Genomic DNA, 54601 nt, shown 5'->3' on the forward strand with positions numbered 1-54601 from the left:
GATACTCTGCGATAAGTCCTGGGGAGCTGAGAATAAGCTTTGATCCAGGAATTTCCGAATGGGGCAACCCACCTGAAAGTTCGTTATAATTGCCTTCGGGCAGCCTATAACGAGCTTAAACAGGTACTTTTAACCTGAACACATAGGGTTTTAAGAGCAAACCCGGGGAACTGAAACATCTAAGTACCCGGAGGAAAGGACATCAATAGAGACTCCCCTAGTAGCGGCGAGCGAACGGGGACCAGCCGAGTCCTGAGAGTGAACAGAATGGTCTGGAATGGCCAACCACAGCGGGTGACAGTCCCGTATGTGAAGCTCGATGGAACGTATTAAGTAGGGCGGGACACGTGAAATCCTGTTCGAAGATCGGAGGACCACCTCCGAAGGCTAAGTACTCCTTACTGACCGATAGCGAACCAGTACCGTGAGGGAAAGGTGAAAAGCACCCCGACGAGGGGAGTGAAACAGTACCTGAAACCGAACGCCTACAATCAGTCGGAGGCTCCTCGAGAGCTGACGGCGTACCTTTTGTATAATGGGTCATCGACTTGGTCTATCTAGCAAGCTTAAGCCGTTAGGTGTAGGCGCAGCGAAAGCGAGTCTTAATAGGGCGTCGAGTTAGATGGATCAGACCCGAAACCGAGTGATCTAGGCATGACCAGGATGAAGGTTAGGTAACACTAACTGGAGGTCCGAACCCACACCTGTTGAAAAAGGTCGGGATGAGTTGTGCCTAGGGGTGAAAGGCCAATCAAACTCGGAGATAGCTGGTTCTCCGCGAAATCTATTTAGGTAGAGCGTCATCCGAATACCCCTGGGGGTAGAGCACTGGATGGGTAATGGGGCCCCACAGGCTTACTGATCCTAACCAAACTCCGAATACCAGGGAGTACTAGATGGCAGACACACTGCGGGTGCTAACGCCCGTAGTGGAGAGGGAAACAACCCTGACCTCCGGCTAAGGCCCCCAATTCATGGCTAAGTGGGAAAGCAGGTGGGACGACCAAAACAACCAGGAGGTTGGCTTAGAAGCAGCCATCCTTTAAAGATAGCGTAACAGCTCACTGGTCTAATTAAGTTGTCCTGCGGCGAAGATGTAACGGGGCTCAAGCCATGAGCCGAAGCCGAGGATGCGCATAGCGCATGGTAGCGGAGCGTAGTGTGACATAGGACTCCTCCTCTTCTGCATCCTTCGGGATGTAATGGAGGAGATAGTCCTTTCTGTGAAGCCGGGCTGTAAGGCATCCGGTGGAGAGATCACTAGCGAGAATGATGACATGAGTAGCGACAAAGAGTGTGAGAGACACTCTCGCCGAAAGTCCAAGGGTTCCTGCTTAAAGCTAATCTGAGCAGGGTAAGCCGGCCCCTAAGGCGAGGCCGAAAGGCGTAGTCGATGGGAACCAGGTCAATATTCCTGGGCCATGTGGTGGTGACGGATCGCAAAGGTCGTTCTTCCTTATCGGATTGGAAGGGCTGCTGAGCGGTTCCTGGAAATAGCCCCACTTTGAGACCGTACCCTAAACCGACACAGGTGGACTGGTAGAGAATACCAAGGCGCTTGAGAGAACGATGTTGAAGGAACTCGGCAAAATACCTCCGTAAGTTCGCGAGAAGGAGGCCCAGTTTCAACGCAAGTTTTGGCTGGGGGCACAAACCAGGGGGTGGCGACTGTTTACTAAAAACACAGGGCTCTGCGAAGTCGCAAGACGACGTATAGGGTCTGACGCCTGCCCGGTGCCTGAAGGTTAAAAGGAGGGGTGAGAGCTCTGAATTGAAGCCCAGGTAAACGGCGGCCGTAACTATAACGGTCCTAAGGTAGCGAAATTCCTTGTCGGGTAAGTTCCGACCTGCACGAATGGCGTAACGACTTCCCCGCTGTCTCCAACATCGACTCAGCGAAATTGAATTGCCTGTCAAGATGCAGGCTTCCCGCGGTTAGACGGAAAGACCCCGTGCACCTTTACTACAGCTTCACACTGGCATCAGGCCATGCATGTGCAGGATAGGTGGTAGGCTTCGAAGCAGACACGCCAGTGTCTGTGGAGCCTCCCTTGAGATACCACCCTTGCATTGCTTGATGTCTAACCGCGATCCCTTATCGGGTTCCGGGACCCTGTGTGGCGGGTAGTTTGACTGGGGCGGTCGCCTCCTAAAGCGTAACGGAGGCGCGCGAAGGTTGGCTCAGAGCGGTCGGAAATCGCTCGTTGAGTGCAATGGCAGAAGCCAGCCTGACTGCAAGACTGACAAGTCGAGCAGAGTCGAAAGACGGCCATAGTGATCCGGTGGTCCCAAGTGGGAGGGCCATCGCTCAACGGATAAAAGGTACGCCGGGGATAACAGGCTGATACTGCCCAAGAGTCCATATCGACGGCAGTGTTTGGCACCTCGATGTCGGCTCATCTCATCCTGGGGCTGGAGCAGGTCCCAAGGGTATGGCTGTTCGCCATTTAAAGAGGTACGTGAGCTGGGTTTAGAACGTCGTGAGACAGTTCGGTCCCTATCTGCCGTGGGTGTAGGATACTTGAGAGGAGTTGCCCCTAGTACGAGAGGACCGGGGTGAACGATCCACTGGTGGACCAGTTGTCGTGCCAACGGCAGTGCTGGGTAGCTATGATCGGACAGGATAACCGCTGAAGGCATCTAAGCGGGAAGCCCCCCTCAAAACAAGGTATCCCTGAGGGCCGTGGAAGACCACCACGTCGATAGGCCGGAGGTGTAAGCGCAGCAATGCGTTCAGCTGACCGGTACTAATGGCCCGATAGGCTTGATCCGATCCAGGAACAGCAAGGCTGTTCCAGATCAGACGAAGCATACAACCCCTACAAAATACCTGACTTGGTCCACGTCGCGCTCAAAACAGCGCGACAACGTGGGTTTTTCTCGGTTTGGTGGTCATAGCGCAAGCAAAACACCCGGCTCCATTCCGAACCCGGCCGTTAAGTGCTGCCGCGCCAATGGTACTGCGTCTCAAGACGTGGGAGAGTAGGTCACCGCCAAACCTAGTAAAACCCACAGTATCTCTCCTAAACGATCTCATCCTGTCGCGGGATGGAGCAGCCCGGTAGCTCGTCAGGCTCATAACCTGAAGGTCGCAGGTTCAAATCCTGCTCCCGCAACCAACACCACCAAAAAAACACCACGCTCAGCGCCCCAAGGGGCGCTTTTTGCGTTCAAGCGTAAAGGGTCCGGGCATCTCAACCGCCTTGGCCTTGGCCTTGGACTGGGCGTGCCGGTGTTGCCGGCGGAGCGCCCAATCCCGGCGCGAGAAGGGAGGTCTCGGCGGTAGGGGCGCAGCCGCGGAGCGGGCCCAGGCCCTGCCTGAGCTGGTCCGCCGCCCGGTCGACGGCGCGATCAACCAGCCGTTCGGGGCTGTTCAGCAGGCCATCGGCGCGCTGCGCTGCCTCGTCGATCCGGATCTCCAGAAGGTCGGGCCGGGCGGAGATGTTTTGGGCAGCCTCGGTGCCCATCGCGCCGCTGCCCGCGCGCAGTGCAGCGAGATCACCCCGCAAGCCGACCACCTCAGAGGTGATCGCGCCAAGCTCCTGGCGCAACGGGTCTATCGTGACGAGATTCTCGGCAAAGCTGCTGGTGATGTCCTCGATGCGATTGCCGAGCTGCAGCGCGAGGAAGAGGCAGAGGGCGACGAGAAGCAGCGTGGCATTCAGCAGCGCCAGAAGCAACGTCTTGATCGTTTTTCCGAAGCTCCGCTCGCGCATTGGATGTGCTCCTCGGGAATGCCGAGGTTTACCCTAGTGAGCGTCGGGCCTACTGACAATCCGCAGCATGTCCACCGAAAGAAGGCGCTTCCCATCATGATAATTGGCCGCCCCGCGTCTGCAGGGCGGCCAATCCAAAGGAATTCAGAGCCCGGCACGCTTTTGCACCAGGCGCTGGAGACGGTGGCTTAGGACACGACGTCGAGCAGACGGCCCTTCAGCTGGCCATCGCTGTCGTCGGTGTAGATCAGCGCGCGGATCTTGGCGACCTGCTCCGGGGTCAGGACGGTGAGGTCTGCCTCGGGAGCAAGCGTCTCGACGCGGGAGATTTCTGCGGGGGTGAGGGCAGGGGTGATGTCGTCACCGAGAGCCGCGAGTTTTGCGCGGATGTCTTCATCCGTGCTTGCGCCGCTGATGATTGCGAGCGCATCGCCGCGCTGGTCACCGGTCATCATCATCACCTGTTCCGCCGGCAGGTATTCCTCGATCTGGGCCATCTGCTCGGCGGAGAAGGTCATCGGGGCCGACTCGCGCATGGCAATGGTCTCAATGCCTTCGCGCTTCTGGTTGTCCGACCCACCGCTGTTGGCGATCGCCATGGCCTCGATGACCTGGGTGTCAGTGAGCGTCATTACGTCGACGTCGGGCGCATAGGTGTTGATCAGATTTGCCTGCTCTTCGGTCGCGGCAAGTGCGCCGGTGGCAAGAACCGAGGTCAGGGCGGTCATGGCAAGAAAGCGTTTCATGGAAAGTCCTCCGTAAAGGTGTTTGTGGTCGCCGTGCGAGCGGTGCAGCTGCACGTTGTTTCTGGGCACCCAACTCAATGGCTTTGCAGACCGTTCCCGAAAGAAGGCGGCGCAATTTTCCGTGTGGCCGCGCGCTCCGCCCTTGCGGCCCGCGTTGCCGGGCTCAGACGCGCGCAAACGTGCCAGGGCGACGGGGGTTCCGTAACGTTGCGACGACGATGGATCAGAAAATCGTTTTGCGCGTCACCGGTTGCGTGATCACCGAGATGCGGAGACTGGCGGACTCCGCTTGTATCGGCGCGCGGCAGGGCTTATACGACCCGCCAACCGAGGATTTCCCGCAAGGCAGACCTGCATGACCAACCCGCTCCAGTTCATTCAGCAGACGCGGTCCGAGATCGGCAAGATCGCCTGGCCGACCCGTCGCGAAGTGATCCTGACCACGGTCACCGTTTTCGTGATGGCGACGCTTACGGCGATCTTCTTCGCGCTCGTCGACATCCTGATCCGCACCGGCCTGCAGGGCCTGCTCTCCTTCTTCGGCTGAGCATCGCGCGGGCGCGCAGGGCGCGCCCGGCTTTTGGGCGCCGCCCCTGTCCGCCGCTGTCGGACATCCCATAGAAATTTCCGCCTAGAAGAGAGGGTTCCGCCGCGCCGCGGTGCCCAAACGGAGACATTCCGGGCCGGCCCTTGAATTCGGGACGCAGCGGGGGTACTGCACAGACCACTTCCCAAAGCGGGCGTGCAGCGATTCGGTTGCACGCCGGTTTTCTTTTGGGGCGGGACGCATCGGCGCCCCGAAATGGCACGCCGGAACGGCGCGCATCTGAACGGACGGCCCCTTCGGGCGGTCAAGGTAACGAAGAGGGGCCAGATGGCGAAGCGGTGGTATTCGGTGAGCGTTCTGTCGAACTTCGAGAAGAAGATCGCGGAACAGATCCGGCAGGCGGTGGCCGAACAGGCGCTTGAGGACCAGATCGACGAAGTTCTCGTGCCGACCGAGGAGGTCATCGAGATCCGCCGCGGCAAGAAGGTTACGACCGAGCGCCGTTTCATGCCCGGCTACGTGCTGGTGCACATGGAAATGTCTGACCGGGGGTATCACCTGGTCAACTCGATCAACCGGGTGACCGGTTTCCTTGGCCCGCAGGGCCGCCCGATGCCGATGCGTGACGCCGAAGTTCAGGCGATCCTCGGCCGGGTGCAGGAAGGCGAGGAAGCCCCGCGCACCCTCATCCACTTCGAGGTGGGCGAGCGCGTCAAGGTCAACGACGGCCCCTTCGAGGGCTTCGACGGTATGGTCGAGGGCGTCGACGACGACAACCAGCGCCTGCGCGTCTCGGTGTCGATCTTCGGCCGGGAGACCCCGGTCGAACTGGAATTCACTCAGGTCTCGAAGCAGGGCTGAGCGTCTCGGCGGGGCTTGCCCCGCCTTTCAGGTGGGAGGCGAGGGCAGCGCGCTGTCCGGACCAGACCACACCAAGCACCCCCTCGCGAACGCGTTCGTGGGGATTTGGATAAAGGAGAGGCCACATGGCCAAGAAACTCGCTGGCAAGATGAAGCTGCAGATCCCTGCAGGCAAAGCCAACCCCTCGCCGCCCGTCGGCCCCGCGCTGGGTCAGCGCGGCATCAACATCATGGAATTCTGCAAGGCGTTCAACGCCAAGACGCAGGACATGGAAGTTGGTGCACCCTGCCCGACCGTGATCACGTACTATCAGGACAAGTCCTTCACCATGGACATCAAGACGCCCCCCGCGTCTTACTACTTGAAGAAGGCAGCCGGCCTGAAGCCTGTCGGCAAGCGCAACCGTCCGCGCGGCGCAGAGAAGCCCGGCCGTGAGACCATTGCCACCGTCACCGTCGCCCAGGTCCGTGAGATCGCGGAAGCGAAGATGAAGGACCTGTCGGCAAACGACGTCGAACAGGCAATGCAGATCATCCTTGGCTCGGCCAAGTCCATGGGCATCGAGGTGAAATAAGATGGCTAAACTCGGAAAACGCACCCGCGCCGCCCGTGAAGCCTTTGCTGGCAAGGAAGAGCTGAGCGTCGAAGACGCAGTCGCTCTGATCAAGGCAAACGCCTCGGCCAAGTTCGACGAGACCGTCGAGATCGCGATGAACCTCGGCGTCGACCCGCGCCACGCTGACCAGATGGTCCGCGGCGTTGTCGGCCTGCCGAACGGCACCGGCAAGACCGTGCGCGTGGCCGTCTTCGCCCGTGGCGCCAAGGCTGACGAAGCCCAGGCCGCCGGCGCGGACATCGTTGGCGCAGAAGACCTGATGGAAACCATCCAAGGTGGCACCATCGACTTCGACCGCTGCATCGCGACCCCGGACATGATGCCGATCGTCGGCCGTCTGGGTAAGGTGCTTGGCCCGCGCAACCTGATGCCGAACCCCAAGGTCGGTACCGTGACCATGGATGTTGCCCAGGCCGTCAAGGACGCCAAGGGTGGCCAGGTTCAGTTCAAGGTCGAAAAAGCCGGCGTGATCCACGCGGGCGTTGGCAAGGCGTCGTTCGACGATGCCAAGCTGGTCGAGAACGTGCGCGCCTTCGTCAATGCTGTCGCCAAGGCGAAGCCGACCGGTGCAAAAGGCACCTACGTGAAGAAGATCTCGCTCAGCTCCACCATGGGTCCGGGCGTATCGGTGGACGTGACCTCGGCCAACGTCGAGTGATCTGACCCGATCTGATCGCGAAGGCCCCGCCGAAAACGGCGGGGCCTTTTGCATTTCGGAGACGGCTCAGCGCAGGAGCGCCGCGGTGCGCAGCACCAGTAAGGATGCCTTGAAGCAGAGCGGCCCGACGATCAGCGACAACGCGAAGGCCGCCGGCCAGGCGGCAAGCCAGTAATGCATCCAGACCGACATCCAGCTGGACGTGAACCGCAGCGGGATGGCGCTGAAGATCAGGGTCATCAGAAAGGACATGCTGCCCGAGATGAACAGCTGCGCGAGTATGAGGGTGGAACGGGGTGTGGTCATCGGGTTTCCTGTGGCGACATGCGAAGGGCAGGGCGCGTCCGAGGGCCGATCCGTTCGGAACACTCCACGCGCCCCGTATGAGCAGGGCGCCGCGGGTTTGTGGAACGACTAACTCCCGCGGGAAGCGGGGGCCGGGCTGACCAACCGGCCTGACGTTTTTCGGCTCGGATGCACTTAAGGGACGTCAAGCGGACGGTCAAGCCTTCGAGCGGTTCGCTGGTGCATTGCATCTTTGCGAACCGGTGGTAGGATGCGCGCCTCCGCAACGGGGTGCTTCTGCCCTTGGCAAGGGACACAAAACCCTTTAAGCGGAGCAGACGAGGGCAGCGCACGATTCGTCGCGGCCCTCGATTTCGTCCGAGACGGTGGGTGGGTGATCGGTCCGTGGATCGAATATCCTTAAATCCTGCCTGAGACGGGAAGAGACATAACGTTCCGGGCCGATGTGCTCCGGTGGCGCGATGTGACGACCCGATCGGACCTTGAGGCCGGGGAGACCCGGCAGAACGAGCCGGAGGGGTCGAATCCCCTCCATAACTTGGAGTGAAACTGTGGATAGAGCCCAGAAAGAGAAAGTGGTCGAGGAACTCGGCCAGATCTTTGAAAGCTCTGGCGTCGTGGTGGTTAGCCGCTACGAAGGTCTCACGGTTGCCGAGATGACGGATCTTCGTGCCCGCGCCCGCGCGGCAGACACGTCGGTTCGCGTCGCCAAGAACAGGCTCGCCAAGATCGCTCTGAAGGGTACCGGCTGCGAGAGCATCGCCGACTACCTCGAGGGCATGACCGTTCTGACCTACTCCGAAGACCCCGTGGCAGCTGCCAAGGTGGTCGAGGACTTCGCTAAGGCAAACTCGAAGTTCGAGATCCTCGGCGGTGCAATGTCTGGAACGGCTCTGGACCGGGCCGGTGTCGAGGCCGTGTCGAAAATGCCGTCGCGCGAGGAGCTCATTGCCTCCATCGTCGGCTGCATCGGCGCACCCGCTTCGAACATCGCCGGCGCGATTGGCGCACCTGCATCGAACATCGCATCGATTCTCTCGACCATCGAAGAGAAAGCTGCGTAACGGCACCCAACAGATCTTCGTGGGGTTGAAGACCTACACGTTGGAACACATCTAGCTAAACGGAATACGTAAAATGGCTGATCTGAAAGCACTTGCTGAGCAAATCGTTGGTCTGACGCTGCTCGAAGCACAAGAACTGAAAACCATCCTCAAGGACGAGTACGGCATCGAGCCCGCAGCTGGCGGCGCAGTGATGGTTGCTGGTCCGGCAGCTGGCGGCGACGCAGCAGCTGAGGAAGAAAAAACCGAATTCGACGTGATCCTCAAGTCCGCTGGCGACAAGAAGATCAACGTGATCAAAGAAGTCCGCGCCATCACCGGCCTGGGCCTGAAAGAAGCCAAAGAGCTGGTGGAAGCAGGCGGCAAGGCTGTCAAAGAAGGCGTGTCGAAGGACGAAGCTGAAACGATCAAGAAGCAGCTCGAAGAAGCTGGCGCCGAGATCGAAGTCAAGTAATCGTCCCCCGGGGCGACCCGGTACGATCGCAAATTTGGCTGGATCCGGAGAAATCCGGGTCCAGCCGAACCCGTCTCAGCAAGGCCCTTTCGAGAGGGCTTTTCTAAGGCGAGTTCCAGGATCGGGAGGCTTCTGGTGGGACAGAAGCCAGGAATGGATCGGAACACTGCCGTCTCGGATGGATGTGCCGCTGGTGCCCGACAGCATGCGCGTCCGTTGAGAATCGAAAGGTGAACAGACCTATGGCGCAAAGCTTTCTTGGCCAGAAACGTCTCCGCAGATATTACGGTAAAATTCGTGAGGTTCTGGAGATGCCGAACCTCATCGAGGTTCAGAAAAGCTCCTACGAACTCTTCCTGAAGTCCGGCGACCAGCTCCAGCCCACCGACGGCGAAGGCATCATGGGCGTCTTCCAGTCGGTCTTCCCGATCAAGGACTTCAACGAGACCGCCGTGCTCGAGTTCGTCAATTACGAACTGGAAAAGCCCAAGTACGACGTCGAAGAATGCATGCAGCGCGACATGACCTACAGCGCGCCGCTGAAGGTGACCCTGCGCCTCATCGTGTTCGATATCGACGAGGATACCGGCGCCAAGTCGGTCAAGGACATCAAGGAACAGGACGTCTTCATGGGCGACATGCCCCTGATGACCCCGAACGGGACGTTCATCGTGAACGGCACCGAGCGCGTGATCGTGTCCCAGATGCACCGTTCGCCGGGCGTCTTCTTCGACCATGACAAAGGCAAGACGCACAGCTCGGGCAAGCTGCTCTTCGCCTGCCGCATCATCCCCTATCGCGGCTCGTGGCTCGACTTCGAATTCGACGCCAAGGACATTGTCTTTGCGCGGATCGACCGCCGCCGGAAGCTCCCGGTCACGACCCTGCTCTACGCCCTGGGTCTCGACCAGGAAGCGATCATGGATGCCTATTACGACACCGTGTCCTACACGCTGCGTCGTGGCGAAGGCTGGGTGACCAAGTTCTTCCCCGACCGGGTGCGCGGCACGCGCCCGACCTACGACCTCGTGGATGCGGACACTGGCGAGATCATTGCCGAGGCCACCAAGAAGGTGACCCCGCGCGCGGTCAAGGCCCTGATCGACGAAGGCAAGGTCAAGAACCTGCTGCTGCCCTTCGAGCAGATCGTCGGGAAGTTCGTCGCCAAGGACATCATCAACGAGGACACCGGCGCGATCTACGTCGAAGCCGGCGATGAGCTGACCTGGGAAGTCGACAAGGACGGTGACGTCACCGGCGGCTCGCTCAAGGAGCTGATCGACGCGGGTGTCACCGAGATCCCCGTTCTCGACATCGACAACATCACCGTCGGCGCCTACATGCGCAACACGATGGCGCAAGACAAGAACATGGACCGCAACAGCGCGCTCATGGACATCTACCGCGTTATGCGCCCGGGCGAGCCGCCGACCGTCGAGGCCGCCTCGTCGCTGTTCGACACTCTGTTCTTCGATAGCGAGCGTTACGACCTCTCGGCCGTGGGCCGCGTGAAGATGAACATGCGCCTCGCGCTCGACAAGCCGGACACCCAGCGCACGCTGGACCGTGATGACATCGTCAAGTGCATCAAGGCCCTGGTCGAGCTGCGTGACGGCAAGGGGGAAGTCGACGACATCGACCACCTCGGCAACCGCCGCGTCCGCTCCGTCGGCGAGCTGATGGAAAACCAGTACCGCGTCGGCCTGCTCCGCATGGAGCGTGCGATCAAGGAGCGCATGTCGTCGGTCGAGATCGACACCGTCATGCCGCAGGACCTGATCAACGCCAAGCCGGCGGCCGCCGCCGTGCGCGAGTTCTTCGGCTCGTCGCAGCTGTCGCAGTTCATGGACCAGACCAACCCGCTTTCGGAAGTGACGCACAAGCGTCGCCTTTCGGCCCTCGGGCCGGGCGGTCTGACCCGCGAACGCGCCGGCTTCGAGGTGCGCGACGTGCACCCGACCCACTATGGCCGGATGTGCCCGATCGAAACGCCGGAAGGCCCGAACATCGGTCTGATCAACTCGCTGGCCACCTTCGCCCGCGTCAACAAGTACGGCTTCATCGAGACCCCGTATCGCAAGGTTGTCGATGCCAAGGTGACCGACGAAGTCCAGTACATGTCGGCGACGGAGGAAATGCGTCACACCGTGGCGCAGGCCAACGCGACGCTGGATGAAGACGGCAAGTTCATCAACGACCTCGTCTCGACCCGCCAGTCGGGTGACTATACGCTCGCGCCGCGCGAAAGCGTCGACCTGATCGACGTTTCGCCGAAGCAGCTGGTCTCGGTCGGTGCCTCGCTCATCCCGTTCCTGGAAAACGACGACGCCAACCGCGCACTGATGGGCGCGAACATGCAGCGTCAGGCCGTGCCCGTCCTGAAATCCGAGGCGCCGCTGGTCGGCACCGGGATCGAAGAGGTCGTGGCGCGCGACTCCGGCGCGGCGATCATGGCCAAGCGTGGCGGCGTCATCGACCAGGTCGATGCGCAGCGTATCGTGATCCGTGCGACCGATGGTCTCGAGCCGGGTGATCCGGGCGTGGACATCTACCGCATGCGGAAGTTCCAGCGTTCGAACCAGAACACCTGCATCAACCAGCGTCCGCTGGTGAAGGTGGGCGATCTGGTGCGCAAGGGCGAAGTGATCGCAGATGGCCCGTCCACCGACATCGGTGAACTGGCGCTCGGCAAGAACATCATCGTCGCCTTCATGCCCTGGAACGGCTACAACTACGAAGACTCGATCCTGATCTCCGAGCGCATCGCGCGTGACGACGTCTATACCTCGATCCACATCGAGGAATTCGAAGTCGCCGCCCGTGACACCAAGCTCGGGCCGGAAGAGATCACCCGCGACATCCCCAACGTCGGCGAGGAAGCACTGCGCAACCTCGACGAAGCCGGTATCGTCTATATCGGTGCGGACGTGGAGCCGGGCGACATCCTCGTGGGCAAGATCACTCCGAAGGGCGAAAGCCCGATGACGCCGGAAGAGAAACTCCTCCGCGCCATCTTCGGTGAGAAGGCTTCGGATGTTCGCGACACCTCGCTGCGCGTGAAGCCGGGCGACTACGGCACCGTCGTGGAAGTTCGCGTCTTCAACCGCCACGGTGTCGAAAAGGACGAACGTGCGCTGCAGATCGAGCGCGAGGAAGTGGAACGTCTGGCCCGTGACCGGGACGACGAGCTCGCCATCCTCGACCGCAACATCTACGCGCGTCTCAAGGACCTGATCCTCGGCAAGACCGCGGTAAAAGGCCCGAAGGGCGTCCGCCCGAACTCGGAGATCGACGAAGAGCTTCTTGAAAGCCTGAGCCGCGGCCAGTGGTGGCAGCTCGCTCTGGCCGAAGAGGCAGACGCGCAGATCGTCGAGGCCCTGCACGAGCAGTACGAGGCGCAGAAGCGCGCGCTCGACGCCCGTTTCGAGGACAAGGTCGAGAAGGTCCGCCGTGGCGACGACCTGCCGCCGGGCGTGATGAAGATGGTCAAGGTCTTCGTCGCGGTGAAGCGCAAGCTGCAGCCGGGCGACAAGATGGCGGGCCGTCACGGGAACAAGGGCGTGGTGTCGCGCGTGGTGCCGATCGAGGACATGCCGTTCCTCGCAGATGGTACCCCGGTCGACTTCTGCCTCAACCCGCTGGGTGTGCCGTCGCGTATGAACGTGGGTCAGATCCTCGAGACGCACATGGGCTGGGCCGCACGCGGTCTGGGCCAGCAGATCGAGGAAGGCCTGCAGGAGTACCGCCGCTCGGGCGACCTGACACCGGTGCGCGAGGCCATGCGCCACGCCTACGGTGCCGAGGTCTACGCCGAGGGCATTGAGGGCATGGACGAGACGCAGCTCATCGAAGCGGCCTCGAACGTGACCCGCGGTGTTCCGATCGCGACGCCGGTCTTTGACGGCGCCAAGGAAGCCGATGTGAACGACGCGCTGGAGCGCGCGGGCATCGCCCAGTCCGGCCAGTCCGTGCTGTTCGATGGCCGCACCGGCGACCAGTTCGCGCGTGAGGTGACGGTGGGCGTGAAGTACATGCTCAAGCTGCACCACCTTGTCGACGACAAGATCCACGCACGTTCGACCGGCCCGTACTCGCTTGTGACCCAGCAGCCGTTGGGTGGTAAGGCGCAGTTCGGTGGCCAGCGTTTCGGGGAAATGGAGGTCTGGGCTCTGGAAGCCTATGGCGCCGCCTACACCCTGCAGGAAATGCTGACCGTGAAGTCGGATGACGTGGCGGGCCGGACCAAGGTCTACGAAAGCATCGTCAAGGGCGAGGACAACTACGAAGCGGGCGTTCCCGAGAGCTTCAACGTGCTCGTGAAGGAAGTCCGCGGCCTCGGCCTGAACATGGAACTCCTGGACGCGGAGGACGAGGAATAACGGCCCTTCCAGCCACCGCGCGGGGCACCGGCCTCGCGCGGCTCCTCTCTCCAAGCCCTGTCATTTAGGAAGACGACATGAACCAGGAACTGACGAACAACCCGTTCAACCCGCTGACGCCGCCCAAGGTCTTCGACGAGATCAAGGTGTCGCTGGCGTCGCCCGAGCGGATCCTCTCGTGGTCCTACGGCGAGATCAAGAAACCCGAGACGATCAACTACCGCACGTTCAAGCCCGAGCGTGACGGCCTGTTCTGCGCGCGCATCTTCGGCCCGATCAAGGACTACGAGTGCCTGTGCGGCAAGTACAAGCGCATGAAGTACCGCGGCGTCGTCTGCGAGAAGTGCGGCGTCGAAGTCACCCTTCAGAAAGTGCGCCGCGAGCGCATGGGCCACATCGAGCTCGCAGCTCCCTGCGCGCACATCTGGTTCCTGAAGTCGCTGCCCTCGCGCATCGGCCTCATGCTGGACATGACGCTGCGTGACCTCGAGCGCGTGCTGTACTTCGAGAACTACGTGGTGATCGAGCCGGGCCTGACCGACCTGACCTACGGCCAGATGATGACCGAGGACGAGTTCCTCGACGCGCAGGACCAATACGGTGCCGACGCGTTCAGCGCCAACATCGGTGCCGAGGCCATCCGCGAGATGCTCGCCGCAATCGACCTCGAAGCCGAGGCCGAGCAGCTGCGTGCGGACCTCAAGGAAGCCACCGGCGAGCTGAAACCCAAGAAGATCATCAAGCGCCTCAAGGTGGTTGAGTCCTTCCTCGAGTCGGGCAACCGCCCTGAGTGGATGATCCTCACGGTGATTCCGGTCATCCCGCCCGAACTGCGCCCGCTTGTGCCGCTCGATGGTGGCCGCTTCGCGACCTCGGATCTCAACGACCTGTACCGCCGCGTGATCAACCGGAACAACCGCCTCAAGCGGCTGATCGAACTGCGCGCGCCGGACATCATCGTCCGCAACGAAAAGCGGATGCTGCAGGAAGCCGTCGACGCTCTGTTCGACAACGGCCGCCGCGGCCGCGTCATCACCGGCGCCAACAAGCGCCCGCTGAAGTCGCTCTCGGACATGCTCAAGGGCAAGCAGGGCCGCTTCCGTCAGAACCTCCTGGGCAAGCGCGTCGACTTCTCGGGCCGTTCGGTCATCGTGACCGGTCCGGAACTCAAGCTGCACCAGTGCGGCCTGCCAAAGAAGATGGCGCTCGAACTCTTCAAGCCCTTCATCTACTCGCGGCTGGAGGCCAAGGGCCTGTCCAGCACCGTGAAGCAGGCGAAGAAGCTGGTCGAGAAAGAGCGCCCCGAAGTCTGGGACATCCTTGACGAGGTCATCCGCGAGCACCCGGTTCTGCTGAACCGCGCGCCGACGCTGCACCGTCTGGGCATCCAGGCGTTCGAACCCCAGCTGATCGAAGGCAAGGCCATCCAACTGCACCCGCTCGTCTGCTCGGCGTTCAACGCCGACTTCGATGGTGACCAGATGGCCGTTCACGTGCCGCTGTCGCTCGAAGCGCAGCTCGAGGCGCGCGTCCTGATGATGTCCACGAACAACGTGCTGTCGCCTGCAAACGGCAGCCCGATCATCGTGCCGTCGCAGGATATGATCCTTGGCCTCTACTACACGACCATCATGCGCGAAGGCATGAAGGGCGAGGGGATGAAGTTCTCCAACATCGAAGAGGTTGAGCACGCCCTGACGGCTGGCGAAGTGCACCTGCACGCCAAGATCGAATGCCGCGTGAAGCAGATCGACGAAGAGGGCAACGAGGTCGTCAAGCGTTACGAGACGACCCCGGGCCGCGTGCGCCTCGGCGCGCTGCTGCCGATGAACGCCAAGGCTCCGTTCGACCTGGTCAACACGCTGCTGCGTAAGAAGGACGTTCAGAAGGTCATCGACACCGTCTACCGCTACTGCGGCCAGAAAGAGTCGGTCATCTTCTGCGACCAGATCATGTCGATGGGCTTCAAGGAAGCATTCCGCGCGGGCATCTCGTTCGGCAAGGACGATATGGTTATCCCCGACAGCAAGTGGACCCTCGTTGAGGAAACCCGCGACCAGGTGAAGGACTTCGAGCAGCAGTATCTCGACGGTCTGATCACCCAGGGCGAGAAGTACAACAAGGTCGTGGACGCCTGGTCGAAGTGCAACGACAAGGTCACCGACGCCATGATGAACACCATCTCGGCGAACAAGCGCGCCGAGGACGGGTCGGAAATGGAGCCGAACTCGGTCTACATGATGGCCCACTCCGGTGCGCGTGGCTCGGTCACCCAGATGAAGCAGTTGGGCGGGATGCGCGGCCTGATGGCGAAGCCGAATGGCGACATCATCGAGACCCCGATCATCTCGAACTTCAAGGAAGGCCTGACCGTTCTCGAGTACTTCAACTCGACCCACGGTGCCCGTAAGGGTCTGTCGGATACCGCTCTGAAGACGGCGAACTCGGGGTACCTGACCCGTCGTCTGGTGGACGTGGCGCAGGACTGCATCGTGCGCTCGCACGACTGCGGCACCGACCGCGCGATCACCGCGGAAGCGGCTGTCAACGACGGCGAAGTCGTCGCATCGCTGGCGGAGCGTATCCTGGGCCGTGTGGCTGCGGACGATATCCCGCATCCGGTCACGGGTGAGGTTCTGGTCCGGGCTGGACAGCTCATCGACGAGCGCATGGCCGACACCATCGACGAAGCGGCCGTGCAGTCCACGCGCATCCGCTCGCCGCTGACCTGTGAGGCCGAAGAGGGCGTCTGCGCCATGTGCTACGGCCGTGACCTCGCGCGCGGCACCATGGTCAACACCGGTGAAGCTGTCGGCATCATCGCCGCGCAGTCGATCGGTGAACCCGGCACCCAGCTGACGATGCGGACCTTCCACATCGGCGGCGTTGCCCAGGGTGGCCAGCAGTCGTTCCAGGAAGCGTCTCAGGAAGGTGTGATCGAGTTCGAGAGTGCCTCGACCCTCGAGAACTCCATCGGCGAAACTCTCGTCATGGGCCGCAACATGAAGCTGCGGATCATGGGCGAGGACGGCAAGGAACGTGCGAGCCACAAGCTCGGCTACGGCACCAAGCTGTTCGTCAAGGAAGGCCAGTCGGTCAAGCGCGGCGACAAGCTGTTCGAATGGGATCCCTACACCCTGCCGATCCTGGCGGAAGCGGATGGTATCGCGAAGCACGTCGACCTCTCCGCAGGTGTGGCTGTCCGCGACGAGACCGACGAAGCGACCGGCATGACCCAGAAGATCGTGATCGACTGGCGTGCGGCACCGAAGGGCAACGAGCTCAAGCCGGAGATCATCCTGATGGATGCCGACGGCGAGCCCGTGCGCAACGCGGCCGGCAACCCGCTGACCTACCCGATGTCGGTGGATGCCATCCTGTCCTGTGAAGAAGGTCAGGAGATCAAGGCCGGTGACGTTCTGGCGCGTATCCCGCGCGAGGGCGCGAAGACGAAGGACATCACCGGTGGTCTGCCGCGTGTGGCCGAACTCTTCGAGGCGCGTCGTCCGAAGGACCACGCCATCATCGCCGAGATCGACGGCTACGTGCGCTTCGGCAAGGACTACAAGAACAAGCGCCGCATCGCGATCGACCCAGTCGACGACACGCTGGAGCCCAAGGAATACATGATTCCGAAGGGCAAGCACATTCCGGTGGTCGAGGGCGATTACGTCCAGAAGGGCGACTACATCATGGACGGCAACCCGGCGCCGCATGACATCCTGGCCATCATGGGTGTCGAGGCTCTGGCGAACTACATGATCGACGAAGTCCAGGACGTCTATCGACTGCAGGGCGTGAAGATCAACGACAAGCACGTCGAGGTCATCGTCCGTCAGATGCTGCAGAAGTGGGAAATCCACGACTCCGGCGACACCACGCTGCTCAAGGGCGAGCACGTGGACAAGGCGGAGTTCGACGCGGTCAACGAGAAGATCGAGAAGAAGGGCGGCCGTCCGGCCACCGGCGAACCGATCCTCCTCGGCATCACCAAGGCGTCGCTGCAGACCCGCTCGTTCATCTCGGCGGCCTCCTTCCAGGAGACCACCCGCGTGCTCACCGAGGCTTCGGTGCAGGGCAAGAAGGACAAGCTGGTCGGCCTCAAGGAGAACGTCATCGTGGGCCGCCTGATCCCGGCGGGCACCGGTGGCGCGACCCAGCGGGTGCGTCGCATCGCGACCGAGCGCGACAACAAGGTGATCGAAGTGCGCCGCGACGAGGCCGAACAGGCCGCGCTGCTGGCCGCTCCCGACGCCTCGTCGAGCGACGTGATCGGTGGCGACGAGTTCGACACGCTGGTCGTGGACACGCCGGAAAGCCGCGAGTAATCGCGCGCCGCACGGCGAAAGGCTTCGGGCCCCCGCACTCCGGTGCGGGGGCCTTTTTCTTTTCAGGGAAGGGGAGGAGCCTCTGCCCCCAACCTGCAGCCACGCGCCGACGGGGGTATTTTGACCCCGAGGGAAGGCGGGCGCGGCATCGTCGCATGTTTTTGATGGTGGCGGCGCAGGGGCGGTGCTAGCGATTTGGCCATGAACCGCATGTCCGACAATGGCCGCGGCATGCTCCTGATGATCGGGAACATGGCCGCCTTCACCTTCAGCGACGCCTGCGTGAAGGCGATCGGGACCGCCCTGCCATTGTCGCAGGTGCTGGTGCTGCGGGGGATCGTCGCGAGTCTCTTCATCGGTTGGCTGGCGATGCGCCTTGGCGCCTTCCGCCACCGCCCCGCGCTGCGCGACGCGGGGCTCATGCTGCTGCGCGGGATCGCCGAATGCGGCTCGGCCTATTTCTTCCTGACGGCGCTGCGGAACATGCCGCTCGCCAATGCCACCGCGCTTTTGCAGATGCTGCCGCTGACGGTGACGCTCGGCAGCGCGGTGTTTTTCGGGGAGCCGGTGGGCTGGCGGCGCTGGCTGGCCATAGCGGGCGGCTTCTGCGGCATGCTGCTCATCGTGCGCCCGGGCACCGAGGGCTTCAATGCCCATTCGGTCTATGCGCTGCTGGCGGTCGGCGCGGTGACCCTGCGAGACCTGACGACGCGGCGGCTCTCGCCTGCGCTTCCGAGCATGCAGGTGACACTGTCGTCATCGGTGTTCGTCATGCTCTTTGCCACGGTCTGGTCGCTGGGCGAGGACTGGCAGGCGCTCGATGCGCGGCTCGCGGCGCTGATGCTGGGGACCTCGCTGCTCATCGTCATCGGCTACACGCTCAGCGTCATGGTGATGCGGGTGGGCGATGTCGGCTTCGTGGCCCCCTTTCGCTACACCGGCTTGCTCTGGGCACTGCTCCTGGGGCTGGTGCTCTGGGGCGAACTGCCGCACCCCATGACTCTTCTCGGCGCGGCGGTGATCGTCGCGATGGGCAGCTTCACGCTCTGGCGCGAGCGGCAGCTGGCGCGCGCCGAGGCAAGGGCTCAGCTCGCGGCGGCGGGGGCGAATACACGGCGGATATGATCGGCATCAATCGCGAAGAGGCGGTTCATCTCTGCCTCTCCCGCGGGATCGAGCCGGGGCAGGGCGACGGGCCTCACATGCGCCTTCTGGCGTGAATCGTTGTGGTCGTTGTGCCCGCGCAGGTACATCGGGCGATCGGAGAAGCTGAGCGCCGGCATAAAGCGGTTCAGCTTGTTGTGGCCGAAGTTCATGACGCTCTGCCGCACCCCGGGCGCGACTGCTACCGCCTGCGCCACGCCCCAGAAGGGAGTCATGCAAGGCTCTGCGCGAAGCCCGTCAGCATCGGGCCTGCCGACAAAGCCGCGGATCCAGTCCAGCGCCACCAGCCGGTGCTTCGCGCGCAAGGCCGAGATGTCGAGGGCGGTGGCCCGCAGATCCTCGACGAAGCTGACCGCGACAGCGTCGTCGTCGTCATGGCGGAACTGGAGACAGGGCTGCGACATATCCCGCGCGGCGTTGATCACCTGCTGGCAGACCTGCCGGTGCGGCCCGGGCGGGCGGCTGACGATGCGGGCCTGCGGAAAGTCGCTCAGCAGGGCCTGCAAGCGGTCAAAGTAAGGCCGCGGCATGTCCTCGCCAACGAGCACGAGGAAGATGAAATCCGGGTCTGTCTGGGCCTTCAGCCCGGGCAGGCAGATACACTCGAAATGGCGCAGCCTCTCCTCCATCCGCGCGGAGGAGTAGAGGTAGGCGATGCGCTCCTCGATGGTCTCGTGCTCGACCTGGAACCCGCCCTCGGCGGGATAGGAAAATCGGCACAGGCCAATGATCTGCATGGGGCGGCTCCCGCGTGAAACGTCCCGGCCATGCTTGGCATCGTGGCCCCGTGCCGGCAAGTGCCGGGAGGCGTCCAGAGCGGGCGTGATGCCCCGGGGCGGGGCTTGTTGACAAGCACAGCGACTCCCCCTATACGCGCCTCAATCCGGCGGAGGCCCCAGTGCGTCCGCCGCATTCTACAGAACTACAGTGGTCAAGATCGGCGTCCCTGGCCCCGATCCTCTGGAGACCCACCGCGACGTCACCCGTGCCCGGGGACGTATGCGGTTTTGCGTCGTTTGTGGGGTATCCACCCTGAGGTCTTCGGACCTTCGGCGCATCACCGGTGACCTGCGGACGCGTGGGGCGCCTTGTCGATTGAACCGCATGGGGGGCTCCCCGTGCACCACATATGTGAGAATTACGGGGAACAACCCATATGCCCACGATCCAACAGCTGATCCGCAAGCCGCGGCAGCCGAAAGTTAAACGTTCGAAGTCGCAGCACCTCGAGCAGTGCCCGCAGAAGCGCGGCGTCTGCACCCGCGTCTACACCACCACGCCGAAGAAGCCGAACTCGGCAATGCGTAAGGTGGCCAAGGTGCGTCTGACCAATGGCTACGAAGTCATCTCCTACATCCCGGGTGAATCGCACAACCTGCAGGAGCACTCGGTTGTGCTCATCCGCGGCGGCCGTGTGAAAGACCTTCCGGGTGTCCGTTACCACATCCTGCGCGGTGTTCTGGATACCCAGGGCGTCAAAGACCGTAAGCAGCGTCGCTCGAAGTACGGCGCGAAGCGTCCGAAGTAAGAGGATATATAAATGTCTCGTCGTCACGCCGCTGAAAAACGCGAAGTCCTGCCCGACGCCAAGTATGGCGACCGGGTTCTGACCAAATTCATGAACAACCTGATGATCGACGGCAAGAAGTCGGTCGCAGAGCGCATCGTCTACAACGCCCTCGAGCGCGTCGAAGGCAAGGTGAAGCGCGCGCCCGTGGAAGTGTTCCACGAGGCTCTGGACAACATCAAGCCGGCCGTCGAAGTTCGTTCGCGCCGCGTTGGTGGTGCCACCTACCAGGTCCCCGTCGAAGTGCGCCCCGAGCGCCGTGAGGCCCTGGCCATCCGCTGGCTGATCGCAGCCTCGCGCGCCCGCAACGAGCACACCATGGAAGAGCGCCTCGCAGGCGAGCTCCTGGATGCCGTGCAATCCCGTGGCTCCGCTGTTAAGAAGCGCGAAGACACCCACAAGATGGCCGACGCAAACAAAGCGTTCAGCCACTACCGCTGGTAATCTCCGGAAAGGCAGACCACCATGGCACGCGAATATCCCCTCCAGCGTTACCGCAACTTCGGGATCATGGCCCACATCGACGCGGGCAAGACCACGACCACGGAACGCATCCTGTACTACACCGGCCGCTCGCACAAAATCGGCGAAGTCCACGATGGCGCAGCCACCATGGACTGGATGGAGCAGGAGCAGGAGCGCGGCATCACGATCACGTCCGCTGCGACCACCACCTTCTGGCAGTGGCAGGAAGATCCGACCGAGGAAGGTACCTCGGACACGAAATTCCGCTACAACATCATCGACACTCCCGGCCACGTTGACTTCACCATCGAAGTCGAGCGTTCGCTGGCCGTGCTCGACGGTGCGATCTGCCTTCTCGACGGCAACGCCGGCGTGGAGCCGCAGACCGAAACCGTGTGGCGTCAGGCTGACCGCTACAAGGTGCCGCGCATCGTGTTCGTCAACAAGATGGACAAGATCGGCGCTGACTTCTTCAACTGCGTGAAGATGATCAAGGACCGCACGGGCGCAATCCCGGTCCCCGTCAACTTCCCGATCGGTGCGGAAGACCAGCTCGAAGGCATCGTCGACCTCGTGACCATGGAAGAGTGGGTCTGGCAGGGCGAAGACCTCGGCGCATCCTGGGTGCGTCAGCCGATCCGTGACGACCTGAAGGACGTGGCAGACGAGTGGCGTTCGCACCTCATCGAGCATGCCGTTGAGCAAGACGATGCGGCGATGGAAGCCTACCTCGAAGGCGAAGAGCCCGACGTTCCGACCCTGCGCAACCTGATCCGCAAGGGCACGCTGTCGCTGTCCTTCGTTCCGGTCCTGGGTGGCTCGGCGTTTAAGAACAAGGGCGTTCAGCCCCTGCTCAACGCTGTGGTCGACTTCCTGCCCGGTCCCCTCGACGTTCCGCCGTACATGGGCTTCTCGCCCGACGACGAGACCGAGACCCGGAACATCGAGCGCCGCGCGTCGGACGAAGCACCTTTCTCGGGCCTTGCGTTCAAGATCATGAACGACCCCTTCGTGGGCTCGCTCACCTTCACCCGTATCTACTCCGGTACGATGAAGAAGGGCGATTCGATCATGAACTCGACCAAGGGCAAGAAAGAGCGCATCGGTCGTATGATGATGATGCACTCGAACAACCGGGAAGAGATCGAAGAAGCGTTTGCAGGCGACATCATCGCGCTGGCTGGCCTCAAAGAGACCACCACCGGTGACACCCTCTGCGACGCTCAGAAGCAAGTGGTTCTCGAAACCATGACCTTCCCCGATCCGGTGATCGAGATCGCGGTCGAGCCGAAGACGAAGAACGACCAGGAGAAGATGTCCCAGGGTCTGGCCCGTCTGGCCGCAGAAGACCCCTCCTTCCGCGTCGAGACCGACCTCGAGTCCGGTCAGACCATCATGAAGGGCATGGGCGAACTTCACCTCGACATTCTCGTCGACCGCCTGAAGCGCGAGTTCAAGGTCGAAGCCAACATCGGTGCCCCGCAGGTGGCCTATCGCGAGACCATAGGTCACGAGATCGAGCACACCTACACCCACAAGAAACAGTCGGGTGGTTCGGGTCAGTTCGCAGAGGTCAAGCTGGTCATCAGCCCAACCGAAGCGGGCGAAGGCTACTCGTTCGAGTCCAAGATCGTCGGTGGTGCGGTTCCGAAGGAATACATCCCGGGCGTCGAAAAGGGCATCAAGTCGGTCATGGACTCCGGTCCGCTGGCAGGCTTCCCGGTGATCGACTTCAAGGTCGCGCTGATCGACGGCAAGTTCCACGACGTGGACTCCTCGGTTCTGGCCTTCGAAATCGCGGCGCGGATGGCAATGCGCGAAGGTCTGCGCAAGGCCGGCGCGAAGCTGCTCGAGCCGATGATGAAGGTCGAGGTGGTCACGCCGGAAGAGTACACCGGTTCGATCATCGGTGACCTCACCTCCCGCCGCGGCCAGGTGTCCGGTCAGGAGCCGCGCGGCAACGCCGTCGCAGTTCAGGCCTTCGTGCCGCTGGCCAACATGTTCGGCTACATCAACACCCTGCGCTCCATGTCCTCGGGCCGCGCGCAGTTCACGATGCAGTTCGACCATTACGATCCGGTTCCGCAGAACATCTCGGACGAGATCCAGGCGAAATACGCATAAGCAGCGGTGCGGGGCCCAGCCCCGCACCCTACCCCCCGTAGGGTGCGTGATCACACGCACCGCCACTGACCAAGGAGGCCATCATGGCAAAGGAAAAGTTTGAGCGCGGCAAACCGCACTGCAACATCGGCACGATCGGTCACGTTGACCACGGCAAGACCACGCTGACCGCAGCGATCACCAAGTACTTCGGTGACTTCCGCGCGTACGACCAGATCGACGGCGCGCCGGAAGAAAAGGCACGCGGCATCACGATCTCGACCGCGCACGTGGAATACGAGACCGACGCGCGTCACTACGCGCACGTGGACTGCCCCGGCCACGCCGACTACGTGAAGAACATGATCACCGGCGCGGCGCAGATGGACGGCGCGATCCTGGTTGTGAACGCAGCTGACGGCCCCATGCCGCAGACCCGCGAGCACATCCTTCTGGGCCGCCAGGTGGGCATCCCCGCCATGGTCGTGTTCATGAACAAGGTTGACCAGGTCGACGACGAAGAGCTGCTCGAGCTCGTCGAGATGGAAATCCGCGAACTGCTGTCGGCTTACGACTTCCCGGGCGACGACATCCCCGTCATCGCCGGCTCGGCTCTGGCCGCGATGGAAGGCCGTGACCCGGAAATCGGCGAGAACAAGATCCGCGAACTGATGGCGGCCGTGGATGAGTACATCCCGCAGCCGGCACGTGCCGTGGACCAGCCGTTCCTGATGCCGATCGAAGACGTGTTCTCGATCTCGGGCCGCGGCACCGTGGTCACCGGCCGCGTGGAGCGTGGCGTTGTGAACGTCGGCGACGAACTGGAAATCGTCGGCATCCGCGACACCAAGAAGACCACCTGCACCGGTGTGGAAATGTTCCGCAAGCTGCTCGACCGCGGTGAAGCCGGCGACAACATCGGCGCCCTGCTGCGCGGCATCGACCGCGAAGGCGTTGAGCGTGGCCAGGTTCTCTGCAAGCCGGGTTCGGTCAAGCCGCACACCAAGTTCGAAGCCGAGGTCTACATCCTGACCAAGGAAGAAGGCGGCCGTCACACGCCGTTCTTCGCGAACTACCGTCCGCAGTTCTACTTCCGCACCACGGACGTGACCGGCACCGTGACCCTCCCCGAGGGCACCGAGATGGTCATGCCCGGCGACAACCTGAAGTTCGCCGTGGAACTGATCGCCCCGATCGCCATGGAAGATGGTCTGCGCTTCGCAATCCGCGAAGGCGGCCGCACCGTCGGCTCCGGCGTCGTGTCGAAAATCATCGAGTGATGCGCTTCTGCTCGGTCCTCGGACCGGGCGGGCATTGCGAAGGGGCCGCCCATCGGGCGGCCCCTTTTCCCGTTCCGAAGGCCGCCGGGAAGGGCATCTGCCGTCCGGGCAAAGCCGAAATGCGGAAATACCCGCGCTGCGCCTGTGGTCTGGGGCTTGTCAAGCAAGTCTCTCGGACGTATACGCGCGCAACGACCCACGGGTCGTGAAGGGCGGGGTGATTCCCCGCCTTTTAGGTTCGATGAGGGTGCGGCGATGCGCGTCCATCCTCCTCTCAACCTCAACGCCAAAATAGGACTGTTCGATGAACCAGAACATCCGTATCCGGCTCAAGGCGTTCGATTACCGCGTCCTCGATGCATCGACGCAGGAAATCGTGAACACCGCCAAGCGCACAGGCGCTACTGTTCGCGGCCCGATCCCGCTGCCGAACAAGATTGAGAAATTCACCGTTCTGCGTGGCCCGCACGTGAACAAGAAATCCCGCGATCAGTTCGAGATCCGCACGCACAAGCGTCTGCTCGACATCGTCGATCCGACCCCGCAGACCGTGGACGCGCTCATGAAGCTCGACCTGGCGGCCGGCGTGGACGTCGAGATCAAGGTGTAAGGGGGCAGATGATGTTGCGCTCTGGAGTTATCGCAAAGAAAGTCGGCATGACCCGGCTTTTCATGGAAGACGGCAAGCAGATCCCTGTGACCGTCCTCCAACTCGAAGGTTGCCAGGTCGTCGCACAGCGGACCGCTGACAAGGACGGCTACAGCGCCGTTCAGCTCGGCGCCGGTGCGGCAAAGGCCAAGAACGTGTCGAAGGCCATGCGCGGCCACTTCGCCGCGGCTAAGGTTGAACCGAAGCGGAAGATCGCGGAATTCCGCGTCGACGCAGAGAACCTCATCGCCGTCGGCGAAGAGATCTCGGCCGAGCACTACTTCGAAGGTCAGTATGTCGACGTTGCCGGCACGACCATCGGTAAGGGCTTTGCCGGTGCCATGAAGCGCCACAACTTCGGTGGTCTTCGTGCATCGCACGGCGTGTCGATCTCGCACCGTTCGCACGGTTCGACCGGTCAGTGTCAGGACCCGGGCAAGGTCTTCAAAGGCAAGAAAATGGCCGGCCACATGGGTGCCGTCCGTGTCACCACGCAGAACCTGCAGGTCGTGAAGACCGATGCCGATCGCGGCATCATCATGATCAAGGGCGCGGTGCCGGGCTCCAAAGGCGGCTGGGTGACCATCAAGGACGCCGTGAAGAAGCCGTTCCCCGAGAACGCTGCTCTGCCGGCCGGCCTGAAATCCGCTGCAGCTCCTGCTGAAGCCGCAGCCGAAGAGAAGGAAGGCGACGAATGAAACTCGACGTGATCAAACTCGACGGCGGTGCCGCGGGCGAAGTCGAGCTGACGGACGCGATCTTTGATCTCGAGCCGCGCGCCGACATTCTGCACCGTGTGGTTCGCTGGCAGCGTAACAAGGCCCAGGCCGGTACGCACAAGGTCAAGACCCGCTCGGAAGTGAGCTACTCGACCAAGAAGATCTATCGCCAGAAGGGCACCGGCGGCGCACGCCACGGTTCGCGCAAGGCGCCGATCTTCCGCAAGGGTGGTATCTACAAGGGTCCGACCCCGCGCAGCCACGCGCATGACCTGCCCAAGAAGGTCCGTGCTCTCGGCCTCAAGCTGGCCCTCTCGGCGAAAGCCAAGACCGGCGCGCTCGTGATCATCGAGAACGCCGAGACCGACGGCAAGACCAAGACGCTGGCGGCACAGGTGAAGAACCTGGGCTGGAAGCGCGCTCTGGTGATCGACGGTGCCGCAGTGAACGAGGGCTTTGCCCGCGCCGCCGCGAACATCGAAGGTCTGGACGTGCTGCCCTCCGTCGGCGCCAACGTGTATGACATCCTCAAGCGTGACACCCTGGTGATCACCAAGGCGGGTGTCGAAGCTCTGGAGGCTCGACTGAAATGACCGCTAAGGCACACCACTACGACGTGATCCGCAAGCCGATCATCACCGAGAAAACCACCATGGTCGGCGAGAACGGCACCGTGGTCTTCGAAGTGTCGATCGACTCGACCAAACCCCAGGTCAAAGAGGCCGTCGAGGCGCTCTTCGGCGTGAAGGTGAAGGCGGTGAACACCACCATCACCAAGGGCAAGGTGAAGCGTTTCCGCGGCCAGATCGGCAAGCGGAACGACGTCAAGAAGGCCTATGTTACCCTCGAAGAGGGCAACACGATCGACGTGACCACCGGTCTCTGATCGTCGTCTTCGACCACTTCGGGAAAGCCCTCGCATCCGCGGGGGCTTTTCCACTTTCCCGGCCGGGGAGGGGAGGGTGCAAGTTGCCCGAAGCCTCGGCAAATAAGGGCTCCGAGCGGGCCTGCGACAGGGGATGCGCTTGACGTCAGCCGACTCTTTGACTAGAGCAGGCCATCCGCTGAGCCCCGGATTCGTCCGGGGCTTAGCTTTTGTTCGCAAGAACAGATCGCCGGGGACCTTCGGGGCCCTATGACACGGCCACCTTCGGGGGGCTAAACTCCGGCACACCCGATACGCGGGTGATGTCGCATTACAACGGAAGACAGAAAGCATGGCACTTAAGTCGTACAAGCCGACGACGCCGGGCCAGCGCGGGCTGGTGCTGATCGACCGTTCGGAGCTGTATAAAGGACGTCCCGTCAAGGCCCTCACCGAGGGTCTGACGAAATCGGGCGGCCGGAACAACACCGGACGGATCACCGCACGCCGCCGCGGCGGTGGCGCGAAGCGTCTCTATCGCATCGTGGACTTCAAGCGGAACAAGTTCGACGTGTCGGCCACCGTGGCCCGCATCGAATACGACCCGAACCGGACCGCATTCATCGCCCTCGTCCAGTATGACGACGGCGAGCAGGCCTACATCCTGGCACCGCAGCGTCTCGCCATCGGCGACCGCGTCGTGGCGTCGGCCAAAGCCGACATCAAGCCCGGCAACGCGATGCCCTTCTCGGGCATGCCGATCGGTACGATCGTCCACAACATCGAGCTGAAGCCCGGCAAGGGCGGCCAGATCGCACGCGCCGCGGGCACCTATGCCCAGTTCGTCGGTCGTGACGGTGGCTACGCTCAGATCCGCCTCTCCTCGGGCGAGCTGCGCATGGTTCGTCAGGAATGCATGGCCACCATCGGTGCCGTGTCGAACCCCGACAACTCGAACCAGAACCTCGGTAAAGCCGGTCGTAACCGCCACTATGGCAAGCGTCCGTCGGTCCGCGGCGTCGTTATGAACCCGATCGACCACCCGCACGGTGGTGGTGAGGGTCGTACCTCGGGTGGTCGTCACCCGGTGACCCCGTGGGGCAAGCCGACCAAGGGCAAGCGTACCCGCAACACCAACAAGGCGTCGCAGAAGCTGATCATCCGCTCGCGCCACGCTAAGAAGAAGGGGCGGTAATCCATGACGCGCTCTGTTTGGAAAGGCCCGTTCGTTGACGCCTACGTCCTGAAAAAGGCCGAGAAGGTTCGCGAATCTGGCAAGAACGAAGTCATCAAAATCTGGTCGCGCCGCTCGACGATCCTGCCCCAGTTCGTGGGTCTGACGTTCGCGGTCTACAACGGCCAGAAGCATGTTCCCGTCAATGTCACCGAAGACATGATCGGTCAGAAGTTCGGTGAGTACTCGCCGACCCGGACCTATTATGGCCACGCGGCTGACAAAAAAGCCAAGAGGAAGTAAGCCATGGGCAAGGATAAGAATCCCCGCCGCGTGGCGGACAACGAGGCGATGGCAAAGCTGCGCATGCTGCGCACTTCGCCCCAGAAGCTGAACCTGGTGGCCGCGCTGATCCGTGGCAAGAAGGTCGAGCGGGCCCTCACGGACCTGACCTTCTCGAAGAAGCGGATCGCCGTGGACGTGAAGAAGTGCCTTCAGTCCGCTATCGCGAACGCCGAGAACAACCACGGGCTGGACGTCGATGAACTCGTCGTCGCCGAAGCCTACGTGGGCAAGAACCTTGTGATGAAGCGCGGCCGTCCGCGTGCACGTGGCCGCTTCGGCCGCATCAACAAGCCGTTCTCGGAACTCACCATCAAGGTGCGTCAGGTCGAGGAGCAAGCCTAATGGGTAACAAGACCAATCCGATCGGCATGCGCCTTCAGGTGAACCGCACCTGGGACAGCCGCTGGTACGCTGACACCAAAGACTACGGTGATCTGCTTCTGGAAGACCTCGCGATCCGCGATTTCATCCACGAAGAGTGCAAGCAGGCCGGCGTCGCACGTGTGATCATCGAGCGTCCGCACAAGAAGTGCCGCGTCACGATCCACACCGCACGCCCCGGTGTCATCATCGGCAAGAAAGGCGCGGACATCGAAGTCCTGCGCAAAAAGCTTGCCAACATGACCGACTCCGAGCTGCACCTCAACATCGTTGAAGTGCGCAAGCCCGAGCTCGACGCCCGCCTCGTGGGTGAGAGCATCGCGCAACAGCTCGAGCGTCGTGTGTCCTTCCGTCGTGCCATGAAGCGTGCCGTGCAAAACGCCATGCGCATGGGCGCCCTGGGCATCCGCGTGAACGTCGCTGGTCGTCTCGGCGGTGCCGAGATCGCTCGTACCGAATGGTATCGCGAAGGTCGTGTGCCCCTGCACACCCTGCGCGCCGACATCGATTACTCGCACGTTGAAGCAACGACCCCCTATGGTATCATCGGGATCAAGGTCTGGATCTTCAAAGGCGAGATCATGGAGCATGACCCCTCTGCCCGCGAACGCAAGTCGCAGGAACTGCAGGACGGTCCGGCTCCGCGCGGCGCCATGGGCGGCCGTCGCTGAGGAGGTTTGAGAAATGCTTCAACCGAAACGCACTAAATTCCGGAAGATGTTCAAGGGCCGCATCAAGGGTGAGGCCAAGGGCGGTTCCGACCTGAACTTCGGCCACTTTGGCCTGAAGGCTCTTCAGCCCGAGCGTGTGACGGCTCGTCAGATCGAAGCGGCTCGCCGCGCGATGACCCGCCACATGAAGCGTCAGGGCCGGGTCTGGATCCGTATCTTCCCGGACACCCCCGTGACCTCCAAGCCCACCGAAGTTCGTATGGGTAAGGGTAAAGGTTCCGTGGATTACTGGGCCTGCAAAGTGAAGCCGGGCCGCGTGATGTTCGAGATCGACGGTGTTCCCGAGGACGTCGCCCGCGAGGCGCTGCGTCTGGCGGCGATGAAACTGCCGATCAAGTCGCGCGTCGTGGTTCGCGAGGACTGGTAATCCCTTCGGGATGACCGCATGAGACAAGCCCCCGCCGAGCGATCGGCGGGGGTTTTCCGTTCCAATCCACGGGGCAGGGGAGACCCGCCGCCGCAACCGCTTCAGGACAGTGCCATGGCCCAGATCCGCTCTCTCTTCGCCACACGCCTCTATCGTGCCCAGCTTTCGGAGTACGGTCCCGCGATCGACGCGGACGAGCTCGAGGGCTCGTGCTATTCCATCGCCGAGGACGACGAGGCCGGCCAGGAATGGTGCGAAGCCAACGATTACCCGGGTTACACCTCCTATGCCTCGCTGACGGACCTGCCTTGGCGCTTTCCGATCTTCGGTGATCTGGTGAAGTCCCTCGACGCCCATGTCGCCGCCTTTGCCGAGGATCTCGAGTTCGAGCTGGGCGACAAGAAGTTGGTGCTCGAGGATCTCTGGATCAACATCCTGCCCGAGGGCGGCACGCACAGCTCGCACATTCACCCGCATTCGGTGATTTCGGGCACGACCTATGCCTCGATGCCCGAGGGTGCCAGCGCGCTCAAGCTCGAGGATCCCCGCCTGCCGATGATGATGGCCGCTCCCACGCGCAGGAAGGGTTGCCGCGAGGAGCTGAAGGCCTTCGTCTACGAGGCCCCCGCCGTGGGCGACGTGCTGCTTTGGGAAAGCTGGCTGCGCCACGAGGTGCCGATGAACATGTCCGACGACGAGCGCATCTCGGTCAGCTTCAACTACAAGTGGGAGTAATCCCGCCCGGGCTTCCCGCTAGGGGTGGGGGGGCGGCGTTCCTGCCCCCGCCCCGGACAAGCCAGCCATGCGCGTGAGCCCTTGTTTTACAGGGTTGTCATGGTCCGGAATCTGGCCTATATCGCGCGCTCATCCACCTCCACCGGGAATCAGGGTGACCCGTAACACGACGGGGCTCTCCGGTGATGTTGAAACGAAGGAGCGACCATATGGACGCCAAAGAACTTGCGAACAAGACCCCGGACCAGCTCCGGGATGAGCTCGTCGCGCTGAAAAAGGAAGCGTTCAACCTGCGCTTCCAGAAAGCGACCGGCGCTCTCGAGAACACCGCACGCATCCGCCAGGTGCGCCGCGACGTTGCCCGCGTCAACACCGTGCTGAACCAAAAAGCCGCCGGCGCGGCAGCAACCGAGTAAGGGAGGCTAACTCATGCCCAAGCGTATCCTGCAAGGCACCGTGACCTCCACGGCAAACGCACAGACCGTCACCGTTTCGGTCGAGCGTCGCTTCAAGCACCCGGTCATGCAAAAGACCATCCGTAAGTCCAAGAAGTACCGGGCTCACGACGAAGCTGAGAAATTCGCTGTTGGCGATACGGTCCGCATCATCGAATGCGCGCCGAAGTCCAAGACGAAGCGCTGGGAAGTTATCGCAGAGTAAACGTCCAAGCCCCGGTCATCTGATCGGGGTCCAGACGTTTCCTGCGATGGTGCCCAGCATCATCGAAACCCTGGGGGGTAGACCAAGAACAACCCCCAAAGGTCGGGAGAAACCAAATGATCCAGATGCAGACCAATCTGGATGTTGCTGACAATTCCGGTGCCCGGAAAGTTCAGTGCATCAAGGTCCTCGGCGGCTCGCATCGCCGCTACGCATCGGTCGGCGACATCATCGTCGTCTCGGTGAAAGAGGCCATTCCGCGCGGCCGCGTGAAAAAAGGTGACGTCCGCAAGGCCGTCGTCGTGCGCACCGCCAAGGAAGTTCGTCGTGAAGATGGCACGTCGATCCGCTTCGACCGCAATGCGGCCGTCATCCTGAACAACTCGGGCGAGCCTGTCGGCACCCGCATTTTCGGGCCGGTGGTTCGCGAACTGCGCGCGAAGAACTTCATGAAGATCATCTCGCTCGCGCCGGAGGTGCTGTAATGGCTGCCAAACTCCGCAAAGGTGACAAGGTCATCGTTCTGTCCGGCAAGGACAAGGGCAAGACCGGCACCATCGAATCCGTCGATCCCAAGGCTGGCAAGGCTGTTGTCGGCGGCGTGAACATGGCCGTCCGTCACACCCGTCAGAGCCAGACGTCGCAGGGTGGCCGCGTGTCGAAAGCCATGCCGCTCGACCTGTCGAACCTGGCCATCGTCGATGCCAACGGCAAGGCAACCCGCGTCGGCTTCCGCATGGAAGGTGACAAGAAGGTTCGCTTCGCCAAGACCACGGGGGACGTGATCGATGCTTGATACCGCGACCTACACGCCGCGTCTTAAGACGCAGTACCGCGAGTCGATCAAAGCCGCTCTCATCGAAGAGTTCGGCTACAAGAACGCGATGCAGGCTCCTGCACTCGACAAGATCGTTCTGAACATCGGCTGCGGCGCAGAAGCCGTGCGCGACTCCAAGAAGGCGAAGTCGGCTCAGGAAGACCTGACCCAGATCGCCGGTCAGCTGGCCGTCACCACCAAGGCGAAGAAGTCGATCGCCGGCTTCCGCGTCCGTGAAGACATGCCGCTCGGTGCCAAGGTTACCCTTCGCGGTGACCGGATGTACGACTTCCTCGATCGCCTGATCAACATCGCGATGCCGCGTATCCGCGACTTCCGTGGTGTGAAGCCGTCCTTCGACGGCCGTGGCAACTTCGCCATGGGCATCAAGGAGCACATCGTCTTCCCTGAAATCGAATTCGACAAGGTCGATGAGGTTTGGGGTATCGACGTGATCATCACCACGACCGCCAAGACCGACGCGGAAGCCAAGGCGCTGTTGAAGCATTTCAACATGCCCTTCAACGCCTGAGGAGCGAGACACATGGCCAAAAAATCCATGATCGAACGCGAGAAGAAGCGGCAGAAGCTGGTGGAGCAATACGCCGCCAAGCGCGCCGCTCTGAAAGAGATCGCGACCGACGAAAGCAAACCGATGGAAGAGCGCTTCAAGGCTCGCCTTGAACTGGCGAAACTGCCGCGCAACTCCTCGCCGACCCGTCTGCACAACCGTTGCCAACTGACCGGTCGTCCCCACGCCTACTACCGCAAGCTGAAGATCAGCCGTATCGCCCTGCGCGAGCTCGGCTCGAACGGTCAGCTTCCCGGTGTGGTCAAGTCGAGCTGGTAAGGAGGGTATACGATGAACGATCCTATCGGCGATATGCTCACCCGTATCCGTAACGCGCAGATGCGTGGCAAGTCGACCGTGTCGACCCCCGCCTCGAAGCTGCGTGCCTGGGTGCTCGACGTCCTCAAGGACGAAGGCTACATCCGCGGCTACGAAAAAAGCACCGACGAGCGCGGCCACGGCACGCTCGAAATCAGCCTGAAGTACTTCGACGGCACCCCCGTCATTCGCGAAGTGAAGCGGGTCTCCAAGCCCGGTCGCCGCGTCTACATGGGTGTCAGTGACATCCCGCAGGTCCGCCAGGGCCTCGGTCTGTCGATTGTCAGCACGCCGAAGGGTGTGATGTCGGACGCAAATGCCCGCGCTGCCAATGTCGGCGGCGAGGTGCTCTGCACGGTCTTCTAAGGAGGGGCTTATGTCTCGTATTGGTAAAAAACCGGTCGAGCTGCCGTCGGGTGTTTCCGCATCCGTCTCCGGCCAGACCGTCGAAGTGAAGGGCCCGAAAGGCACCCAGACCTTCAACGCGACCGACGACGTGACCATTGCGGTCGAGGACAACACCATCACTGTGGCGCCGCGCGGCAATTCCAAGCGCGCCCGCCAGCAGTGGGGCATGTCCCGCACCGTGATCGGGAACATGGTCCACGGTGTTCAGAACACCTTCAAGAAAGAGCTCGAGATCCAGGGTGTGGGTTACCGCGCCGCGGTTCAGGGCAACGTCCTGAAGCTGAACCTGGGCTACAGCCACGATGTGAACTTCGACATCCCCGCCGGCATCACGGTCACCACGCCGAAGCCGACCGAGATCATCGTCGAAGGTCACGATCTCCAGGAAGTCGGTCAGGTTGCGGCGAACATCCGCGACTGGCGCCGCCCCGAGCCCTACAAAGGCAAGGGTATTCGCTATAAGGGCGAATACATCTTCGCCAAGGAAGGCAAGAAGAAGTAAGGACGCGAAAAATGGCACTCAGCAAACGGGAACTGTTCCTAAAGCGCCGCCTGCGCGTCCGGAACAAGCTTCGCAAGGTCAACGCCGGGCGTGTTCGCCTGTCGGTGCACCGCTCGAACAAGAACATCAGCGTGCAGCTGATCGACGACATCCAGGGCGTGACCCTGGCCGCAGCCTCCTCGCTCGAGAAGGATCTGGGCGTCGTCGGCAAAGGCACCGTGGAAGCCGCCCAGAAGGTCGGCGCCGCGATTGCCGAGCGCGCGAAGAAAGCCGGTGTGGAAGAAGCCTACTTCGACCGCGGCGGTTTCCTCTTCCACGGTCGCGTCAAGGCTCTGGCCGACGCAGCCCGCGAAGCAGGTCTGAAAATCTGATCACCGCGGCGGGCTTGCCTGCCGCTTGATCGACAATCCGCAAGGCGGGGCTCGTACCCGCCTTGCGCTTTTGCAGGCGGGAACGCCTCGATGATCCGGGATCGACTCCGAAGCTTCTTCGGCGATCACCTGGATTGGACCAATCGGTGCCGATGTGGCCCGGGCTCTGCTCCGGTCCGCCACGCGCCAACCTGAAAAAAGGGATGCCTGATGGCAGAACGTGATAACCGCCGCGGGAACCGTCGCGAACGCGACGAAGCCCCGGAATTCGCAGATCGCCTTGTCGCGATCAACCGCGTGTCCAAAACCGTCAAGGGCGGTAAGCGTTTCGGCTTCGCCGCGCTCGTCGTCGTCGGCGACCAGAAGGGCCGCGTGGGCTTCGGCAAGGGCAAGGCCAAGGAGGTCCCCGAGGCCATCCGCAAGGCCACCGAGCAAGCCAAGCGCAAGATGATTCGCGTGCCGCTGCGCGAAGGCCGCACGCTGCACCACGACATCGAAGGCCGTCACGGCGCTGGCCGTGTGGTGATGCGCACCGCACCGCAAGGTACCGGTATCATCGCCGGTGGTCCGATGCGTGCAGTGTTCGAGATGCTGGGCGTGCACGACGTGGTCGCCAAGTCGATCGGCTCGCAGAACCCCTACAACATGATCCGCGCCACGCTGAACGCACTGGAAAAGGTCAACTCGCCCCGCAGCGTCGCTCAGCGTCGCGGCAAGAAGGTGGCAGACATCCTTCCCAAGCGTGACGAGGCCCCCGCGGAATCGTCGCAAGTGGCTGAGGAGGCCTGAGATCCATGGCTAAGACCATCGTTGTGAAGCAGATCGGCTCGCCGATCCGTCGTCCCGCCGTGCAGCGCCAGACGCTGATCGGCCTGGGTCTGAACAAGATGAACAAGACCCGCGAGCTTGAGGACACCCCCGCCGTGCGCGGCATGGTTCGCAAGATCCCGCACCTGGTAGAGATCATCGAAGAGCGCGGCTGAGCCGTTCCTTCGCCAATCTCGGAAGCGCCCCGGACCTCATGCCGGGGCGTTTTCTTTTGCGCCGCTCCCCGGGCAGGGGACTGGCCAGCGAATCTCTTCGAAGGGATTTGCTCGTTAACCTGATCTCAACGAATTTCCGGTGACACTCCGCAACCAAAAGGATGCGGTGCCGGCGCGACCTTGGCTAATCCCTTGCGCCGTTCCGTCTCGGACGCTATACGCCCCCGGTGGCCGGCTCCCCGAGTCTGGCTCCGAATCCTTAACCGTCTAATGCCGTGGTTGCTCCATCCGTCGCTGGGGGGCACATCCGGCAAGGAGAAGCGACATGAAACTGCACGAACTGCGCGACAACGAGGGCGCAACCCGCTCCAAGAAACGCATCGGCCGCGGCCCGGGCTCCGGCAAGGGCAAGACCGGTGGCCGTGGTATCAAGGGTCAGAAATCCCGTTCGGGTGTGGCCATCAACGGCTACGAAGGTGGCCAGATGCCGCTGTACCAGCGTCTTCCGAAGCGCGGCTTCAACAAGCCGAACCGGAAGTCCTACGCTGTCGTGAACCTGGGCCTGATCCAGAAATTCGTCGAAGCAGGCAAGCTCGACGCCGCGTCGATCAACGAGGACAGCCTCGTTGCGTCCGGCCTGGTGCGCCGCAAGCTCGACGGTATTCGCGTTCTCGCGAAAGGTGACGTCACCGCCGCTCTCACCATCGAGGTGACCGGCGCTTCGAAAGCCGCTGTCGAGGCGGTCGAGAAGGCAGGTGGCGCGCTGAAGACCGCAGTCGCGGCTGAATAAGCGGGTTGTGAGCGGCTCTTGAGCCGCTTACATAAGGCCCCATGTTTTCCACGAACGCCGCCGGAGCCGGAAAGCGCCCCGGCGGCGTTTCGTCTGAGAGAGGACCCTCATGGCATCCGCTGTGGAACAAATGGCCGCCAATACCAGCTGGGCGGCGCTCGGCAAGGCGACGGACCTTCGCAACCGCATCTTCTTCACGCTGGGGCTGCTGGTCGTCTACCGACTCGGCACGTACATCCCGGTTCCGGGCATCGACGGCACCGCGCTGCGCCAGTTCATGGAACAGGCCGGCCAAGGCATCGGCGGCATGGTGTCGATGTTCACCGGTGGTGCGCTGGGACGCATGGGCATCTTTGCCCTCGGCATCATGCCCTACATCTCCGCCTCGATCATCGTTCAGCTCCTGACGGCCATGGTGCCGGCGCTTGAGCAGCTGAAGAAAGAGGGCGACCAGGGCCGCAAGAAGATCAACCAGTACACCCGCTACGGCACGGTGGCTCTCGCGCTGTTCCAAGCCTACGGGCTTGCGGTCAGCCTCGAGGCCGGCGATCTTGCCCATGATCCGGGCTGGTACTTCCGCGCTGCGGTGGTGATCACCCTTGTCGGCGGCACGATGTTCCTGATGTGGCTGGGGGAGCAGATCACCGCCCGCGGCATCGGCAACGGCATCTCTCTCATCATCTTCGTCGGCATCATCGCCGAGATCCCCGCCGCCCTGGCACAGTTCTTCGCCTCGGGCCGCTCGGGCGCGATCTCGCCGGCGCTGATCATCGGCGTGATTGTCATGGTGGTCGTGGTGATCATGTTCGTGGTGTTCATGGAACGGGCGCTGCGCAAGATCACCATCCAATACCCGCGCCGCCAAGTCGGCATGAGAATGACCGAGGCCCAGCAGTCGCACCTGCCGATCAAGGTGAACCCGGCGGGCGTGATCCCGGCGATTTTCGCCAGCTCGCTGCTGCTGCTGCCGACCACGATCGCGACCTTCAGCCAGGCTGGCTCGACCGGTCCGATCATGTCGACGATCCTCGCTTACTTCGGTCCGGGTCAGCCGCTCTACCTGCTGTTCTTCGCGGCAATGATCATCTTCTTCGCCTATTTCTACACGCACAACGTGTCGTTCAAGACGGAGGAAGTCGCCGACAACCTGAAGAACCAGAATGGTTTCATTCCCGGCATCCGCCCGGGTAAGCGAACCGCGGAGCACCTCGAATACGTGGTCAACCGCGTGCTCGTGCTCGGCGCGGCCTATCTGACCCTGGTCTGCCTGCTGCCCGAGATCCTGCGCTCGCAGTTCGCGATCCCGTTCTACTTCGGCGGCACTTCGGTCTTGATCGTGGTCTCGGTGACCATGGACACGATCCAGCAGGTCCAGAGCCACCTGCTCGCACATCAATACGAAGGCCTGATCCAGAAGTCGCAGCTGCGCGGCAAGGGCAAGGCACGCAAACGGAAGGGACCCGCACGGCGATGAATATCATTCTTCTTGGACCGCCCGGCGCAGGCAAGGGCACTCAGGCCCGGATCCTCGTGGAAGAGCGCGGCATGATCCAGCTTTCGACCGGTGACATGCTGCGCGAAGCCAAGGACAGCGGCACCGAGATGGGCAAGAAGGTCGCCGAGGTGATGGCCCGGGGCGAACTCGTCACGGACGAGATCGTCATCGGCCTGATCCGCGAGAAGCTCGAAGAGAACCCCTCGGCGGGCTACATCTTCGATGGCTTCCCGCGCACGCTGAAGCAGGCGGATGCTTTGGCCGAGCTGCTCGAAGAGCAGGGCCAGAGACTCGACAAGGTCGTCGAGCTGCGGGTGAACGACGATGCGCTGGTGCAGCGCATCACCGCTCGCTCGACCTGCGGTTCTTGCGGAGAGGTCTACAACGATCTCACCAAGCCGATCCCGTCCGATGGCAAGTGCACCGTCTGCGGCGGCACCGAGTTCAAGCGCCGCGCCGACGACAATGCGCAGGCGCTGCAGAAGCGGCTGATGGAGTACTACAAGCAGACGTCGCCGCTGATCGGCTATTACTATGCCAAGGGCCAGCACACCCGCGTCGACGGGCTCGGCGAGATCGCCGAGGTGAAGACCGCCATCGCGGAAAAGCTCAAGGCCTGACGCCAAGGCCCTGACGCAACAGCTCCCCCGGGCCGCGCCTTTCTTCTCGGCGAAAATACCCGGGGGAGTCCGCTCCAGCGGACGGGGGCGGCGCCCCCACTTTCTTTCAGAAAATCACCCCCAGAAGGTCAGCTCGCCACCGCGATTGCGCGCACCCGGTCGAAGACCAGCGCGAGATTGCGCGCCTCTCCGGCGAAGCGCCGCGACAGGAAGGCGTGGTCCTCGGCGGACAGCGCGCCATAGCACATGCTCCAGCTCGCGAAGCTGCGTGCCGGCACCAGGCGGTTTATCCTCTCGGTCACGCAAAAGTGCCTCTCGTCCTTGCGGATGTGCTCGAAGAGCCCGCGCACGGTATCCTTTGCGCCTTCCAGCACTTGGCAGAAACCCGATTCCTCGCGCAGCAGGCAGCCGGTCACCCCGAGCTTTTGGTTGTTGGTGAGCGCGGATGCGAGGATCTCGAGATCCGAGCCGCCTCCGCGCGGCGCGACGGAGCGGCTCGTATAGAGAAGTTGGTAGATCATGCTGTTGCGCTTCCCCGGTCAGAGAGGCGCGGGCCGCGTGGAGGGCATGGGGCGCCGCAAAGCAGATCTGCGGTAGTCTGCGGCCGGTTCGTAGACGGGGGGAGGGTTGTCGTGGCCTTCATGAAACGGTAAACAGATCAGGTTGAGGATTGGTTCCGGAATGGGTCTTGACGCCCTTTCCGAATCCTCATACCCACTCCCATCTCTTACAGAGACTCGGTTTGCGAGGCGGGCGGCGCCCGTCTTGCAGATTACCTCATCAGCGGAAGGCCCGGTGACGTGCATGCGTTCCGGGCTCATGTTGTGAAAAAAGGTTCTGGAGCTACGGAACCGCAACGAAAGGAATAGACACTTGGCACGTATTGCCGGCGTTAACATCCCGACTCACAAACGGGTGCCGATCGCCCTGACCTATATCACCGGTATCGGCGACACCTCCGCCCAGGCCATCTGCGAAGCCGTGAACATCGACGTGACCCGTCGCGTGAACGAGCTGTCGGACGCCGAAGTTCTGGCGATCCGCGAGCACATCGACGCGAACTACACCGTCGAAGGCGACCTGCGCCGTGAGACGCAGATGAACATCAAGCGCCTGATGGACCTCGGCTGCTACCGTGGCCTGCGTCACCGTCGCAACCTCCCCGTCCGCGGTCAGCGGACCCACACCAACGCGCGTACCCGCAAGGGCCCCGCGAAGCCGATTGCCGGCAAGAAGAAGTAAGGGAGGCTGACCAATGGCACGTGATACCCGTCGCGGAGGCAAGAAGAAGGTCTCCAAGAACATCGCCGCTGGCGTGGCGCATGTTAACTCGTCGTTCAACAACACCAAGATCCTGATCTCGGATGTGCAAGGCAACGCGATCTCCTGGTCGTCCGCCGGCACCATGGGCTTCAAGGGCTCGCGTAAGTCGACCCCCTACGCTGCCCAGCTCGCCGCCGAAGATGCTGGCCGCAAGGCACAGGAACATGGTGTGAAGACGCTTGAAGTCGAAGTTCAGGGCCCGGGTTCGGGTCGTGAATCGGCTCTGCGCGCACTGGCTGCCGTGGGCTTCAACATCACGTCGATCCGCGACGTGACGCCGATTGCTCACAACGGCTGCCGTCCGCCGAAGCGCCGTCGCGTCTGATCGGACTTACTTAAGGGGTGGGGCCTCGCCATGCGCGCGGGGCCCTGCCTTCGTCATTTCAACCTCGGGCGTCCGCGCCTTTGGACATGGGGCACGGACTGGAATGGAGGGACGCATGATCCACAAGAACTGGGCTGAACTTATCAAGCCGACCCAGCTGGAGGTTCGCCCCGGCGCCGATCCTACCCGCGTTGCGACCCTCGTCGCAGAACCGCTCGAGCGTGGCTTCGGCCTGACCCTCGGCAACGCGCTGCGTCGGGTCCTGTTGTCGAGCCTTCAGGGTGCGGCAATCACCTCTGTGCAGATCGACAACGTTCTGCACGAGTTTTCGTCGGTCGCCGGCGTGCGGGAAGATGTCACCGACATCATCCTCAACCTCAAGGGCGTGGCTCTCCGCATGGAAGTCGAAGGCCCGAAGCGCCTCTCCCTGACCGCAAAAGGTCCGGGCGTGGTGACGGCTGCCGACATCACCGAGACCGCTGGTATCGACGTTCTCAACAAGGACCACGTGATCTGCCACCTCGACGAGGGCGCGGACTTCTACGTGGAACTGACCGTCAACACCGGCAAGGGCTACGTTTCGGCTGACAAGAACAAGCCGGAAGATGCACCCATCGGCCTCATCCCGATCGACGCGATCTACTCGCCGGTCAAGAAGGTGGCCTATGACGTGCAGCCGACCCGTGAGGGCCAGGTTCTCGACTACGACAAGCTGACCATGAAGGTCGAGACCGATGGTTCGGTCACGCCCGAGGACGCGATCGCCTTTGCGGCCCGCATCCTGCAGGACCAGCTGTCGATCTTCGTGAACTTCGAAGAGCCCGAATCCGCCGGCCGTCAGGACGACGACGACGGTCTCGAGTTCAACCCGCTCCTCCTCAAGAAGGTGGACGAGCTGGAACTCTCGGTGCGCTCCGCGAACTGTCTCAAGAACGACAACATCGTCTACATCGGCGATCTGATCCAGAAGACCGAAGCCGAGATGCTCCGCACTCCGAACTTCGGCCGGAAGTCGCTCAACGAGATCAAGGAAGTGCTGTCTGGAATGGGTCTGCACCTCGGCATGGATGTCGAGGATTGGCCGCCGGACAACATCGAAGATCTGGCGAAGAAACTGGAAGACCAGTTCTGAGCCGAACGAGGGGCGGGGGAAACCCCGCCTTTCGCACAAGGGCGTTCCGCCCCAAGGTGAGGGTCCCGCACGCATGGGATCCCGGACAAAGCAAAACACGTATCTGGAGATAGAAAATGCGTCACGCAAAAGGTTACCGCCGCCTGAACCGTACCCACGAGCACCGCAAGGCGCTGTGGGCAAACATGGCCGGCTCGCTCATCGAGCATGAGCAGATCAAGACCACCCTGCCCAAGGCAAAAGAACTCCGCCGCGTGGTGGAGAAGCTCGTCACCCTCGGCAAGCGCGGTGACATCCACGCCCGCCGTCAGGCTGCCGCGCAGCTCAAGCAGGACATGCACGTTGCCAAGCTCTTCGACGTGCTCGGCCCGCGCTATGCAGAACGCCAGGGCGGCTACCTTCGCATCCTGAAAGCCGGTTTCCGTTATGGCGACATGGCTCCGATGGCGATCATCGAGTTCGTCGACCGTGACGTCTCGGCCAAGGGCGCAGCCGACAAGGCCCGCCTGGAAGCCGAAGAGGCTCTGGCAGACGCCGAATAAATTTGTCTCTCCTCGCGAGAGAACCTGGGCCCTGCCGATAACGGCGGGGCCCTTTTCCGTTTGGGGGAGCAAGCTGCGAGTTCGGTCTTCGCCGTGTTTCGGCGAGTTGAGGGATTGGCAGCTGTGGTCCGTCTGCTTCGAATGGCAGCGCATTTGCTGCCAAAACTCTTGCGAATGAGAGGATTGCACAGCTAGGTGCTGGCAACCGCACTCCTAGCAGCAAGGAACATCGACATGCGAACCCGTGCAGCCGTGGCTCTCGAGGCCGGAAAACCACTCGAAATCATGGACGTGGAACTCGACGGGCCTAAGGCCGGCGAGGTGCTTGTCGAGATCAAGGCCACCGGGCTTTGCCACACCGACGAGTTCACCCGCTCGGGCGCTGATCCCGAGGGGCTGTTTCCCTCGATCCTCGGCCACGAGGGCGCGGGCGTGGTGCTCGAGGTGGGCGAGGGCGTCACCACGCTCAAGCCCGGCGATCACGTGATTCCGCTCTACACGCCCGAGTGCCGCGAGTGCCCGTCCTGCCTGTCGGGCAAGACCAACCTCTGCACCGCGATCCGAAACACCCAAGGCCAGGGGCTGATGCCCGACGGCACCACGCGCTTCAAGATGCTCGATGGCACGCCGATCTATCACTACATGGGCTGCTCGACCTTCGCCAACCACACGGTGATGCCCGAGATCGCGCTGGCGAAAGTGCGCGACGACGCGCCCTTCGACAAGATCTGCTACATCGGCTGCGGCGTCACCACCGGCATCGGCGCGGTGATCAACACCGCCGGCGTCGAGATCGGTTCGACCGCGGCGGTCTTCGGGCTGGGCGGCATTGGGCTCAACGTGATCCAGGGCCTGCGCATGGCCGGGGCCGACATGATCATCGGCGTCGATCTCAACGACTCCAAGGCCGAGATGGCCAAGAAGTTCGGCATGACCCATTTCGTCAACCCGTCGAAGATCGAGGGCTCGGTCACGCAGGAGATCGTCAACCTCACCAAGCGCGGCGCGGACCAGATCGGCGGCGTGGACTACTCCTTCGACGCCACCGGCAACGTCAAGGTGATGCGCGATGCGCTCGAATGCTCGCACCGCGGCTGGGGCGTGTCGGTGATCATCGGCGTGGCGCCGGCGGGGGCCGAGATTTCGACCCGGCCGTTCCAGCTGGTCACCGGCCGGGTGTGGAAGGGCACCGCCTTCGGCGGCGCCAAGGGCCGCACCGACGTGCCGAAGTTCGTCGACTGGTACATGGACGGCAAGATCGAGATCGACCCGATGATCACCCACAAGCTGACCCTCGACGAGATCAACCACGGCTTTGATCTGATGCACGAGGGCAAGTCGATCCGCGCGGTGGTGGAATACTGAACCATCCGGGCAACCGGCACGAAATTTCTCTCGGCGGGCGCTTGGCTTGCCGGGAGTCCCGCGCCACCCTATAGCTTCGAGGAACCGGAAGGGGACGGCGGACATGGGCCTGCGCGACAAGCTGAGGGAACTCTACGAGGGCGACGGCGATGAGGCGCATCGCTTCCGCTACGCGCTGCTCGGCTTCGACATCTTCACCGTTCTCTTCGTCATCGCCACCTCCTTCACCTCGCATGGCCGCGTGGTTGAGATCATCGACGTCGCCTTCGGCTTGGTGATCCTCGCGGATTTCCTCGCCCGGCTCTGGATCGCGCCCAAGAAGACCGGCTTCCTGCTCAGCCCGACCACCCTGGCCGACCTGGTCTCGATGATTTCCTTTCTTGCGCCTCTCGCGGGCGAGGGGCTGGGCTTCCTGCGGGTGCTGCGAACGCTGCGGCTCTTGCACACCTACCAACTCAGCAAGCGCCTGCGCGAAGACTTCCGGTTCTTCCGCCAGAACGAGGATGTGCTCATCGCGGTGGTGAACCTGATGGTCTTCCTCTTCGTGATGACCGGGCTTGTCTACGCCACGCAGTACCGGACCAACCCGGACATCAACAACTACGCGGACGCGCTCTATTTCACCGTCACCACGCTCACCACCACCGGCTATGGCGACATCACGCTCGACGGGTCCTGGGGGCGGATCATCTCGGTGCTGGTGATGATCTGCGGCGTGACCCTTTTCCTGCGCCTTGCTCAGGTGCTGTTCCGGCCGATCAAGGTGAAGAAGACCTGCGACACCTGCGGGCTTCGCCTGCATGACGCCGACGCCATACATTGCAAACACTGCGGCGAAATCATCCGCATCGAGACCGAGGGACAGAGTTGATGAGCGAGACGCTGGAGCTGCGCGCCTATGCCCCCTCCGACGCCGAGGCGGTCTGGCAGATGCTGGAGCCGGTGTTCCGCGCCGGCGACACCTACGCCATCGACGCCGACATCTCGCGCGAGGCGGCGATCGCCTATTGGACGGGCCCGGAACGCCGCGTCTTCGTCATGAGTGACGGCGCGCGCCTGCTCGGCACATATTACATCGTCCGCAACCAGAAGGGCGGGGGCTCGCACGTCTGCAACTGCGGCTATATCACTGCGGCCGAGGCCCGCGGGCGCGGCGTGGCGCGGCGGATGCTGGCGCATTCGCTCGAGATCGCACCGAGCCTCGGGTTCCGCGCCATGCAATTCAACTTTGTGGTTTCGACCAACACCCGCGCGATCGACACCTGGCTGCGCGCCGGCTTCGAGATCGTCGGTCGCCTTCCCGGCGCCTTCCATCACCCGACACAGGGCGACGTTGACGCGCTGGTCCTTTACAAGACACTTGCGGGCAGCTGAAGCTGAGCCCGCTGAGGAGTATCCCATGCGAGACGACACCCGCCTGCTTGCGGTCCTGATCGACGCGGACAACACGTCCCCCAAATATGCCAAGGCAATCTTCGACGAACTGGCCAGCCTCGGCGAGGCCAGCGTGCGCCGCTGCTACGGCGATTTTTCCAGTCAGCAAATGGCGGGCTGGTCGAAGATCGCCGCCGAGTTCGGCCTGGTGCCGCATCACCAGCCGGCCAATACCGTGGGCAAGAACGCCAGCGACATCGCTCTGGTGATCGATGCCATGGACCTGATGCACTCGGGCCGCTTCGACGGCTTCGTGCTGGTCAGCTCGGACAGCGATTTCACCCGCCTCGCCAGCCGCATCCGCGAGCAGGGGCTCGACGTCTTCGGCATGGGCATGCAGAAAACGCCAGACGCCTTCCGCAAGGCCTGCAAGCGGTTCATCTTTCTCGAGAACCTCGACAGCGCTCCGGAAAAGGCGGCGGGCATCAAGCCGCAGAAGAGCGGGAGCCTCGAGGATGCGCGCAATCTCTTCTTCACCGCCATGGATGCGATCGAGCAGGAAGACGACTGGTACACGCTCGGCCAGCTTGGCCAGTTCATCACCGCGGCCAACCCCGATTTCGACACCCGCAGCTACGGCAAGCGCAAGCTCTCGGATCTGGTGGACGAGCTCAAGGTCTTCGAGACCAAGCGCGGGCCGGGCAACCAGATGCTTGTGCGGCGGCTCGACTGACCGGCGCTCAGGCGCCGTAGCGCGCGAGGAAGGTCGCCACTGCGCCGTCGACGGTGCGGGTGATCTCGGCCTCGCAGGGCGCCTTGGCCACGCCGAAGACGCAGCGGGTCCAGAGGCTGGCCTTGCAGAGCTCGGTGAACTGGTCGGCGGCGAGTTCGAGGTCGTCGATGGCGACCTCGCCGCGGTCGCGCGCGGTGGCAAGGTAGCTGACCAGCTTGCCGCGCATGGTCATCGGCCCGCTCTGGTAGAACTGCCGCCCGAGGTCGGGAAAGCGGTCCGCCTCGGCGATGCAGATTCGAAAGATGCGCTGGCCCATCTCCGAGAGCACGAACTTCAGGAAGCTGCGCGCCACCAGCGGCAGCACCTCGGCGGGCGGGCGGCTGGGGTCGATCTTCAGCATCGCCTCGTCGGCCTGCAGCGCGCATTGCCGGCTGGCCATCTCCATGAAGAGCAGCCGCTTGTCGGGGAAATAGCTGTAAAGCGTTGCCTTGGAGACCCCCGCCGCGCGGGCGATGTCATCCACATTGGCCCCTTCGAACCCGTCGCGCAGGAAGATGCTGCGCGCGCCTTCCAGCACCTGCTCGAACTTGCGCCCGCGGCGCACACCAGCGGTCTCGGTCTCCATCAGGCAGCTCCTTTGTCCGGCTGAGTTTAAACCGGGCAGTTCAGTTCAGGCAAGCAACATGCCGCGGGCCAAGAAGATTCTGCCGCTTGCGCATGGCGTAAACCGCTTTAGATTGGAATCATTCTAAAGTGATTACAGGCCGGAGCTTCCCATGCGATTCTTCACCCAGCGCCGTCATTTCCGCGATCTGAGCGAACAGGAGGTGCTTGCCTTGGCGATTTCCTCGGAGGAGGACGACGCGCGGATCTACCGCTCCTATGGCGAGCGGCTGCGCGCCGAATACCCCGACTCCGCGGCGATCTTCGACGGCATGGCCGAAGAGGAGGACGGCCACCGCCGCGCGCTGATCAACCTGCACCGGATGCGCTTTGGCGAGGTGATCCCGCTGATCCGGCGCGAGCACGTGGCCGGCTTCTACGCGCGCCGACCGGTCTGGCTGGTGCAGAACCTGCCACTCGAGCGCATCCGCGATGAGGCCGAGGCGATGGAGCGCGAGGCCGAGCGCTTCTACCACGAGGCCGCCAAGCGCAGCAGCGACGCCGCCACGCGCAAGCTGCTGGGCGATCTCGCTGCCGCCGAGGCCGGTCACGAGGAGCGCGCCGGAGAATTGATCGAGAAACATCTCGACGGCGCGGCGCGCGACACCGAGGACCGCATGGCGCACCGGCAGTTCGTGCTCACCTGGGTGCAGCCGGGGCTCGCGGGGCTGATGGATGGCTCGGTCTCCACCCTCGCGCCGATCTTCGCCACCGCCTTCGCCACGCAGGACACCTGGACCACATTCCTCGTCGGCCTCGCCGCCTCGGTTGGCGCCGGCATCTCCATGGGCTTCACCGAGGCCGCCTCGGACGACGGCGAGCTTTCGGGCCGCGGTTCGCCGCTGAAGCGCGGTGTGGCCTCGGGGGTGATGACCGCGGTGGGGGGCCTCGGCCACGCGCTTCCCTATCTCATCCCGCATTTCTGGACTGCGACGATCATCGCCTGGATCGTCGTGTTCTTTGAGCTTTGGGCCATCGCCTGGATCCAGAAGCGCTACATGGAAACACCCTTCCTGCGCGCCGCGCTGCAGGTGGTCCTCGGCGGTGCGCTGGTGTTGGCTGCGGGTGTGCTGATCGGCAGCGGCTGAGCCCAGCGTCTGCCCGGCTCGGGTGGCGCCTTCTTCTGCCCGGTTTGCCGTCGCGGCGGGGGGCGCTCGTGTGCCCGTCTGGTGATCCCCTCTGGCACCCCGCGCCCGCGCATGGCAAACCCTTGCAAAAGCGCGAGGCCAAGGAGACGCCACCATGACCCAGTTCGGCAAAGGCTGCCACCTGCATTTGATCGACGGTTCGGCCTTCATCTTCCGGGCCTACCACGCGCTGCCGCCGCTCACGCGCAAATCCGACGGGCTGCCCATCGGCGCTGTCTCGGGCTTTTGCAACATGCTGCAGAAATACGTCGAGGACAGCTCCGGCCCCGATGCGCCGACCCATGTGGCGGTGATCTTCGACAAGGGCAGCCATACCTTCCGCAACGACCTCTACGATCAGTACAAGGCTAATCGCGAGGCGATGCCCGAGGACCTGCGCCCGCAGATCCCGCTCACCCGCGAGGCCACGATCGCCTTCAACATCGCCTGCAAGGAACTCGAGGGCTACGAGGCCGATGACATCATCGCCACGCTGTCGTGCCAGGCGCGCGAGGCGGGCGGGCGCGTGACGATCATCTCCTCGGACAAGGACCTCATGCAGCTGGTCGGCGACGGCGTCGAAATGCTGGATGCGATGAAGAACCGCCGCATCGACCGCGACGGTGTGATCGAGAAGTTCGGCGTTGGGCCGGAGCGGGTGGTCGACGTGCAGGCGCTGGCCGGGGACTCTATCGACAACGTGCCGGGCGCGCCAGGCATCGGCATCAAGACCGCCGCGCTGCTGATCAACGAGTATGGGTCGCTCGAGGAGCTTCTGGACCGCGCCGAGGAGATCAAGCAGCCCAAGCGCCGCCAGACGCTGGTCGAGAACCGCGCGCAGATCGAGCTGTCGAAGAAGCTGGTGCAGCTCGACTGCGACACGCCGCTCGATTTCACGCTGGACGATCTCGAGGTACAGGATCCCGATCCCGAGAAGCTGCTCGCCTTCCTCGCCGCAATGGAATTCTCGACCCTCACAAAGCGCATCGCAAACACCCTCGGAGCCGAAGCGCCGGTGATCACCGAGGCCAAGGCTCCTCCGGCCAATGCGCCCGCAGCCGCGGATGCGCCCGAGATGCCGCCCATCGACCCCGCCAACTATACTTGGGTCAAAAGCGCCGCCGACCTCACGCCCTGGATCGCGCAGGCGCGCCAGCGCGGCTGGGTGGCGGTGGACACCGAGACCACGGGCCTCAACGAAATGACCTGCGAGCTGGTCGGCATCTCGCTGGCCATCGAGCCGGGACAGGCCTGCTATATCCCGCTGGCGCACCGCGCGGCGGGCGGCGAGGCGGATCTCTTCGGTTCGGACGATCTCGCCGAGGGGCAGATGCCGATGAACGAGGCGCTCGACCTGCTCAAGCCGCTGCTGGAAGACCCGGCGGTGATGAAGATCGGCCAGAACATGAAATATGATGCCAAGGTGCTGTCGCGCTACGGCATCGGCGTCGCGCCGATCGACGACACCATGCTGATCTCTTATGCGCTGAACGCCGGGCTGCACAATCACGGCATGGATGCACTGTCCGAGCGCTACCTCGGCCACGTGCCGATCCCGATCAAGGACCTGCTCGGCTCGGGCAAGAAGATGATCACCTTCGACCGGGTGCCGATCGAGGACGCGGTGAAATACGCCGCCGAAGACGCCGACATCACCCTGCGCCTGTGGAAGCTGCTGAAGCCGAGGCTGCACCAGTCCCGTGTCACCCGCGTCTACGAGGGCACCGAGCGCCCGCTGGTGCCGGTGCTGGCCGAGATGGAGCTTGCCGGCGTGCAGGTGGATCGGAACACGCTGTCGCGCATGTCCACCGCCTTTGCCCAGAAGATGGCAGGGCTGGAGGCCGAGCTGCACGAGCTGGCGGGGCATTCGTTCAACGTCAACTCCCCGGCGCAGGTGGGCGAGATCCTCTTTGCCGAGATGGGGCTCGAGGGCGGCAAGAAGACCAAGACCGGCGCCTGGTCGACACCCGCCGAGGTGCTGGAGGATCTGGCGACCGAGCATGACTTCGCCGCCCTCGTGCTGGACTACCGCCAGCTGCAGAAGCTGAAGTCGACCTATACGGATGCGCTGCAGGAGCACATCAACCCCGAGACCGGCCGGGTGCACACCTCCTATTCCATCGCCGGGGCCAACACCGGCCGTCTCGCCTCGACCGAGCCGAACCTGCAGAACATCCCGGTCCGCTCGGAAGAGGGGCGGCGCATCCGCGAGGCGTTTGTGGCGCCCGAGGGCAAGGTCATCGTCTCGCTCGACTACAGCCAGATCGAGCTGCGCATCCTCGCGCATATGGCCGATATCGACGCGCTGAAGCAGGCGTTCCGCGACGGGCAGGACATCCACGCGATGACCGCGTCCGAGATGTTCGGCGTGCCGATGGAGGAGATGACCTCTGAGGTGCGCCGCCGCGCCAAGGCAATCAACTTCGGCGTCATCTACGGCATCTCTGGCTTTGGTCTTGCCCGCAACCTGCGGATCCCGCGTGGCGAGGCGCAGGCCTTCATCGACCGCTATTTCGAGCGCTTCCCGGGCATCAAGACCTACATGGACGACACCATCGCCTTCGCCAAGGAACATGACCGGGTCGAGACGCTCTTCGGCCGGGTGATCCACACGCCCGAGATCAACGCCAAGGGCCCGCACGCCGGGTTTGCCCGCCGTGCGGCGATCAACGCCCCGATCCAGGGCACGGCGGCGGATATCATCCGGCGGGCGATGATCCGCATGCCCGCAGCGATCGAGGGCCAGCCCGCCAAGATGCTGCTGCAGGTCCACGACGAACTGATCTTCGAGGTTGCCGAGGAGGGGGTCGACAAGCTGATCGCCACCGCGCGCGAGGTCATGGAAGGTGCCGCCGAGCCGGTGGTGAAGCTCGACGTGCCCTTGGTGGTGGACGCCGGGCAGGGCAAGAACTGGGCCGAGGCGCACTGAGCCCCGGTCATCGCGGCAAAGAAAAACGGCGTCCCCGCGGGGACGCCGTTTCTGGTTTCAGCGGCAGCTTCCGGGCAGGGGGCTCAGAGCAGCCCGGCCTGTTTGAACAGCTCGGGCAGGCTGGCCTCGGGGCGCGGTCCCATGTGGGTGATCACCTCGGTCGCGGCCACGGTGCCCATGCGACCCGCGGTCAGCATGTCGGTGCCCGTCGCGAGGCCGTAGAGGAAGCCCGCGGCGAACTGATCACCCGCGCCGGTTGCGTCGACAGGAACGATCTTTGTCACGGGCACATCGGTGCGGACGCCGTCCTTGACGATGGTCACCCCATCCCCCGAGCGGGTGCAGATCACCAGCGGGCAGATCGCCGCGACTCGCTCCAGGTCTGCCTCCAGCGAGTTGTCCTGATAGAGCGAGCGGATCTCGGCCTCGTTGCCGATCACGTAGTCCATCTCGTGCTCGATGAGCTGCAGGAAGTCCTCGCGGTGGCGTTCGACGCAGAACGGATCCGAGATGGCGATGCCGGCCTTGCCCCCCGCCGCGCGGCAGGCGCGGGCGAGCCGGATAAAGGCCTCCTTGCCCTTGTCCTTGTCGAAGAGATAGCCCTCGAGGAAGACGATCTCGGCCTCGGCGGCGACCGCCTCATCCACATCTTCCGGCCCCAGCTCGGCCGAGATGCCGAGGTAGGTGTTCATCGAGCGCTCGCCGTCCGGGGACACGAAGATCATCGAGCGCGAGGTCGGCAGCTCGCCGCCGGGCACCGGCGGGTTGACGAAGGCGGTGCCGTCCTTCTCCATCGCCTCGGCGTAGAAGCGCCCCAGCGCGTCGTCATGCACGCGGCCGATGAAGGCGGTGCGCAGCCCGAGATTGCCGAGGCCTGCGAGCGTGTTCGCGACCGAGCCGCCGGGGGCCTGCACGCGCCCGTCCATTGCGCCGTAAAGCAGTTCGGCGCGCTCGCGCTCGATCAGCTGCATGATGCCCTTGGTGATGCCCATGTGCTCGAGAAACGAGTCATCGGCCCGCGTCAGAACATCGACGATGGCGTTGCCGATTCCGACAACCTGGTACTTCTTCATAGGGTCTTTTCCTCGAACTGGCAGAGGTCGCGGATCAGGCAGGCCCCGCATTTGGGCTTGCGAGCGACGCAGGTGTAGCGCCCGTGCAGAATCATCCAGTGATGCGCATGCTGCTGGAAATCCACGGGGATATTGTCTTCGATGGCGCGCTCGACAGCGACCACGTCCTTGCCCGGACAGACGCCCGAGCGATTGCCGAAGCGGAAGATATGCGTGTCCACCGCCTGCGCCGGGTAGTGCCACCACATGTTGAGCACGACGTTGGCGGTCTTGCGCCCGACGCCCGGCAGGCTCTCCAGCGCGGCGCGCGAGCAGGGCACCTCGCCGCCGTAGTCCTCGACGAGGATCTTCGACAGCTTCATGACGTTCTTGGCCTTGTTGCGGTAAAGCCCGATGGTCTTGATGTGCTGGGTCAGGGCCTCTTCGCCCAAGGCGAGCATCTTCTCGGGCGTGTCGGCGATCTTGAACAGCGCGTGCGTGGCACGGTTCACGCCAGCGTCGGTCGCCTGCGCAGAGAGCGCCACGGCCACAACCAGCGTGTAGGCGTTGACGTGATCGAGCTCCCCCTTCGGCTCCGGTTCGGAGGCGTGAAAGCGGGTGAAGATCTCGCGGATCGTGTGATAATCGAGCTGCTTGGCCATGTTTGAGCTATGCAACGCCGGGCTCCGTGCCGCAAGTCCGGCGTCTTCCCTTTGACAAATACGCCTGCGGTGCCCGCGCCGCTTGCGCAACATTCGGGTCGCGCGATACGCCCGTTTCCCGCTATTCCAGAGGTGAGAGCATAGGAGGCCGCGATGGGCGAGCTTGCACAGCAGGGCTACCACTTCCACGTCATGCGCCGGGCGATCGAACTGATCGACGCGGGCGGCCCGCAAATGACGCTCGAGCGGCTGGCCGACGAGATGGACATGAGCCCGGCGCATTTCCAGCGCCTCTTTTCGCGGTGGGCGGGGGTCTCGCCGAAGCGGTTCCAACAGTATCTCGCGCTCGGCCATGCAAAGGCGTTGCTGTCGGAACGCTTTTCGACGCTGGAGACCGCGCATGCGGCGGGGCTCTCGGGCGGCGGGCGGCTGCATGACCTCTTCCTGCGCTGGGAGGCGATGAGCCCCGGCGAGTTCGCCCGGGGAGGGCAAGGGCTGACGATCTTCTGGGGCTGGTTCGAGAGCCCGTTCGGCCCGGCGCTCGCCATGGGCACAGAGAAGGGCATCTGCGGCATGGCGTTTGCCGCCGATGCAGGAGAGGAAGAGACCTTCCGCGACCTGCTCGCCCGCTGGCCCAAAGCCGAGTTCATCGAGGACCCGATGTTCTTGCGACCCTGGGTGCTAGCCGCCTTCGGGGTGCAGCAGCAGGGCGAGGTCCCGATCTATCTCATCGGCGCGCCCTTCCAGATCAAGGTCTGGGAGGCGCTGATGCGCATCCCCTCGGGCCATGTCACCAGCTATTCGGAGATCGCCGAGGCCATCGGTAGTCCGCGCGCGGTGCGTGCCGTGGGCACGGCAGTGGGGCGCAACCCGGTCTCGTGGCTGATCCCCTGCCACCGGGCGCTGCGCAAGTCGGGCGGGCTGGGGGGCTATCACTGGGGCCTGCCGGTCAAGCGGGCGATTCTCGCCTGGGAGTCGGCGCGGCTCGAGGCGGAAGAGCGCGCGCTCTGAGCAGGGGATGTTGCAGCCATGGGCGGAGACTTGCCAACATTGTGCGCGGACGGCCATTGGCGAAACGGCGCGGCGCACTATAACTGGGGCACACCCAGTTTGGGCAAATGACACGAGGCATTACATGTTCCGGGCAAAGACCACAGTTTTCCTGACGCTTGCAGCAGCCATGGCGCTGACCGCCTGTACTGACGTCAACGACCCCAACCGCCAGGCGAAGAACGGCGTGATGATCGGCGCGCTCGGCGGCGCCGTCGCCGGCCGCGCCATCGGCGGCAACAACGACGATGCGGTGAAGAACGCTCTGGCCGGTGCGGCTGCGGGCGCCATCGCCGGCGGCCTCATTGGCAACAATCTCGACAAGCAGGAAGCGGCTCTGCGCCAGCAGCTGGGCAACAATGTTGGCATCACCAACACCGGTGACCGCCTGATCGTGACCATGCCGCAGGACATCCTGTTCGCCACCGACAGCGCCTCGCTGCGCCCCGACCTGCAGGGCGATATCGCTACCGTCGGCCGCAGCCTGCTCGAGTACCCGAACACCTCCGTGCAGGTGATCGGCCACACTGACAGCGACGGCGCAGCCGCCTACAACCAGTCGCTCTCGCAGCGCCGAGCATCTTCGGTGGCCGCGCTGCTGATGCAGCAGGGCGTGCCGTCGTACCGCGTGCAGGCTATTGGTCGCGGTGAAGACCAGCCGATCGCGTCGAACCTGACGCCGGAAGGCAAGCAGCAGAACCGCCGCGTCGAGATCGTCATCCTGCCGAACGGCTGATCCGCGCAGCACAGCGTGCAATCGCGAAGGGCGCTCCGGGAGACCGGGGCGCCCTTTTTCGGTGCGCGTCGCAAAGCAAAAGCCCGCGCCGGGGCGCGGGCTTTGCGCTGTCGTCGGGCAGAGGGTCAGCAGCCGGTGCCGACCCAGACCACCTTCGCCGTCCGCAGCAGCAGCTTCAGGTCGGTGACCAGCGAGACGTCGCGCAGGTAGTCGGTGTCGAAACGGGCACGTTCGGTGAAGCTGGCCTCGTTGCGCACAGACGTCTGCCAGAAGCCGGTGATGCCGGGGCGCAGCGCGTAATAGGCAGTGCCCGGATAGATCGCCCGCTGCTCGACCATCATCGGACGCGGACCCACCAGCGACATGTCACCGCGCAGCACGTTCCACAGCTGCGGCAGCTCATCGATCGAGCTTTTGCGGATGATCCGCCCGACCGGGGTGATCCGGGGGTCGTTCCGCAGCTTCTGGGCGAACTCCCATTCCATGCGGGCCTGCGGATTGGAGCGCAGATGCGCTTCGAGAAGCCGGTCGGCATCGGGGACCATCGAGCGCAGCTTCCACATGTGGAAGATGCTGCCATTCCGCCCCACGCGCTTCTGCAGGTAAATGGGTGAGTGACCGTCCCGCGCGATGAGGGCGGCGCAGATCAGCACAACGAGGAGCGCAGGCAGCGCGAGCAGCAGGACGAGGGTCACGTCGAGCAGGCGCTTGAACAGGGAGCGGTAGGCGATGTGACGCGGCGCGCCCGACAGCGTTTCGTCGATCAGAGTCTCGAGTTCGAGCACCGCACTGCGCGGCAGAGAAACATGCGTCGTCAATTCGACCTCCTCGAGGGTCATCGACGGAAGCGCTGCAAGGCGGTGGGGCTCTTCGGCCGAGGCTCGGCATGCACGGAACCGGCGCATTGCCAGGTGGCAATACGAGACGCAGGTTCCCGATCATGTCCGAGTGTTAGTTCCGAAAGACCTTCAGCAAACTCGCAAACACTCCCAAAAGTGGAAGCACCAACCCCCAGTGCCGACATGTGGCCGAAATAAGGCGCTCGACCGACAGGACTGGTTATGCATCCGCCTGCCGTACGCGTCAACGCAACCTTTGGAGTGCAACTCGGGGACGAATGGGTAGGGTCCGGGCGCGGATGGGCAGGGCTGCGCCGGGCAAGACGGGAGACGCCCGCAAGACGCGCTGGGCGAGTCTGGAGCGGCGGCGTAGTGACCGGTTTATCATCCCGCAGTCGGAAACAGTTTTCGCTCCCGCGTGTGCTGGGGTGCGCGCAAGCCCTGGACAATCTGCGTCCTCAAGACGGACTGTTGCAACAACTGCGCATGTTCCGGCCGCTGTCCCGTCGCGGCGCGGTTCTGAACCCGAAACATTTCCGCATGGCGTGTCACGCCGTGTTCCGCAGTGTCACACGGAGCGAGCTATTGAGCGGCCTGTGGACTGGGTGGATCGGTGCGACACGCAGGGGGTGAGTGGAGTCGCTCACGAAATGTTACAAGCGTATGCTTCACGAGAGGTTTAGGTCCGAATCACACCGCGGGTTCGCCGAAAATCTGCCTCAGAAAGCGCAATTTATGTCATAATTTGATGGATGCGGACGGGGAGTATGGCGGTCCTGCCTTGCCACGCGCAGTTGCATGGCGCCGGGCTCGGGCCTATGTGCGGGCGTGCGGGTGAGTTGCAAGCGAAAGGGCCGTCATGGCGAACCATCTTTATCAGGGGGATCTGCCGGACGGGCTTGATCTTGGTCCGGCCGTGGCCATCGACTGCGAGACCATGGGGCTCAACCCGCAACGGGACCGGCTCTGCGTGGTACAGCTCTCTGGCGGCGA

59 protein-coding genes, 1 tRNA gene and 2 rRNA genes (2 of these 62 running past the window's edge) are annotated in these 54601 nt (G+C 63.2%); 53 read left to right on the forward strand and 9 right to left on the reverse strand.

What is annotated here, in order from left to right; translation table 11 throughout:
* The 3 genes from CEW88_RS02155 to CEW88_RS02165 all read left to right on the forward strand — a co-directional run.
* Positions 1-2772 (forward strand): 23S ribosomal RNA (locus tag CEW88_RS02155); it begins 60 nt to the left of the window's first position.
* Between the two features lie 112 nt (positions 2773-2884).
* A 5S ribosomal RNA gene (gene rrf / locus CEW88_RS02160) occupies positions 2885-2999 on the forward strand.
* 43 nt (positions 3000-3042) lie between these two features.
* Positions 3043-3119, forward strand: a tRNA-Met gene (locus CEW88_RS02165).
* A gap of 75 nt (positions 3120-3194) precedes the next feature.
* Here the strand turns inward: CEW88_RS02165 and CEW88_RS02170 are convergent.
* Entirely contained in the window at positions 3195-3716 is a 522-nt protein-coding gene (locus CEW88_RS02170; RefSeq protein WP_108964484.1) for a hypothetical protein, read from the reverse strand.
* Between the two features lie 188 nt (positions 3717-3904).
* A complete protein-coding gene (locus CEW88_RS02175; protein ID WP_108964485.1) occupies positions 3905-4462 on the reverse strand; it encodes a hypothetical protein in 558 nt (185 codons plus the stop codon).
* Between the two features lie 355 nt (positions 4463-4817).
* Between CEW88_RS02175 and secE the strand changes: the two genes are divergently transcribed.
* The 4 genes from secE (at position 4818) to rplA (ending at position 7145) form a co-directional block, all read left to right on the forward strand.
* On the forward strand, positions 4818-5009 hold the full coding sequence (secE, locus tag CEW88_RS02180) for a preprotein translocase subunit SecE (RefSeq protein WP_092431405.1): 192 nt from the start codon (positions 4818-4820) through the stop codon (positions 5007-5009).
* A gap of 327 nt (positions 5010-5336) precedes the next feature.
* A complete protein-coding gene (gene nusG / locus CEW88_RS02185) occupies positions 5337-5870 on the forward strand; it encodes a transcription termination/antitermination protein NusG (RefSeq protein ID WP_095880754.1) in 534 nt (177 codons plus the stop codon).
* A 125-nt stretch (positions 5871-5995) separates the two neighbouring features.
* The gene (rplK, locus tag CEW88_RS02190; RefSeq protein ID WP_095880753.1) at positions 5996-6445 is read left to right on the forward strand and encodes a 50S ribosomal protein L11; all 450 of its coding nucleotides are present in this window, start codon (positions 5996-5998) and stop codon (positions 6443-6445) included.
* Position 6446: 1 nt separating this feature from the next.
* Entirely contained in the window at positions 6447-7145 is a 699-nt protein-coding gene (gene rplA / locus CEW88_RS02195; RefSeq protein WP_108964486.1) for a 50S ribosomal protein L1, read from the forward strand.
* 66 nt (positions 7146-7211) lie between these two features.
* On the opposite strand, the gene CEW88_RS02200 is transcribed toward rplA, so the two are convergent.
* Complete coding sequence (locus tag CEW88_RS02200) at positions 7212-7451, reverse strand: DUF2798 domain-containing protein (RefSeq protein ID WP_108964487.1); 240 nt, start codon at positions 7449-7451, stop codon at positions 7212-7214.
* Between the two features lie 551 nt (positions 7452-8002).
* On the opposite strand from CEW88_RS02200, the gene rplJ reads away from it, so the two are divergent.
* From rplJ to CEW88_RS02225, 5 genes are all read left to right on the forward strand, one after another.
* Positions 8003-8515, forward strand: coding sequence for a 50S ribosomal protein L10 (gene rplJ / locus CEW88_RS02205; protein WP_108964488.1), 513 nt, complete (start codon positions 8003-8005; stop codon positions 8513-8515).
* Between the two features lie 73 nt (positions 8516-8588).
* A complete protein-coding gene (gene rplL / locus CEW88_RS02210) occupies positions 8589-8969 on the forward strand; it encodes a 50S ribosomal protein L7/L12 (RefSeq protein WP_108964489.1) in 381 nt (126 codons plus the stop codon).
* A gap of 242 nt (positions 8970-9211) precedes the next feature.
* Entirely contained in the window at positions 9212-13348 is a 4137-nt protein-coding gene (gene rpoB, locus CEW88_RS02215; RefSeq protein WP_108964490.1) for a DNA-directed RNA polymerase subunit beta, read from the forward strand.
* A gap of 77 nt (positions 13349-13425) precedes the next feature.
* On the forward strand, positions 13426-17676 hold the full coding sequence (gene rpoC / locus CEW88_RS02220; protein ID WP_108964491.1) for a DNA-directed RNA polymerase subunit beta': 4251 nt from the start codon (positions 13426-13428) through the stop codon (positions 17674-17676).
* 201 nt (positions 17677-17877) lie between these two features.
* Positions 17878-18801 (forward strand): DMT family transporter, encoded by a 924-nt coding sequence (locus CEW88_RS02225; RefSeq protein WP_108964492.1) that lies wholly within the window; start codon positions 17878-17880, stop codon positions 18799-18801.
* Here the strand turns inward: CEW88_RS02225 and CEW88_RS02230 are convergent.
* Positions 18762-19577 (reverse strand): putative rhamnosyl transferase, encoded by an 816-nt coding sequence (locus tag CEW88_RS02230; RefSeq protein WP_108964493.1) that lies wholly within the window; start codon positions 19575-19577, stop codon positions 18762-18764. The two genes, CEW88_RS02225 and CEW88_RS02230, sit on opposite strands and share 40 nt — an antisense overlap.
* A gap of 419 nt (positions 19578-19996) precedes the next feature.
* Here CEW88_RS02230 and rpsL point away from each other — a divergent pair, with 419 nt between their 5' ends.
* From rpsL to CEW88_RS02370, 28 genes are all read left to right on the forward strand, one after another.
* Positions 19997-20368: a 30S ribosomal protein S12 gene (rpsL, locus tag CEW88_RS02235; RefSeq protein WP_005862801.1), complete on the forward strand. Its 372-nt coding sequence runs from the start codon at positions 19997-19999 to the stop codon at positions 20366-20368.
* 12 nt (positions 20369-20380) lie between these two features.
* Positions 20381-20851 (forward strand): 30S ribosomal protein S7, encoded by a 471-nt coding sequence (gene rpsG, locus CEW88_RS02240; RefSeq protein ID WP_092431391.1) that lies wholly within the window; start codon positions 20381-20383, stop codon positions 20849-20851.
* A 21-nt stretch (positions 20852-20872) separates the two neighbouring features.
* Positions 20873-22996, forward strand: a complete 2124-nt coding sequence (gene fusA, locus CEW88_RS02245) for an elongation factor G (RefSeq protein WP_108964494.1) — start codon at positions 20873-20875, stop codon at positions 22994-22996.
* A gap of 83 nt (positions 22997-23079) precedes the next feature.
* Positions 23080-24255 (forward strand): elongation factor Tu, encoded by a 1176-nt coding sequence (gene tuf / locus CEW88_RS02250; protein WP_092424762.1) that lies wholly within the window; start codon positions 23080-23082, stop codon positions 24253-24255.
* Between the two features lie 304 nt (positions 24256-24559).
* On the forward strand, positions 24560-24865 hold the full coding sequence (gene rpsJ / locus CEW88_RS02255; protein ID WP_066104052.1) for a 30S ribosomal protein S10: 306 nt from the start codon (positions 24560-24562) through the stop codon (positions 24863-24865).
* Between the two features lie 11 nt (positions 24866-24876).
* On the forward strand, positions 24877-25602 hold the full coding sequence (gene rplC, locus CEW88_RS02260; RefSeq protein WP_095880741.1) for a 50S ribosomal protein L3: 726 nt from the start codon (positions 24877-24879) through the stop codon (positions 25600-25602).
* Entirely contained in the window at positions 25599-26216 is a 618-nt protein-coding gene (gene rplD, locus CEW88_RS02265; RefSeq protein WP_108964495.1) for a 50S ribosomal protein L4, read from the forward strand. Before rplC ends, rplD begins: the two co-directional genes overlap by 4 nt.
* The gene (locus tag CEW88_RS02270; RefSeq protein ID WP_108964496.1) at positions 26213-26509 is read left to right on the forward strand and encodes a 50S ribosomal protein L23; all 297 of its coding nucleotides are present in this window, start codon (positions 26213-26215) and stop codon (positions 26507-26509) included. The genes rplD and CEW88_RS02270 overlap by 4 nt, the downstream gene beginning before the upstream one ends.
* Before the next feature lie 331 nt (positions 26510-26840).
* Positions 26841-27683: a 50S ribosomal protein L2 gene (rplB, locus tag CEW88_RS02275; RefSeq protein WP_066104062.1), complete on the forward strand. Its 843-nt coding sequence runs from the start codon at positions 26841-26843 to the stop codon at positions 27681-27683.
* 3 nt (positions 27684-27686) lie between these two features.
* A complete protein-coding gene (gene rpsS / locus CEW88_RS02280; protein WP_092424770.1) occupies positions 27687-27965 on the forward strand; it encodes a 30S ribosomal protein S19 in 279 nt (92 codons plus the stop codon).
* A 3-nt stretch (positions 27966-27968) separates the two neighbouring features.
* Positions 27969-28349 carry a 50S ribosomal protein L22 gene (rplV, locus tag CEW88_RS02285; RefSeq protein ID WP_092424772.1) on the forward strand — a complete coding sequence of 127 codons (381 nt, stop codon included), beginning with the start codon at positions 27969-27971 and terminating at the stop codon, positions 28347-28349.
* A complete protein-coding gene (gene rpsC / locus CEW88_RS02290) occupies positions 28349-29059 on the forward strand; it encodes a 30S ribosomal protein S3 (RefSeq protein ID WP_108964497.1) in 711 nt (236 codons plus the stop codon). Before rplV ends, rpsC begins: the two co-directional genes overlap by 1 nt.
* A 13-nt stretch (positions 29060-29072) precedes the next feature.
* Positions 29073-29486, forward strand: a complete 414-nt coding sequence (gene rplP, locus CEW88_RS02295) for a 50S ribosomal protein L16 (protein ID WP_095880736.1) — start codon at positions 29073-29075, stop codon at positions 29484-29486.
* Positions 29487-29600: 114 nt separating this feature from the next.
* Positions 29601-30221: a 2OG-Fe(II) oxygenase family protein gene (locus CEW88_RS02300; protein ID WP_108964498.1), complete on the forward strand. Its 621-nt coding sequence runs from the start codon at positions 29601-29603 to the stop codon at positions 30219-30221.
* Between the two features lie 209 nt (positions 30222-30430).
* Positions 30431-30637, forward strand: coding sequence for a 50S ribosomal protein L29 (gene rpmC, locus CEW88_RS02305; RefSeq protein WP_066104080.1), 207 nt, complete (start codon positions 30431-30433; stop codon positions 30635-30637).
* Positions 30638-30650: 13 nt separating this feature from the next.
* Positions 30651-30881 carry a 30S ribosomal protein S17 gene (rpsQ, locus tag CEW88_RS02310; RefSeq protein ID WP_095880734.1) on the forward strand — a complete coding sequence of 77 codons (231 nt, stop codon included), beginning with the start codon at positions 30651-30653 and terminating at the stop codon, positions 30879-30881.
* 116 nt (positions 30882-30997) lie between these two features.
* Positions 30998-31366, forward strand: a complete 369-nt coding sequence (gene rplN, locus CEW88_RS02315; protein WP_005854833.1) for a 50S ribosomal protein L14 — start codon at positions 30998-31000, stop codon at positions 31364-31366.
* Positions 31366-31677: a 50S ribosomal protein L24 gene (rplX, locus tag CEW88_RS02320; protein ID WP_108964499.1), complete on the forward strand. Its 312-nt coding sequence runs from the start codon at positions 31366-31368 to the stop codon at positions 31675-31677. The genes rplN and rplX overlap by 1 nt, the downstream gene beginning before the upstream one ends.
* Positions 31670-32230, forward strand: coding sequence for a 50S ribosomal protein L5 (rplE, locus tag CEW88_RS02325; RefSeq protein ID WP_095880733.1), 561 nt, complete (start codon positions 31670-31672; stop codon positions 32228-32230). Before rplX ends, rplE begins: the two co-directional genes overlap by 8 nt.
* Positions 32231-32242: 12 nt before the next feature.
* Positions 32243-32548, forward strand: coding sequence for a 30S ribosomal protein S14 (gene rpsN, locus CEW88_RS02330; RefSeq protein WP_108964500.1), 306 nt, complete (start codon positions 32243-32245; stop codon positions 32546-32548).
* A 12-nt stretch (positions 32549-32560) separates the two neighbouring features.
* On the forward strand, positions 32561-32953 hold the full coding sequence (gene rpsH / locus CEW88_RS02335) for a 30S ribosomal protein S8 (protein WP_108964501.1): 393 nt from the start codon (positions 32561-32563) through the stop codon (positions 32951-32953).
* A 10-nt stretch (positions 32954-32963) separates the two neighbouring features.
* Positions 32964-33497 carry a 50S ribosomal protein L6 gene (gene rplF, locus CEW88_RS02340; RefSeq protein ID WP_108964502.1) on the forward strand — a complete coding sequence of 178 codons (534 nt, stop codon included), beginning with the start codon at positions 32964-32966 and terminating at the stop codon, positions 33495-33497.
* 11 nt (positions 33498-33508) lie between these two features.
* Positions 33509-33868 (forward strand): 50S ribosomal protein L18, encoded by a 360-nt coding sequence (gene rplR / locus CEW88_RS02345; protein ID WP_092424792.1) that lies wholly within the window; start codon positions 33509-33511, stop codon positions 33866-33868.
* A gap of 210 nt (positions 33869-34078) precedes the next feature.
* Complete coding sequence (rpsE, locus tag CEW88_RS02350; RefSeq protein ID WP_108964503.1) at positions 34079-34657, forward strand: 30S ribosomal protein S5; 579 nt, start codon at positions 34079-34081, stop codon at positions 34655-34657.
* A gap of 5 nt (positions 34658-34662) precedes the next feature.
* Positions 34663-34851, forward strand: coding sequence for a 50S ribosomal protein L30 (gene rpmD / locus CEW88_RS02355; protein ID WP_066104107.1), 189 nt, complete (start codon positions 34663-34665; stop codon positions 34849-34851).
* Between the two features lie 325 nt (positions 34852-35176).
* Positions 35177-35641, forward strand: a complete 465-nt coding sequence (gene rplO / locus CEW88_RS02360; protein ID WP_108964504.1) for a 50S ribosomal protein L15 — start codon at positions 35177-35179, stop codon at positions 35639-35641.
* A gap of 109 nt (positions 35642-35750) precedes the next feature.
* On the forward strand, positions 35751-37115 hold the full coding sequence (gene secY, locus CEW88_RS02365; RefSeq protein WP_108964505.1) for a preprotein translocase subunit SecY: 1365 nt from the start codon (positions 35751-35753) through the stop codon (positions 37113-37115).
* Positions 37112-37756, forward strand: coding sequence for an adenylate kinase (locus CEW88_RS02370; RefSeq protein ID WP_108964506.1), 645 nt, complete (start codon positions 37112-37114; stop codon positions 37754-37756). Before secY ends, CEW88_RS02370 begins: the two co-directional genes overlap by 4 nt.
* 128 nt (positions 37757-37884) lie before the next feature.
* Here the strand turns inward: CEW88_RS02370 and CEW88_RS02375 are convergent, their stop codons facing one another.
* Complete coding sequence (locus CEW88_RS02375; RefSeq protein WP_108964507.1) at positions 37885-38277, reverse strand: BLUF domain-containing protein; 393 nt, start codon at positions 38275-38277, stop codon at positions 37885-37887.
* Positions 38278-38629: 352 nt separating this feature from the next.
* Between CEW88_RS02375 and rpsM the strand changes: the two genes are divergently transcribed.
* From rpsM to CEW88_RS02415, 8 genes are all read left to right on the forward strand, one after another.
* Positions 38630-38998, forward strand: a complete 369-nt coding sequence (gene rpsM, locus CEW88_RS02380) for a 30S ribosomal protein S13 (RefSeq protein ID WP_108964508.1) — start codon at positions 38630-38632, stop codon at positions 38996-38998.
* A 13-nt stretch (positions 38999-39011) separates the two neighbouring features.
* Positions 39012-39404, forward strand: coding sequence for a 30S ribosomal protein S11 (gene rpsK / locus CEW88_RS02385; protein ID WP_072780049.1), 393 nt, complete (start codon positions 39012-39014; stop codon positions 39402-39404).
* Positions 39405-39519: 115 nt separating this feature from the next.
* A complete protein-coding gene (locus CEW88_RS02390) occupies positions 39520-40536 on the forward strand; it encodes a DNA-directed RNA polymerase subunit alpha (RefSeq protein ID WP_095881762.1) in 1017 nt (338 codons plus the stop codon).
* A 116-nt stretch (positions 40537-40652) separates the two neighbouring features.
* Complete coding sequence (rplQ, locus tag CEW88_RS02395; protein ID WP_108964509.1) at positions 40653-41078, forward strand: 50S ribosomal protein L17; 426 nt, start codon at positions 40653-40655, stop codon at positions 41076-41078.
* Between the two features lie 234 nt (positions 41079-41312).
* A complete protein-coding gene (locus CEW88_RS02400) occupies positions 41313-42443 on the forward strand; it encodes an S-(hydroxymethyl)glutathione dehydrogenase/class III alcohol dehydrogenase (protein ID WP_108964510.1) in 1131 nt (376 codons plus the stop codon).
* A gap of 103 nt (positions 42444-42546) precedes the next feature.
* Positions 42547-43314: a potassium channel family protein gene (locus CEW88_RS02405; RefSeq protein WP_108964511.1), complete on the forward strand. Its 768-nt coding sequence runs from the start codon at positions 42547-42549 to the stop codon at positions 43312-43314.
* A complete protein-coding gene (locus tag CEW88_RS02410) occupies positions 43314-43817 on the forward strand; it encodes a GNAT family N-acetyltransferase (RefSeq protein ID WP_108964512.1) in 504 nt (167 codons plus the stop codon). The genes CEW88_RS02405 and CEW88_RS02410 overlap by 1 nt, the downstream gene beginning before the upstream one ends.
* 25 nt (positions 43818-43842) lie before the next feature.
* Complete coding sequence (locus tag CEW88_RS02415; RefSeq protein WP_108964513.1) at positions 43843-44550, forward strand: NYN domain-containing protein; 708 nt, start codon at positions 43843-43845, stop codon at positions 44548-44550.
* A gap of 7 nt (positions 44551-44557) precedes the next feature.
* On the opposite strand, the gene CEW88_RS02420 is transcribed toward CEW88_RS02415, so the two are convergent.
* Positions 44558-45175 carry a TetR/AcrR family transcriptional regulator gene (locus tag CEW88_RS02420; protein WP_108964514.1) on the reverse strand — a complete coding sequence of 206 codons (618 nt, stop codon included), beginning with the start codon at positions 45173-45175 and terminating at the stop codon, positions 44558-44560.
* Positions 45176-45326: 151 nt separating this feature from the next.
* Here CEW88_RS02420 and mbfA point away from each other — a divergent pair, with 151 nt between their 5' ends.
* Together mbfA and polA are read left to right on the forward strand one after the other, a co-directional pair.
* Positions 45327-46301: an iron exporter MbfA gene (mbfA, locus tag CEW88_RS02425; RefSeq protein WP_108964515.1), complete on the forward strand. Its 975-nt coding sequence runs from the start codon at positions 45327-45329 to the stop codon at positions 46299-46301.
* Between the two features lie 154 nt (positions 46302-46455).
* On the forward strand, positions 46456-49269 hold the full coding sequence (gene polA, locus CEW88_RS02430; protein WP_108964516.1) for a DNA polymerase I: 2814 nt from the start codon (positions 46456-46458) through the stop codon (positions 49267-49269).
* Between the two features lie 83 nt (positions 49270-49352).
* Here polA and CEW88_RS02435 read toward each other — a convergent pair whose 3' ends face one another.
* Complete coding sequence (locus CEW88_RS02435) at positions 49353-50342, reverse strand: adenosine kinase (RefSeq protein WP_108964517.1); 990 nt, start codon at positions 50340-50342, stop codon at positions 49353-49355.
* Positions 50339-50983 (reverse strand): endonuclease III, encoded by a 645-nt coding sequence (gene nth / locus CEW88_RS02440; protein WP_108964518.1) that lies wholly within the window; start codon positions 50981-50983, stop codon positions 50339-50341. Before nth ends, CEW88_RS02435 begins: the two co-directional genes overlap by 4 nt.
* A 153-nt stretch (positions 50984-51136) precedes the next feature.
* Here nth and CEW88_RS02445 point away from each other — a divergent pair, with 153 nt between their 5' ends.
* On the forward strand, positions 51137-51994 hold the full coding sequence (locus CEW88_RS02445) for a methylated-DNA--[protein]-cysteine S-methyltransferase (RefSeq protein ID WP_108964519.1): 858 nt from the start codon (positions 51137-51139) through the stop codon (positions 51992-51994).
* Between the two features lie 124 nt (positions 51995-52118).
* Complete coding sequence (locus CEW88_RS02450; RefSeq protein WP_108964520.1) at positions 52119-52769, forward strand: OmpA family protein; 651 nt, start codon at positions 52119-52121, stop codon at positions 52767-52769.
* Between the two features lie 125 nt (positions 52770-52894).
* Here CEW88_RS02450 and CEW88_RS02455 read toward each other — a convergent pair whose 3' ends face one another.
* Entirely contained in the window at positions 52895-53587 is a 693-nt protein-coding gene (locus CEW88_RS02455; RefSeq protein WP_254694424.1) for a sugar transferase, read from the reverse strand.
* 880 nt (positions 53588-54467) lie between these two features.
* Here CEW88_RS02455 and CEW88_RS02460 point away from each other — a divergent pair.
* On the forward strand, positions 54468-54601 hold the beginning of the coding sequence (locus CEW88_RS02460; RefSeq protein WP_108964522.1) for a ribonuclease D. Its footprint extends 481 nt past the window's final position; the window shows 134 of its 615 coding nt (coding positions 1-134); the start codon lies at positions 54468-54470; the stop codon falls past the right edge of the window.

This window comes from Alloyangia pacifica, assembly GCF_003111685.1.
Lineage (GTDB): Bacteria > Pseudomonadota > Alphaproteobacteria > Rhodobacterales > Rhodobacteraceae > Salipiger > Salipiger pacificus_A.

What these genes read in the sequence shown, in the direction of transcription:
- CEW88_RS02170 (WP_108964484.1), bottom strand. Translation starts at nt 3,716, where the DNA reads ATGCGCGAGCGGAGCTTCGGAAAAACGATCAAGACGTTGCTTCTGGCG.
- CEW88_RS02175 (WP_108964485.1), bottom strand. Translation starts at nt 4,462, where the DNA reads ATGAAACGCTTTCTTGCCATGACCGCCCTGACCTCGGTTCTTGCCACC.
- secE (WP_092431405.1), top strand. Translation starts at nt 4,818, where the DNA reads ATGACCAACCCGCTCCAGTTCATTCAGCAGACGCGGTCCGAGATCGGC.
- nusG (WP_095880754.1), top strand. Translation starts at nt 5,337, where the DNA reads ATGGCGAAGCGGTGGTATTCGGTGAGCGTTCTGTCGAACTTCGAGAAG.
- rplK (WP_095880753.1), top strand. Translation starts at nt 5,996, where the DNA reads ATGGCCAAGAAACTCGCTGGCAAGATGAAGCTGCAGATCCCTGCAGGC.
- rplA (WP_108964486.1), top strand. Translation starts at nt 6,447, where the DNA reads ATGGCTAAACTCGGAAAACGCACCCGCGCCGCCCGTGAAGCCTTTGCT.
- CEW88_RS02200 (WP_108964487.1), bottom strand. Translation starts at nt 7,451, where the DNA reads ATGACCACACCCCGTTCCACCCTCATACTCGCGCAGCTGTTCATCTCG.
- rplL (WP_108964489.1), top strand. Translation starts at nt 8,589, where the DNA reads ATGGCTGATCTGAAAGCACTTGCTGAGCAAATCGTTGGTCTGACGCTG.
- rpoB (WP_108964490.1), top strand. Translation starts at nt 9,212, where the DNA reads ATGGCGCAAAGCTTTCTTGGCCAGAAACGTCTCCGCAGATATTACGGT.
- rpoC (WP_108964491.1), top strand. Translation starts at nt 13,426, where the DNA reads ATGAACCAGGAACTGACGAACAACCCGTTCAACCCGCTGACGCCGCCC.
- CEW88_RS02225 (WP_108964492.1), top strand. Translation starts at nt 17,878, where the DNA reads ATGAACCGCATGTCCGACAATGGCCGCGGCATGCTCCTGATGATCGGG.
- CEW88_RS02230 (WP_108964493.1), bottom strand. Translation starts at nt 19,577, where the DNA reads ATGCAGATCATTGGCCTGTGCCGATTTTCCTATCCCGCCGAGGGCGGG.
- rpsL (WP_005862801.1), top strand. Translation starts at nt 19,997, where the DNA reads ATGCCCACGATCCAACAGCTGATCCGCAAGCCGCGGCAGCCGAAAGTT.
- rpsG (WP_092431391.1), top strand. Translation starts at nt 20,381, where the DNA reads ATGTCTCGTCGTCACGCCGCTGAAAAACGCGAAGTCCTGCCCGACGCC.
- fusA (WP_108964494.1), top strand. Translation starts at nt 20,873, where the DNA reads ATGGCACGCGAATATCCCCTCCAGCGTTACCGCAACTTCGGGATCATG.
- tuf (WP_092424762.1), top strand. Translation starts at nt 23,080, where the DNA reads ATGGCAAAGGAAAAGTTTGAGCGCGGCAAACCGCACTGCAACATCGGC.
- rpsJ (WP_066104052.1), top strand. Translation starts at nt 24,560, where the DNA reads ATGAACCAGAACATCCGTATCCGGCTCAAGGCGTTCGATTACCGCGTC.
- rplC (WP_095880741.1), top strand. Translation starts at nt 24,877, where the DNA reads ATGTTGCGCTCTGGAGTTATCGCAAAGAAAGTCGGCATGACCCGGCTT.
- rplD (WP_108964495.1), top strand. Translation starts at nt 25,599, where the DNA reads ATGAAACTCGACGTGATCAAACTCGACGGCGGTGCCGCGGGCGAAGTC.
- CEW88_RS02270 (WP_108964496.1), top strand. Translation starts at nt 26,213, where the DNA reads ATGACCGCTAAGGCACACCACTACGACGTGATCCGCAAGCCGATCATC.
- rplB (WP_066104062.1), top strand. Translation starts at nt 26,841, where the DNA reads ATGGCACTTAAGTCGTACAAGCCGACGACGCCGGGCCAGCGCGGGCTG.
- rpsS (WP_092424770.1), top strand. Translation starts at nt 27,687, where the DNA reads ATGACGCGCTCTGTTTGGAAAGGCCCGTTCGTTGACGCCTACGTCCTG.
- rplV (WP_092424772.1), top strand. Translation starts at nt 27,969, where the DNA reads ATGGGCAAGGATAAGAATCCCCGCCGCGTGGCGGACAACGAGGCGATG.
- rpsC (WP_108964497.1), top strand. Translation starts at nt 28,349, where the DNA reads ATGGGTAACAAGACCAATCCGATCGGCATGCGCCTTCAGGTGAACCGC.
- rplP (WP_095880736.1), top strand. Translation starts at nt 29,073, where the DNA reads ATGCTTCAACCGAAACGCACTAAATTCCGGAAGATGTTCAAGGGCCGC.
- CEW88_RS02300 (WP_108964498.1), top strand. Translation starts at nt 29,601, where the DNA reads ATGGCCCAGATCCGCTCTCTCTTCGCCACACGCCTCTATCGTGCCCAG.
- rpmC (WP_066104080.1), top strand. Translation starts at nt 30,431, where the DNA reads ATGGACGCCAAAGAACTTGCGAACAAGACCCCGGACCAGCTCCGGGAT.
- rpsQ (WP_095880734.1), top strand. Translation starts at nt 30,651, where the DNA reads ATGCCCAAGCGTATCCTGCAAGGCACCGTGACCTCCACGGCAAACGCA.
- rplN (WP_005854833.1), top strand. Translation starts at nt 30,998, where the DNA reads ATGATCCAGATGCAGACCAATCTGGATGTTGCTGACAATTCCGGTGCC.
- rplX (WP_108964499.1), top strand. Translation starts at nt 31,366, where the DNA reads ATGGCTGCCAAACTCCGCAAAGGTGACAAGGTCATCGTTCTGTCCGGC.
- rplE (WP_095880733.1), top strand. Translation starts at nt 31,670, where the DNA reads ATGCTTGATACCGCGACCTACACGCCGCGTCTTAAGACGCAGTACCGC.
- rpsN (WP_108964500.1), top strand. Translation starts at nt 32,243, where the DNA reads ATGGCCAAAAAATCCATGATCGAACGCGAGAAGAAGCGGCAGAAGCTG.
- rpsH (WP_108964501.1), top strand. Translation starts at nt 32,561, where the DNA reads ATGAACGATCCTATCGGCGATATGCTCACCCGTATCCGTAACGCGCAG.
- rplF (WP_108964502.1), top strand. Translation starts at nt 32,964, where the DNA reads ATGTCTCGTATTGGTAAAAAACCGGTCGAGCTGCCGTCGGGTGTTTCC.
- rplR (WP_092424792.1), top strand. Translation starts at nt 33,509, where the DNA reads ATGGCACTCAGCAAACGGGAACTGTTCCTAAAGCGCCGCCTGCGCGTC.
- rpsE (WP_108964503.1), top strand. Translation starts at nt 34,079, where the DNA reads ATGGCAGAACGTGATAACCGCCGCGGGAACCGTCGCGAACGCGACGAA.
- rpmD (WP_066104107.1), top strand. Translation starts at nt 34,663, where the DNA reads ATGGCTAAGACCATCGTTGTGAAGCAGATCGGCTCGCCGATCCGTCGT.
- rplO (WP_108964504.1), top strand. Translation starts at nt 35,177, where the DNA reads ATGAAACTGCACGAACTGCGCGACAACGAGGGCGCAACCCGCTCCAAG.
- secY (WP_108964505.1), top strand. Translation starts at nt 35,751, where the DNA reads ATGGCATCCGCTGTGGAACAAATGGCCGCCAATACCAGCTGGGCGGCG.
- CEW88_RS02370 (WP_108964506.1), top strand. Translation starts at nt 37,112, where the DNA reads ATGAATATCATTCTTCTTGGACCGCCCGGCGCAGGCAAGGGCACTCAG.
- CEW88_RS02375 (WP_108964507.1), bottom strand. Translation starts at nt 38,277, where the DNA reads ATGATCTACCAACTTCTCTATACGAGCCGCTCCGTCGCGCCGCGCGGA.
- rpsK (WP_072780049.1), top strand. Translation starts at nt 39,012, where the DNA reads ATGGCACGTGATACCCGTCGCGGAGGCAAGAAGAAGGTCTCCAAGAAC.
- CEW88_RS02390 (WP_095881762.1), top strand. Translation starts at nt 39,520, where the DNA reads ATGATCCACAAGAACTGGGCTGAACTTATCAAGCCGACCCAGCTGGAG.
- rplQ (WP_108964509.1), top strand. Translation starts at nt 40,653, where the DNA reads ATGCGTCACGCAAAAGGTTACCGCCGCCTGAACCGTACCCACGAGCAC.
- CEW88_RS02400 (WP_108964510.1), top strand. Translation starts at nt 41,313, where the DNA reads ATGCGAACCCGTGCAGCCGTGGCTCTCGAGGCCGGAAAACCACTCGAA.
- CEW88_RS02405 (WP_108964511.1), top strand. Translation starts at nt 42,547, where the DNA reads ATGGGCCTGCGCGACAAGCTGAGGGAACTCTACGAGGGCGACGGCGAT.
- CEW88_RS02410 (WP_108964512.1), top strand. Translation starts at nt 43,314, where the DNA reads ATGAGCGAGACGCTGGAGCTGCGCGCCTATGCCCCCTCCGACGCCGAG.
- CEW88_RS02415 (WP_108964513.1), top strand. Translation starts at nt 43,843, where the DNA reads ATGCGAGACGACACCCGCCTGCTTGCGGTCCTGATCGACGCGGACAAC.
- CEW88_RS02420 (WP_108964514.1), bottom strand. Translation starts at nt 45,175, where the DNA reads ATGGAGACCGAGACCGCTGGTGTGCGCCGCGGGCGCAAGTTCGAGCAG.
- mbfA (WP_108964515.1), top strand. Translation starts at nt 45,327, where the DNA reads ATGCGATTCTTCACCCAGCGCCGTCATTTCCGCGATCTGAGCGAACAG.
- polA (WP_108964516.1), top strand. Translation starts at nt 46,456, where the DNA reads ATGACCCAGTTCGGCAAAGGCTGCCACCTGCATTTGATCGACGGTTCG.
- CEW88_RS02435 (WP_108964517.1), bottom strand. Translation starts at nt 50,342, where the DNA reads ATGAAGAAGTACCAGGTTGTCGGAATCGGCAACGCCATCGTCGATGTT.
- nth (WP_108964518.1), bottom strand. Translation starts at nt 50,983, where the DNA reads ATGGCCAAGCAGCTCGATTATCACACGATCCGCGAGATCTTCACCCGC.
- CEW88_RS02445 (WP_108964519.1), top strand. Translation starts at nt 51,137, where the DNA reads ATGGGCGAGCTTGCACAGCAGGGCTACCACTTCCACGTCATGCGCCGG.
- CEW88_RS02450 (WP_108964520.1), top strand. Translation starts at nt 52,119, where the DNA reads ATGTTCCGGGCAAAGACCACAGTTTTCCTGACGCTTGCAGCAGCCATG.